The organism is Bartonella tamiae Th239, assembly GCF_000278275.1.
Lineage (GTDB): Bacteria > Pseudomonadota > Alphaproteobacteria > Rhizobiales > Rhizobiaceae > Bartonella > Bartonella tamiae.
Genome location: NZ_JH725147.1, coordinates 481,402 through 539,072 on the forward strand (window position 1 = coordinate 481,402; position 57,671 = coordinate 539,072).

Consider the following 57,671-nt stretch of genomic DNA (forward strand, 5'->3'; position numbering starts at 1 on the left):
AAATAGGTGATAGTGATCGTATCTTAATATTAGCGCGTCTTATTCGTCCTTGGCGTGAAAATTTGCCTTATCATATTCGTGCAATGTTTGGTAGTGAAGATGTTTTGGTACCAAGTAACACTGCTGATGCTATTTGGCTTGCACAAGATTTAGCTCGTTTGATGGATGAAGTTGAAACAGAAGCCGCCGATTGGTCGAAGCTTCATGAAATACACCCTGACATGGTTGCTGAATGGTGGCAAATCACTTTAGAATTTTTAAATCTTGTCACTAAGACATGGCCACAAATTTTACAAGAAAATCATTTGGAAAATCCTGCTATATGGCGCAATAAACTTATTGCGCGGCAAACAGAAAAATTTTTGCAGGATAATCCTGAACGTCCAATTCTTGTTGCAGGCTCCAATGGATCCATTCCTGCAATTGCTGATTTTTTACATGTTGTCAGTCGTTTAAATAATGGCGCGGTGGTTTTACCGGGTCTTGATCATATGATGGATGAAGCGCAATGGCGTTCTTTAGATGGTCTTCAAAAAGATGCGGCTCTTTTTACCCATCCCCAATATAATTTTAAAAAATTACTTGATCGTTTAAATGTTGTCCGCTCAGATATAAAAGAAATTGGCCATGTTTCAGATCGTAAAAAAAAGCGCGCATTCATTGTTTCAGAATCTTTAAGATCTGCCGATACAACAGATCATTGGATTGATCTTCAACGTGAAAATTTTCAAGACATTTCTCATGATATTAGCTTAATTGAAGCAGCAAATGAGAGGGAAGAAGCTCTTGCTATTGCCGTTGCTTTGCGTCAAGCTATTGAAACGCCTAAAAAAACGGCGGCTTTTATTACGGGAGATCGTACTTTAGCGCGTCGGGTTGTATCGGAATTGGCACGTTTTGGTATTCAGGCCAATGATTCAGGAGGCGTGCCATTATCTGAAACATTACCAGCAACACTTATTCGTCTGATTCTAAATGGTATGTTTGAAGAAAGTGATCCTGTTGCATATTTATCGCTTTTAAAACATCCTTTGACATGTTTGGGCTTAGAGCGCTCTCTTTTAAGGGCAAAAGCAGAAGAATTTGAACTTTTTGCTCTTCGTGGGGGGACTGGAAGAGTTAATCTTGCCACATGTGAGACTTTTTTTGAAGCAAGGCTTCTGCAGTTAACAGAAAATAATCATCTTAGTGATGGCATAGACAAAACAATGATTGAAAATGCGCGTGATCTGACAATGCGCATTGCTCAATCTATTAAACCGCTGATTACGCTTATGCAGAAAACGGAGCCTATATCTGTCTCAATGGCTGCCATTGCAACGGTAGAAGTATTTGAAGCTTTTGGTCGCGATGAAAATAATTCTCTTTCGGTACTTTATCAAGGAGAGGCTGGAAAAGCGATAATCGCTTTTTTTCGTAATCTTATAGAAGATCATTCTGGCTTAACTTTTGATATTTCTGAGTGGCCAAATATTTTTGAAGCTTTGATCGCATCGCGTTCGGTGAGTCCTCCAGTTGGGGGGCATCCGCGACTTTTTATTTGGGGTGCTTTGGAATCACGTCTTCAAACGGTCGATACGGTCGTTCTTGGTGGAATGAATGAAGGTTCTTGGCCACAAGCAACCAAAAATGATCCATTTATGTCGCGCACAATGAAAATGATGATAACGCTTGATCCGCCTGAGAGGCGTATTGGGCTTGCAGCTCATGATTTTCAAATGGCAATGGGCATGGATAAAATTATTTTGAGTCGTTCAGTACGTGCTGGTAATGCACCGTCTGTTCCTTCACGCTGGCTGCAACGTTTGCAAACAGTACTTGGACCAGAAATATCAGAACAAATGCGCCATCAAGGAGCAATTTTTGTTCATTGGGCGCGTGAGCTTGACGATACTAAGGATGTGGCTTTTGTTACTCAACCTTGTCCTGCTCCTCCGTTGTCAGTAAGACCAAAACATTTTTCAGTCACAGAAATTGAAACTTTGCGTCGTGATCCTTATGCAATTTATGCAAAAAAGATTTTGAGATTAAAACCTTTGGATCCTCTCATTCATGATCCTTCCGCGGCAGAACGCGGCACACTTTATCATGCTATTGTTGCTGCTTTCATAGAGCAAAAAATTGATCCCAAAGCACCAGACGCCCATCATTTTTTTTTAAATCTTGCTCGTGCTGAATTCGATCGTGCGCAGTTGCCTCTTGATGTTGAAGCGGTTTGGTGGCCACGTTTTGAAATATTGGTTCCTGCATTGTTGGATTGGGAAAAATCGCGCGCTGATGCGCAGTCATTGGTTGAAATTTCCGCACGCCCTCTTGAAATTGGAAAGTCTGGTGTTACCCTTTCAGGGCGTGCTGACCGAATTGATATTTTTTCAACAAAAAATGCTGAAATTTTGGACTTTAAAACAGGTAGCAATCCTTCTCTTACACAAGCAAGAACACTGATGGCACCGCAATTGGCTTTGGAAGCCGCGTTGTTTTTAAGAAATCGTTTTGAAGGATGTAAAGATTTAAATCTTGTTGAACTGATTTATGTACGATTAACTCATCAGGGTGAAGTAAAAGAGGATCGCTTATGTGCAAAATCGGATCATACGGTTTTTTCACTTTCTGAAAAAGCGTGGACCGAACTTGATAAGCTTATGCATTATTATAATAATGACAAACAAGGCTATCTTTCCCGCGCTATGCCAGCTCTTACGAATTATAAAGGGGATTATGATCATTTGGCACGTGTTTTAGAATGGTCTGCTGAAAATGATAATGGGGGTGAGGAATGAGCGCTTTTTTAATACCAAAAGCTGCGCGTTTGCCCCAAACTCAAGCCGCAAATCCTCAAAGCAGTGTTTGGGTTTCAGCAAATGCAGGATCTGGTAAAACTCATGTTTTAACAGAACGTGTTATTCGCCTTTTATTAGAAGGCACTGAACCGCAGCGTATTTTATGTTTGACATATACGAAAGCTGCCGCAGCGGTCATGCAAAAGCGTATTTTTAACACTTTGTCAGGTTGGACCGCGTTAAATGACAGCGATTTAAAAAAAGAATTACAAAGCTTAGAAGGTAAAATTCCTAATGCCAAACGATTGGTTGAAGCGCGTCGTTTATTTGCACGAGCTCTTGAAACACCGGGTGGTTTAAAAATACAGACCATTCATGCTTTTTGTGAAAGTCTTTTGCATCAATTTCCATTAGAGGCCAATATTGCTGGCCATTTTGAGCTTATTGATGACTTAAAAAGCAAAGACCTCTTTAACCAAGCGCGCCGCACAGTTATTGAAAAAGCATATCTAAAAAAAGATCATGATTTGTATGAGGCTTTTATGCTTGTTTTGAAAACTGTTGGAGAAACAGGGCTTAATACACTTTTTTCTGAAGCCATTGCCAATCGTCAAGACTTAAAGTCTTTTCTTACTATTTTAGATCAAGATGAAGGTTTCACTCTTCTAGAAAATCGGCTGAAAGATGTTCTTTCTATTGAAGACAATGACCAAATAGATGAAATTTATCAGCAATTACGTCTTGATGCGATCTTAGAAAAGGATGTGATTGAACAGTATAATTTATATGGAAATTCTTCTACGGGAGAATTTATGAAACATATAAGTTTGATTGAAAAAGCAAAAACAGATGAAGCGTTTGTTGCTGCGGTTCGTCAGGCTTATTTTACAAAAGATAATGCGCGTTCAATTAAAAGATTAACTTCAAAAAAATTATGCGAAATAAATCCTTCTCTACAAGATGATATTTTGAAACGCCAAGATGCCGTATCACAGCATTTGAGAAAAATACAATCTTTACAACTTGTGCCATTAAATGTCGCAGCCTTTAGACTTTGCGCTCAATTGCTTAATATTTATGATCAATTAAAAAAAGCAGAGGGACTTCTTGATTTTAATGATCTTATTGAACGAACGCTTATTTTATTAGAGCGTGAAGGGGCAGGGCAATGGGTGCATTATAAGCTTGATCAAGGGATCGATCATATTTTGGTTGATGAAGCGCAAGATACGAGCCCATCACAATGGAAAATTATTCAGCTTTTGGCACAAGAATTTTTTGTGGGCAAAGGACAACGCGATTGTGATCGTACACTCTTTGCCGTTGGTGATGAAAAACAATCCATTTATTCATTTCAAGGCGCTGTTCCGCAAGATTTTGATTATAATGGTCGTTTAGTCGAAAAAGCTGCTGCCAGTATTAAGCACCCTTTCGAAAAGTTAAAGCTCAATTATTCCTTTCGTTCAACGCAAGATGTTCTTAAAAGTGTTGATAAGGTTTTTGAAAATCCTGAAAATTATAAAGGTTTGTCCGTTGAAAATATAAAAACTGTTCATGATGCCATTCGTTTAAATGACAATGGTGAAGTAGAAATATGGGATATGTTTACACCTGATGAGGTTCAAGAACCTGAAGATTGGCGTAAACCTGTTGATCAGCTGCATGCGCCTGCCGTAAAACTTGCCGAAGAAATTGCTAATCGGATTAAATCTTGGCTGCATAAAGGTGAGGTGCTTTCAGGCAAAGGTCGTTTGATGAAAGCAAGCGATATTATGATTTTAGTGCGAAAGCGTGATCAGTTTGTGCCGGCTCTTTCCCGTGCGCTTAAAAATCGCGCCATTCCTGTGGCAGGTGCTGATCGTTTGCAATTAACTCATCATATTGCGGTGCGTGATTTAATGGCGCTGGGGCGTTTTGTTTTGCAACCTAAAGATGACCTTTCTCTCGCCGCTGTTTTAAAAAGTCCTCTTTTTGGTTTGAACGAAAATGATCTTTATCTTCTTTCGCAGGGGCGGGAAGCATCTTTATGGCAAAGTTTAAAAAAACACGCCTCAGATCATATGCATTTTAATGATGTCTATCAAAGCTTTATGACGTATCGGCAATTGGCGGATAAAATGCCCGTTTTTGAATTCTTTAGTTATGTTCTTAACAAAGATGAAGGGCGTAAGAAAATTTTGGCTCGTTTAGGTTCCGAAGCAAGCGAGATATTGGATGCGTTTATGGATTATGCTTTGGAAATCCAAAAAAAAGGTTTGCCCGGTCTTCAAGCTTTTTTAGAAATACTAGAGGCTATGGAACCTGAAATTAAACGCGAGCTTGATCAGAATCGTGAAGAGGTTCGCATCATGACTGTTCATGCAGCAAAAGGATTAGAAGCGGCCGTTGTTTTTCTTGTTGATTCCAATGCACGCATTTGGAACACTCAGCATGAACCTAAATTATTAAAGATGATTGATAAAAATTGTCCGATGTTTTTATGGCAACCGAATGAAAAATATAAAACGCTAAAGGGCAAAGCTTTTATAGAAGGCTTAAACGAAAAAGCCCAAGAAGAATATCGGCGCTTGCTTTATGTTGGTATGACACGTGCAGAAGATCGCTTAATCGTTTGTGGTTATCATAGTAAGCAAAAAAATATCAATACTTGGCATGAACTTGTAGCAAAAGCCTTGGTGCCGCATTCTACAAAAATTGCTCATCCGCTAGAGGGTGTTGAGGCTTGGCGTTTTTGTGTTGAAGGAAAGCCTATAATTCAAAAAAAGTTAATAAGTGACAAAGGTGATGATCGTCAATTTCCTGTCTTGCCGGATTATTTTAAAACGCGTTTAGCTCCGCAAATCATACTTCCTAAACCATTAACACCATCTAAAGCTTTGCTTGAGATTGATGATGCTGCAGCAGGTGATGAAACTATTATGATGATGTCACCTATTCTTGATGTTAAGCATAATCGTACGTCTTTTGCGATTGAACGTGGAAATATCATGCATAGTCTTTTGCAATATTTGCCACAATGTGATGAAAATATGCGTAAAACTATTGCACAAAATTATGTCAATAAAGTTGCCGATACTTGGAGTGAACAACAAAAGCAAAATATGATCAACGATGTTTTTGCTGTGATAAGAGATCCTAATTTGCAAGGATTGTTTTCTTCATTTTCTCGCGCAGAAGTCTCTCTTATGGGCGTTGTTAAGATTAAAGGTAAAGAATATTCTGTATCAGGAAAGATTGATCGGCTCATTGATGAAGGAGAACGTATTACCATAGCAGACTTTAAGACAGGTCATGTGCCTGAAAATGATGAGGCTATTGCACCTGCTTATATTCGACAAATGGCTCTTTATCAAAAATTGTTAAACGCAATTGATCCACATAAAACGGTACAATCATTGCTGATTTATACAAATGGTCCGAAAATATTCAAATTGAATACCTCAAAAATTATCGCTTCTATTGAATAATTAACCCTTATGATTTCTTTAAATTAACGCAGTGTAAAACCTACCCCTTGACGTGGGCACATCCGAACGCCATTTTTATATAAAATGAGAATCATAAAGGATAGATCAATGAGCACTGTAAAAGTTGATAAAAATAATTTTGAAAGCGATGTGCTCCATTCAGACGAACCCGTCGTTGTAGATTTTTGGGCTGAATGGTGCGGACCTTGTAAAATGATTGCCCCTTCCTTGGATGAGATTTCATCTGAACTTGCGGGTAAAGTGAAAATTGCTAAAGTGAATATTGATGAAAATCCAGAATTGGCGACTCAATTTGGTGTGCGTTCAATTCCGACTTTGTTGCTATTTAAAAATGGTGAAGTGGCATCGAATATGGTCGGTGCTGTACCCAAAAGTCGTTTATCAGATTGGATTAAATCTTCAGTTGATTAAGATTTGAGTGCATAATAAATAAAAGCGGTGGTTGTTTCAACCACCGCTTTTTTATGAAATTATAATATGTCTTTTCATCATGAATGCATAAATTTAAAGTTATATTTTATCATTCATTTATGATGACTATGATGATAAGTCATCATCGTTTGATTAAAAAAATATATGATAATACTCATATATTTTAATCTTTATCCTGCTTTAATTTGATAATCTTTGATTGTTGCAAATTTTATTTTGGGTGCGCGTTCTACTTCATAATTAAGAGAAAAACCGTGTTCAGCTAAAAAAACAGGGTCGCCATCAAGATCATCGGCAATGGCACTACGATGACTTGTACAAAATGCCTCTAAATCAGCTTTATTATCTGCAGAAATCCAACGGCAGACTGAAAATCTTGCTGGCTCAAAAGCGACAGGTAATGAATATTCGACTTTTAATCTTTCTGTTAAAACATCTATTTGCAGTGCACCAATCACACCAATAATTGCTGGCGAACCGTCTTCAGGAGTAAAGAGTTGAACCACGCCTTCTTCAGCCATTTGCTGCAATGCATCTTTAAGTTTTTTGGCTTTCATCGGGTCACCTAAACGCACGCGTCGCAATATTTCAGGCGCGAAATTGGGCACACCTTTGAAAACAATGTCTTCGCCTTCCGTTAACGTATCACCGATACGTAACGTCCCATGGTTGGGGATTCCGACAACATCGCCACCATAAGCCTCATCTGCGATTTGTCGGGAGCGTGCAAAGAAAAATTGAGGAGCAGAAAGACTCATGGGTTTTCCCGTACGTACTAATTTTGCTTTCATACCCCGTGAAAGTGTTCCAGAACATACACGTAAAAAAGCAATACGATCGCGATGATTGGGATCCATATTGGCTTGAATTTTAAATACAAACCCTGTCATTTTCGGTTCCGTTGCTTTCACTGTGCGGCTATCGGCAATTTGGTCACGGGGGCTTGGACCAAAATCCACTAAAGCATCAATTAAATCACGCACTCCATAGTTTCGCAAAGCAGAACCAAAATAAACAGGGGTCATATGTCCTTCCTGAAACGTTTTCTTATCAAAATTTTTGCATGCATCACGGGCAAGTTCAACACCTTCAACAAATGCATCTCTGTCATTTTCGGGTAATAATAGAGCTGCTTCTTCTGGGCCTTTAACGGGTTTTGCTGTGACTTCTGAATCTTTTTGCCGTATCGTATTATGGTGTAAATTAAAGCTACCAGCAAAATTTCTACCCGAGCCAATTGGCCATGTTATTGGCGCTGTATCAAGGGCAAGCTTGTCTTCAATTTCATCCAAAATTTCAAGGGGATCGCGTGTTTCCCGATCCATTTTATTGACAAAAGTTACAATGGGAATATCGCGCATGCGGCAAACTTCAAAGAGTTTTAATGTTCTAGGCTCAATACCACGCGCGCCGTCAAGAACCATCACCGCGCTATCAACCGCTGTTAAAGTACGATAGGTATCATCAGCAAAATCTTCATGTCCAGGTGTGTCTAAAAGATTAAAAATATGATCATTATATTCAAATGTCATCACAGAAGTAACAACAGAAATGCCACGGTCGCGTTCAATATTCATCCAATCAGATCGCGTTTGAATTTTGTCTTTTTTGGCTTTTACTTCGCCTGCAAGTTGAATAGCACCTCCAAAAAGGAGCAGCTTCTCGGTGAGCGTGGTCTTACCAGCATCAGGGTGCGCAATAATAGCAAATGTCCGTCGGCGCGCAACTTCTTCTGCCTCGCTCATATGTCTCTCCTATCGTCTTTTATTTTTGCCTTTTTTAAAGGCAAAGCATGATTTTTGTGTGTGCCATAAACAAGGTGACGTCAATAGCAATAAATTGAAATGTAGTTCGATTGTAAAAACAGCACCACATAAGTTTAAAATAGCATTTTGTTATTGTGAATTTTCAAGCTTACCTTCCAAGGCGTCTTGAATAAGTTGACGTGTTTCATCTATCCCATAAAGAGCAACAAAAGAACCAAAGCGCGGTCCACGTTCTTGTCCGATAAGCACTTCATAAAGCATTTGAAAGAAAGACACAGATACGCCCGGTCCTCCTTCAGGGCTTTTTTTATTATGGTCTTGATACCGTTCTGTGACACGGGCTACATCAAGCAGTGTATTTTGAATGTCATTACCTGTGGCATTCTTTGGTAATTGCGAAAAATTTTTATCGATTTCTGTTAAAGTTTGACGCTCAATATCATCTGGTTTTTTGAATTTTTTCGTGGGTTTTACAAAATCATTAAAGTAGCGAATAGCAAAATGAACAAGATCATCCAGTTCAGGATGACTATGTGCATTGGCTTCTTTGCTATAACGAGAAATAAACCCCCATAAAACCTCAGAATTTTCAGCATTTGAAGCACTTACAAGATTGAGCAACATTGCAAAAGGTACAGCTAATTCTTCACTTGGTGGATTGCCATTATGCATATGCCAAACAGGATTGTTCAAACGATCTTTCGTCTCTTGGCGTTTATAGGCAGAAAGATAGCTGTAATATTCATCAACAGCTTTAGGGATTACATCAAAATAAAGTCGTTTGGCTGTTTTTGGTTTTTGATACATATATAAGCCAAGACTATTTGTGGGCGCATATTTTAACCATTCATCAATTGTAAGCCCATTGCCTTTGGATTTAGAAATTTTTTGCCCTTTTTCATCAAGAAACAATTCATAGTTAAATCCCTCTGGCGGAGTTGCTCCCAATGCACGGCAGATTTTAGAAGACAAAGTAACAGAATCGATTAAGTCTTTTCCAGCCATTTCATAGTCAACACCAAGAGCTGCCCACCGCATGGCCCAATCTGCTTTCCATTGACATTTAACGTTACCACCTGTCACAGATGTTTCGATCGTATCACCGCTTTCAGGCTCAACATAAGTGACAGTGCCTTTTTCAGTATTATGCGCAATCATAGGAACTTGGAGCACTTTGCCAGAAACAGGAGAAATCGGTAAAAAGGGAGAATAGGTGGCGCGTCGTTCTTCACCAAGTGTAGGAAGAATAATGGCCATGATTTTATCGTAAACAGCAAGCATTTTTATTAAGGTTTGATCAAAACGACCAGAGGTGTAATATTCTGTCGCACTGGCAAATTCATAGTCAAAGCCAAACTGATCTAAAAATGCACGTAGTCGTGCATTATTAGCCGCTCCAAATGAGGGATAGTTATCTGAAAAAGGATCAGGCACGCGTGAGAGTGGTTGATCAAGATAGGTTTCCATCATAGCGCGATGAGGTACATTTTCAGGAACTTTACGTAAACCATCCATATCATCAGAAAAGCATAATAATTTTGTTTTGACCTTATTATTGGTGAGCACATGAAAGGCATGGCGCACCATAGTTGTACGCGCTACTTCACCGAATGTTCCAATGTGAGGCAAGCCTGAAGGCCCATACCCTGTTTCAAATAGCACAACGTGTGGCATTTGTGTTTTTTCATAACGTTTTACAATTTTTCGTGCCTCTTCAAATGGCCAGGCTTTTGATTCAGTTGCTGCGGCAATGAATTCTGGTGTAAGGTTATGGGCGTAAAAACTGTCTTTTGTCATGCGCTAAGATCCTAAACTTGACTGTATATTCTCATGCTGTATGGGTGTTATTGTAATCCGTCAATCATGGCGGGCAAAAAGCGACAAAAAAAATCAATATTTTGCATGGACGATGATAGATAATGACACTGGAAAAACTCACTTCGCAAGAAGCGCTCATTTACATTATGGTTACAACATCTGCTGCTGATGCGTCAATGAGCACGAAAGAATTACAATCAATTGCGGATATTGTGTCACATTATCCTGTTTTTTGTGATTTTGATTTTGACCGTTTGGATTCCTTAGCCGCAGAATGTTATACTTATCTTGAACAAAGTGATGGGATTGAACAAATATTAGATGTTACGCAAGTCGCTTTACCGCAAAAATTGCGTGAAACTGCCTATGCGTTGGCGGTTGAAGTCGCAGCAAGCGATCTTGATGTCAAGCAAGAAGAATTACAGTTTTTACAAATGATGCGTGATCGCTGGGAACTTGATGACTTAACGTCCGCGGCGATTGAACGTTCAGCACGCATTCGTTTTCGTAAAAGATATTAAATGATGTTTTCCATCTGTTTAGGTTTAGGACCTATTCATCTTAATAGAATTAAAGGATTTTAAGCCCAGAATCATCGTTCAAAATAAGCATTTATATGGCATTAGGGCACTAAGTAATGCTTCTCCCAATTTTTACGAGGGATGAGTTTCCCTATTTTATAATCAAAAGATTTGATTGTTATATGATTGTCTTCAGCAATGCAATTATAAGAAAGATGATACCATTTGCCTTTGGCGCGAAAAGCTGCACCTTCTGCTTTAATGCTGTGATGACCCGTTTTAGGGTCGCTATAGGCATAGGCTAAAACCTTATCGGGTGACCATTTGGTGTCTTTATGAAGACGTTCCATGGCTTCAATATCGCAACGTTGTTCAAGGCGTGTTTGTGTATCTAATTGTTCAAGCTGCTGTGTTTCAAGAGCATTGATTGCGAAGACATTTGTTGTTGCTATTATATAAATAAAACCAGCAGCAAAAGGACATGATGCGTATTTCATGGATAATAAGATTAATTTTTTGGAATCGTTTTTTTTCAACATTGCGGCATAATAGCGCGATCATCGATGAGTTCAAGAAAGGATATTGATTTCTTGTGCATTTCATGACTTTTGTATTCATAAAGGAGATTTCGTATGAAACCGATTTTCATACAATTACAATGTATGCCGGGAACTGCTTACAATGTTGCTGATATTTTATATCAACGTGAAATTGTTTCTGAACTTTATTCTACAAGTGGTGAATATGAGCTTTTGGCAAAAATATATTTGCATGAAAACCAGGATATTGGAAAATATATCAACGATAATATTTTAGATATTCCGGGCATTACTCGCTCACTGACAACATTAACATTTACAGCATTTTAAGTGTTTATATGATGGGTCGGATACCACCGTTTGGAAATATAAGGTGCAGCGCGTGATAGGCAGCATATTGGCTGTGGTGCTTTTGGCACAATCTATCATGATGAGCATGATGATATTTCAGGCATCTGTGTCGGTGATTAATCAAAAACGTGATTTTTATGGTAGTGTACTGTGCACAACAAGCGATAATAAATCTCCTTCGCATCAAAGCAAGGTCCCGTCTTGTTGCACAAGTGGCTGTGTATTATCGTCAGCGATAGTGCGATTGTTTTCGCCTGTATTGTTTTTAACGCTTCATCTTCGTGAAGGTGAAATTTTAAAAATTATTCGTGTGATTGAACAACCCAATCTTTATGAACGATTTAATCATAAAGCACGTGCACCACCAATTGTTATGACATGAGAAAAATTTCCCATGATTTATAAAAGAGTTTGTGGGTGCAATTTTAATAATTATCAATGTAATGTGTCGTCATGTCACGACAGTTGGAGAATTCTATGTCTTTCGTTTCTTTTCAATCAACTCGATTTAAAACATTATCCCTAAGCAGTTTGGTTGGTGCCTTTTTGTTTGCTTTAACATTTCCTTTTACTGGCGCTTTTGCCCATGAATATAAGCTTGGAGAAATTGAAATTGTCCATCCTTGGTCGCGCGCAACACCCAATGGAGCAAAGGTTGCAGGGGGCTATTTTAAAATTATCAACCATGGTCAAGAAGATGATCGTCTTTTGTCAGTCTCGTCAGAATTATCTGATAAAACTGAAATTCATTCAATGGAAGTAACAGATGGAGTTATGAAGATGCGTCATCAACAAAATGGTGTTGTTATTCCAGCTGGTGGCGAAGTCGAATTTAAACCCGCAGGCTATCATGTTATGTTTATGAATTTGACCCAATCTTTAAAAAAGGGAGATAAGATTGCTGGAAGAATTACCTTTGAAAAGGCAGGTAGTATTGATGTTGTATTTTACGTTGATGCTATGGGTGTGAAAAGCCCAAGTGGAAAGCCTGAAAGTGATAAAGATGAACATGATCACCGGCATAACCATTAATTTGATTGAACAATTATTTTGAAAAATAAAAACGGGGCAAAAAGCCCCGTTTTGATAAGGTATATATTTTTATAGAATTTATAGTTAAGATTGTGATGTAAGGCTGGTTTAAAAAATACTGAAATATTGTATTAAAAGCTTAGAAAATTTTTGTTTCACCTCAGTCGTCTTTCTCAAATTTTTGAATTGAGTTAAACGCTTTTGCTTTTTCATCATAAATTAAGTTTCTTTTCATTATTCATTAAAAAAATGAATAACATTTAAATTTCGTGCCTCATAAAAGGCATGAGACACGATCATATAACGAGAGCCCATATTACAAAATTTAATTCAGTTTATACTATCGTAGGACAGGTATTGTATCGTAGAATTCAACTGACTATTTGCTGATATAGAACTTATCGATCAGTTTCACGCTACGCTCTTCATTTTTTGATAAATCTCCTCTAATTTGATAAACTTCACCTGTGAGTTCATTGTCATCAATTGTATAAACTGCGAAATTTTGTACCGAACTATCACGATAGTTTTCATGTTTTGTCTCAAAACGTTCTGAATTTTGGGGTTGGTAACCAATTTCGAATAAATTATTATAATGTTCAAGTTGTTCTTGTGTCAGCCAATTTAATTTAGGTCTGACTTCATGGATATGGCTTAGTGACTTGTTGAATATAGCATCATATGCTTTTGTACCACCCGTATTAGGAATGATGAAGGTTGTTCCTTTGGGTGATAGAATTTTTTTATAATTATCTTCGTCATAGACGAATCTTGCATCATCTATTTGAGCATTGACAAAACTGTTCTTTTTATCAACATATTTTAATGATTTGGTACGAGAAAAGACATGATCATGTCCTTGTAATGCTAAATCAATATCAAGTGCATCAATTAATTTCATAAAATCATCACGCACATTTTGAACGTCTTCATCTTGAAGAGAATGATATGATTTCGAAAATAAAGGCTTATGATAGCTGAGAATAATCCATTTGGCTCCGTTTTTACGTGCTTGTTTTACATCATCTTCAAGCCACTTTAATTGTGCTTGTCCTAGAGCTTTTCTGTCGTCGTTTTTATAATCATTTGTGTTGAGAATAATAAAATGAGCATTATTATAATCATATGAATAATATGACCCTCCATCAATTTCTCCAGCACTATCAACATTGAAATGATCATTAAATTTGTTGGGATATATTTCAGATTTATTCAAACCATACTCATCATGGTTGCCAGAGACAGGAACTAAACTCATTTTTAATAATGAATTTTGTGACTGTGTCATCAAGTCAACCCATTCATCTTCAACTTCACCAATTTCCACGATATCCCCAGTATGAATAACGAAATCTGCATTAGGGGCAATTTTTTGTGCTTGGTATAGAGTATCTGCACCGAATTGGGCTTCATTACGAATATTTTCATTCCAATAAGCATTTTGTGTGTCTGTATATTGAATAAAGGAAAATGATGAGTTTGATGAGCCCGATGTTTTAAATTGACCAACGTCGCTAAGCTCGCCGTTTTCATCCCCAACTTGATAATAATAAACTGTTCCTGGATTTAATCCTTGAATGTCAGCGCTATAAGTAATTTCTTTTACAGGTATGATATCAATTGCTACCGTTTCATTTTTATTTTTAACTTCATTTTTTGGTTCCCATTTGACATCATCAATACCAGCATCAGTAAAATAACGAACAACTGTATTTTTATCATCAATCACTTTATAAATAAAAAAACCATCTTCATTGCGTTCAAGGAAGTGGCTGTTTACAATTTTTGTTTGTGCAGGAAAAGATTGAGCATTCTTCATATCTTTATGCGTATCAATCCTAACGACAGGGGACTGCGCCTCCTCACTAGTAAACCAACGAAATGATCTACTTGTATCTGTTGGTTCTTTTAAAGTTGATGTGATGCGGTTAGGTTTATTATTTTTATAAACTGAGGCAACATTGGGTTTATCAATGAAACTTACTGGCGTTTTTTTCTTTATAATATCGTCTGATCTATGCAGTTCAGCATTTTGAACAAGTGGATTTTTTTCATATTCATTTTGCGCTGCTGCAATACTTATTATACTGCATAAAACAATATTTATTATAAATATATAGTTTAATTTTCTTAGCAAATTTGTCATGAAAAGTTTCCTATTGATTATTAAAAACAGCTATGATTTTTGATTAATCAGTTAAATAAAAAATTTATATTACAAAAAAATGACTTCAAAAAATTGTCTTTAAATAAATTTAAAACAATACTCATAAAATAGAATAACATTGTTTAATAATAAGGTTTTTTCATTTCATTTTTATTAGAATGGGCAATGGATTGAATATCTTATAGCACGACAGAAAGTCGTGCGATGAAAAGCTTTTAATCATTGTGAAGGCGAACAATGTATAGGGTGCCATTGTAACAAAGCGTTATTATAAAGCGCTATGTTTGCATCCATATACTGATTGTTTGGCTTTACACGTGGCTTGCCATACGCACTACAGAAAGATAGACGACAATAAATTTATGGCTTTGTTCATGCTGCACTTGGCGTCTATGCATGGCGTAAATATTTTTCTGATCGATTTAAATACGTTCAATCAGAATGACGAAATAGAAAAGGGAAATGGAAACTTTCGAGCTCAATGCCTCAATGGGTATTTATTTATCAACCACTCGCAAGCAAAGCTTATTCTTGAAGCATATGAAGACAAGACAATAACATAAACTCCATTAGGGTATTGGGCGAATTAACGCCTAACACCCTTAGTGGATTTTTGGCAAAATTACCAACTTCTTACGATAAACCACAATGAAACTTATAATAGTAACATCGTAGTGAAAAATGGATTTAATCCAAATCGGGAATTCGCAAAATTTGACCAGGATAGATTTTATCAGGTGATTTTAACATGGGCTTATTGGCTTCAAAAATGATTGTATTTTTATCCCCATGCCCTTTGCCATAGACTTCTTCAGCAATTTTCCAAAGATTATCCCCTTTTTTTACTTCGTAAAAGCGTGGTTCTTTTTCACCACTTGTGTCTGCAACTTTGAGCTGGTCAGTATCAACGGTTTCAATGCCTAGAGAATTTCCGACTGCCAAAACAGCTTTTTCAAGGATTTCTTGATCTTGAACCTCACCTGTTAAAACAGCTTTGCCATTATCAATTTGCACATCAACTTTGTCCGTACCTAGGTTGAAATTATCCAATGCAGATTTTACATTTTGTGCTTCTGGTTGTTGGTCACCTATACCAAGTTTTTCACCAACGGATTTAACAAAGTTAAAAAGTCCCATTGTCTTTTCCTTTCATTTTTTCCCGTTAAAAAAATTTAAACGACAAATCGCAACAAAAACGGGATAGTGTGAAGTCTAACTTTTTAAAAATTAGTGCAAAAATAAATATTTCAATCATTTATGATTTTTCCACGCATTTTTTTTACGCTTGAACGCACGGTTTTCGCTTTTAAACGCCGCTCAACTGATCCTTTAGTGGGGCGTGTTGGACGTCGTTTTGCTGGGGGCGGTTCGGCTGCTTTTTGTAATAATTTAATTAAACGTTCTCGTGCATCTTGCCGATTGCGCTCTTGCAAGCGAAAGCGCGATGCTTCAATAAGAATATCACCATCTTTTGTTGCGCGTTGGCCAGCAAGTTTTATAAGTCGTTGGTAAGTAGTATGTGGTAAACCAGCTTTTTGTGCAAAATAACGCAATTGTACCGCTGTTGAGACCTTGTTGACGTTTTGTCCGCCAGGACCACTTGAGCGAATAAAATTTTCTTCGAAGTCGGATGGGCGAATACGAAGAGTGTTTGTAACATAAATGCTTTGGCGTTCTTCACTCATGATAAGTAATATAAACCACTGTGAAGAGAAAAAAAGCCCGTTTTTCACTCGGGCTTTAAAAGTATTTTTTAATGTGCTTTGGGGGCAGCTTTTTTTACGTCTTCATCAACGTGTGCGTTAAATTTATCAAAATTTGCAACAAACATAGCTGCTAATTTTTTTGCCATGGCATCATAAGCGATATGATCTTGCCATGTGGAGCGTGGATCAAGAATACCATCATCAACATTTGGCACGGCTTTGGGAACCATAAAACCAAAATTACCATCTTGACGGAAGTCTGCTTTTTTTAATGATCCGTTCAATGCGGCAGTTAAAAGCGCACGAGTTGCCTTTATGGGCATACGACTGCCGACACCATAAGCACCACCTGTCCAGCCAGTATTCACTAACCAGCAATCAACGTGATGTTTTCCAATGAGTTGTTTAAGCAAATTACCATATGCTGAAGGATGGCGCGGCATAAATGGTGCCCCAAAACAAGTTGAGAATGTCGCTTCTGGTTCTGTCACACCTTTTTCAGTGCCTGCCACTTTTGCGGTATATCCAGAAAGAAAATGATACATTGCTTGAGTGGGGCTTAATTTAGCAATTGGCGGAAGAACACCAAAAGCATCCGCTGTCAACATAATGATATTTTTGGGTTGTTTGCCTTTTCCATCTTTGCTCGCATGAGGAATAAAATCAAGTGGATATGCAGCACGCGTATTTTCTGTAAGCGAGCCATCATTAAAATCGGGTTGGCGGTTTTTATTCAACACAACATTTTCTAAAACCGTACCAAATCTTTGCGTTGTTGCATAAATTTCGGGTTCTGCTTCAGCAGAAAGGCGTATGGCTTTTGCATAGCACCCTCCTTCGAAATTAAAGACGCCTTCCTCTCCCCATCCATGCTCATCATCGCCAATAAGTATGCGGTTTGAATCTGCCGAAAGAGTAGTTTTTCCTGTTCCTGAAAGTCCAAAAAATATGGCCGTATCACCATCTTTTCCTTCATTAGCCGAACAATGCATTGGCATGACGCCTTTTGGCGGAAGAATGTAATTGAGAGCCGTAAATACAGATTTTTTCATTTCTCCTGCATAAGATGTACCTCCAATTAACACGATAAGGCGGGTTAAATCGCATGCGATAACTGTTTGTGAGCGACATCCATGCCGTGCAGGGTCAGCGCGAAATGAAGGCAGATTGATGATGGTCATTTGTGGGATATAGCTTTGTAATACGTCTTCATTGGGACGAATGAGAAGATTGCGAATGAAGAGAGCATGCCAGGCATATTCGGAAACCACACGGGCGCGTATTGAATTTGATTGATCAGCTCCACCAATTAAATCTTCAACAAATAAATCACGACCTTTTGCATGGTTGATAAAATCATTATAGAGGCAATCGAAATGATCTTTGCTCATTGCTTTATTGTTCTCCCACCAAATATGTGGTTCTGTTTCTTTGGTGCGAACAATAAATTTGTCTTGGGCTGAACGCCCCGTATGTTGACCGGTATAAGCAACCAAAGCACCTTGTGCAGTTAATTGCGCTTCATTTCGGCGCATAGCTTCTTCATAAAGACATGCAGGCGTTAAATTATAGTGAACTTTTCTTAAGTCATGAAAGCCAAAGTGGCTTAAAGATGAGGCTGGATTAAAGATGCCGATTTCGTCCATTGTGTTTTCCTATAGTGCTTTATAATGGGGGGCTATCTATCAAAAAATAGCTTATGCCTCACAAGCAAAATTTAAAAAGAATTTCAAATATTTAATCGATTTAGAAAAAAATTAAATTTTTTAAAAAAGAAGAAAAGTAACATATTGACGTTTTTTTGCATTATTCTATTGATGCCGCCACAATTTGTACCACATTTGTTTTGCAAATATTCATGCAATACCCTTATAATGCTTGTTAACTAATAAATTGAGCGGCAAGGTCGCATTTTGAATCCGATAGAAAGGGCCTCATATATGAAAGATATTGCAACGACCACACAAACGATTGCGCTTGTTGATGATGATCGTAATATTTTAACATCGGTGTCTATTGCCCTTGAAGCAGAAGGCTATCGCGTTGAGACCTATACAGATGGAGCATCTGCCCTTGAAGGATTAACCACGCGTCCGCCAAATTTGGCGATATTTGATATTAAGATGCCGCGTATGGATGGTATGGAATTGTTGAGACGTCTGCGTCAAAAATCGGATTTGCCCGTTATTTTTCTTACGTCCAAAGATGACGAGATTGATGAGTTGTTTGGATTGAAAATGGGGGCGGATGATTTTATCACCAAACCCTTTTCGCAACGACTTTTGGTAGAGCGCACTAAGGCAGTTTTGCGCCGTGCCGCGGCAAGGGGCGAAGCTGTGAAGGCGAATGCCCAAGCATCGTCATCTTTGGAGCGAGGATACCTTGTGATGGATCAGGAACGTCATACCTGTACGTGGAAGGGTGAGGCGGTTATTTTAACTGTCACGGAATTTCTTATTTTGCAGGCATTGGCACAACGACCGGGTGTAGTAAAAAGCCGTGATGCCTTAATGGATGCGGCTTATGATGACCAGGTTTATGTTGATGATCGTACCATTGATAGCCATATTAAACGGTTGCGTAAAAAATTTAAACAGGTTGATGATGATTTTGAAATGATTGAAACACTTTATGGCGTTGGCTATCGTTTCCGTGAAGCTTAAATTTGAAAAATAAAAGAAAAGCAATTTTTATCTATTTTCATCTTTATGCTTTAAAAGGCCAAGTGCATTATTAGATCTACGAGTTCAATTTATCATCACTGAGCCAAGTCTGTTTTCGCTTTTTTGTAAAATCATGTTTGAACGTTTTGTAAAAGGAAGATGATGCAATTTGGTACAATCATTGGAAAAAATTGATGGCTGAAAAGCATTTAGCACCAGTGCAAGAAACCATCCGTGTGATAAAACCGCATGCGCTAAAACGCTTGTCTAAGTGGTTATATCGCTTGTTTGAACAATTGTTTTTTTCAAGTCTTACGCGTCGTATCGTTATACTGAATTTGGCAGCTCTTTGTGTGCTTGTTACGGGGATCATGTATCTTAATCAGTTTCGCGACGGGTTGATCGATGCAAAAATTGATGCTTTACGTACCCAAAGTAAGATTATTGCAGGGGCTATTGCTGCTTCAGCAACGGTTGATACGACATCGATTTTGATTGATCCTGAAAAGTTGATGGAGTTACAAGCTGGTCAAAGCGTAAAACCGAAAATGGATATAACGGAAAATTGGGATTTTCCAATCAATCCAGAGCGTGTTTCACCGCTTTTGCGCCGTATTATTTCACCACAATCAACACGTGCCCGTATTTACGATAGAGATGCCAATCTTTTGCTTGATTCACGTTTATTGTATTCAAGTGGTCAAGTTTTAAGCTATAATCTTCCTCCCGTTGATGAAGAGCATCCAAATATTTTTAAACGATTTGCCTATTGGCTTTCTAATACAATTTATGGTGGAAATATCGCAACTGATGATCAAATTGGTGGAAATAATGCGGTGTATCCTGAAGTATTAAAAGCAATTAATGGGCTTACTGCAACCGCACAAAGACGCAATAAACAAGGCGAATTAATTGTCTCTGTTGCCGTTCCTGTACAGCGTTATCACGCCGTTGTTGGTGTTTTACTGCTTTCAACAGAAGGCTCTGATATTGATAATATTGTACGGGCAGAGCGTTTGGCAATTTTCAAAGTCTTTGCTGTTGTGGCCGCCGTTTTGCTCATTTTGTCGCTTTTTTTAGCCTATACGATTGCCAATCCACTTCGTAAATTGTCAGCCGCAGCGGATCGAGTTCGTCATGGCCATAATAAACGGGTTGAAATTCCTGATTTTTCTGAACGTCAAGATGAAGTGGGGCATTTATCAACGTCCATTCGTGCTATGACAAATGCATTATACACCCGTATCGAAGCAATTGAACGATTCGCTGCCGATGTTAGTCACGAATTAAAAAACCCTTTAACGTCGCTTAGAAGTGCTGTGGAAACTTTGCCGTTGGCTAAAAACGATGACTCACGTAAACGCCTGCTTGATGTTATTGATCACGATGTTCGTCGGCTTGATCGGCTGATTACTGATATATCTGATGCGTCGCGTTTGGATGGTGAATTGGCGCGTGAAACGGCTGGTCTTGTTGATATGAGTGCACTCTTGGAAAGCATTGTGCGCGCCGCACGCGAGGTGCGCAGAAATAAAACGACCGCTGTAATTGATTTAGATATTAAACCGCGTACAGCAGGAAAAGCTTATCTTGTTGCGGGTCATGACTTGCGTTTGGGTCAAGTTGTTTCAAATCTTATTGAAAACGCGCGTTCTTTTATACCAATTGATCGCGGTGAAATTCGCATAAAAATGCATGCTGAATCGTATAAACTTTACATTGTTATTGAAGATAATGGTCCAGGAATTAGTGCCGAAAAAATTGATCGGATTTTTGAACGATTCTACACAGATCGTCCTGGTATTGATTCATTTGGGCAAAATTCGGGACTGGGTTTGTCAATTAGTCGGCAGATTATTGAAGCGCATAATGGTGTTTTGACGGCTGAAAATATTTATGCCTCTGATCATCCAAAACAAAAATTAGGTGCGCGTTTTATTATTATTTTGCCGCTTGAAAAATAAAGGTTTTAAAATGAACCAGTCATCAGGTCGCTCCCTAAGCTCACAAACTTTGCATGCCAATTGTTTGCAATTAGATGACAAAGGTGTTTTGATTACGGGCTCATCAGGATCAGGAAAATCAGTTGTGAGTTTATCTTTGATTGAAAGAGCGCAATGGAGTGGGCGGCAAGCTTGTTTGGTGAGCGATGATTATACAGAGATCAAAAATGAAGATGGTATGCTTTATGGACTTTGCCCTCAAACATTAAAAGGGGGAATAGAGATTCGCGGAGCGGGTCTTTATTCATTAAACTTTATACCAAAAACGCGTCTCAGTTTTATAATTGACCTTAGTTGCAATTATGAGCGTTTGCCATCTGGTCGCCAGATGATACTTTGCGGTGTGTCTTTACCACTCTATGCACTTCCATCACTACAGCATTCTGATAGTGTTGCCATTTGCCAAGCAATTGAAGCGTTTTGTTTTGGGAAAGTATGGAAAAATCCTGCCTAAATTGGATCTTTATGAGAATATTTTCATTTTTTTGTCAAAAATAAAAGATTTTTCTTGGCACCGATCAAAACGCCTGTCACAATAGCAAACCTCTGCCTCATCTCATCGGTTTATAAAAGGTTGGGTATGAGGCAATTCAATAGAGGGTGACAGGAGCTTTTTTGAATGATCGGACTCGTGCTTGTAACGCACGGCAGATTAGCCGAAGAATTTCTTCATGCAGTGGTTCATGTAGTTGGACCTCAAAAAAAATTTGTTACGGTGTGTATTGGTCCTGATGATGATATAGATCAGCGTCGCGATGATATTTTGGCGGCAGTAGAGTCTGCTGATGATGGACAAGGCGTTATCATATTAACTGATATGTTCGGTGGTACACCTTCGAATATGGCTATCTCTGTTATGCGTGAAGGTGTTGTTGAAGTGATTGCAGGTGTTAATCTACCAATGTTGATAAAACTAACGTCTGTGCGCCAATGCGATGATATTTCTTTGGTTGAAGCATTAAAGATAAGCCAATTAGCAGGAAGAAAATATATTAACGTACCAAGTATGATCTTATCGGATGAATAGATGAGTATGGTGGAAAGAAAAACGGTGACTTTTACTTTGAGTCGTCAATTGGGTATTTGCAATAAACGTGGGCTGCATGCTCGTGCTTCTGCGAAATTTGTTCAAACGGTCGATGCTTATGATGCTTTGGTTGAAGTTGAAAAAGATGGGCAGACAGTCGGTGGAACATCTATTATGGGTTTGATGATGCTAGCAGCATCTCCAGGTTGTAAAGTTTTAGTGCGGGCAACAGGACCACAAGCACAAGATGTTTTAGATGCTTTAGAAAATCTGGTATCAGACAAATTTGGCGAAGACTGTTGATTGAAAAATCTTAAGTTTTCACACGGATGGAATTGATTTAAGCCAATTGTATAAAATTTTCTTTATCGGAACATACGTAGCTGGTATTAGAATTGCATTCTATGCGATGTTCGTTAATTTGTTTAATGAGTGATGTTTTGGTATCGACTATGCACGCTCTGAATTCGATGACCATTATCCTATAAATATTATTGATATTACAGGAATTTTTGTAACAAGCATTCAAATGTTACATTTAAAAGAAAATTACCATATATTGAATAAGAATTTCTTAAAATTTAAAAATACAGTAGGGTGAGTTAAAGATTGCTCTTTTTTAGTGCCTTAGTTAAAGACATGTTTTAAGCTATTTTTGAAAGACAATCATGCTCCTTCACTCGATTGATTTGATCGGTACATTTGTGTTTGCACTCAGTGGGACAAGTGCAGGCATAAGGCGTGGGTTTGATTTTTTTGGTGTTTTTGTTGTGGCGATGGTGACTGCATCTGGCGGCGGGATCATTCGTGACTTATGTATTGGAGCAACGCCGCCAGCAGGTCTTGTGAATATTGAATATATTCTCGCTATTATTTTTGCTGTTATTATCGGTATTTATTGTCAAGGCTTGATCATAAAAATGGAAAAGCCAACTTTATGGTTGGATGCGCTTGGTCTTGGTTTTTTTGCGTCATTTGGTGCCGATAAAGTATATGCTTTTACACAAAATATTCAAATTGCGATTATTTTAGGGTGTGTAAGTGCTGTTGGTGGCGGCTGTATTCGTGATATTTTGACGGGTCGTATTCCTGTAATTTTCAGCAAGGAAATTTATGCTAGTGCAGCTTTAATGGGAGCGCTTATTGCTTTAGCAGGATCAACGGGGTTGATAAATAGTACGTATAGTCTTTGGATCGCGATTGCTGTCTGTACATTCATACGCATTATTTCCATGCATTTTAAAATTAATCTTCCTGCTGTTACATTAAAAACGCCGAACCGACCAAAATAAAAATTTTTTAACTAAATAAGATAAATTGCTCGTTTCAAATGTTTGAAAGGGCTAACCCATTGAAAATAAGGAAAAGAGTTTTACTGTGATTTCAATTACAAATATTGAAGTAAAAATATTTGTGTGCACTCTTTATTAAAGACAGTAAAAAATGATTGATAGAGAGAGTCAATCAACATAGTTGATAAAGTGATGCAGAAAAGTTTTTTCTATTTTGTTTTCATTCATGGCAAAGCAGTTTTCATCAATTCATAATCTAAAAAAATCATGTTTACGCTTTAGGGTCTTAAGATTGACAAAAAAAAGTGACAATCATTTCTGATTAAAAATAAATGAGGATTAAAAATGAATACTCTTCGTTCACAACGCATTATTTTAGCTTCTCGTCCTCATGGCGCACCTGTAAAAGATAATTTAGCTTTTGAAGAGCGTGAATTGCCTGAACCGCAAGAAGGAGCGGTTCTTTTAAAAATTCTTTATGCCTCGATTGATCCTTATATGCGTGGACGTATGAATGCAGGCCACTCTTATGTTCAACCATACGAAATAGGCGGCTTAATGGGCGGAGCTACAGTTGCTGAAGTGATTTTATCCCGTCACCCTGATTTCCATAAAGGGGATCATGTTCTTTCTTATTCAGGTTGGCAAAGCTATGATGTTGTTTCTGCTCAAAGGTTGACAAAGTTAGATTCTTGGAACGCACCTTTAACGACAGCTTTAGGTATTTTGGGCATGCCGGGTTTTACAGCTTATGTAGGTTTAAAAAATATTGGTCAGCCTAAAGCCGGTGAAACATTGGCTGTGGCTGCTGCCACTGGACCTGTTGGATCAATGGTCGGTCAAATTGCAAAAATCGCTGGTGCGAAAACAGTTGGTATAGCAGGGGGGGCCGAAAAATGTGCTTTCGGTCGCGATATTTTGGGCTTTGATGTTATGTTGGATCATAAAGAAGCAGCTTTTGCCGAAAGATTGGCAAAAGCTTGCCCAGAAGGTATCGATGTTTATTTTGAAAATGTTGGTGGTTCTGTTTGGGATGGCGTTTTTCCATTACTAAATAACTTTGCACGCATTCCTGTTTGCGGTTTAATCGCGCATTACAATGATGCTGAGTCTGCAAAACACGGGCTTGATCGCTTGCCGTTACTTATGGGGCAGGTTTTACGTAAAAGTTTGCTTATTCGTGGATTTATTCAAAATGAATTTATCGATCAACGCGCTGAATTTTTAAAAGATGCAAAATTGTGGTTGTCGCAGGGGCGTATTCATTATCGTGAAGACATTGTCCATGGCTTGGACAGTATAATTGATGCGTTTTTTGGCTTATTAAAAGGACAAAATTTCGGTAAACTGATTGCAAAATTATAAGAACTTTAAGCATCGCCTTGTATAAAAAGATTGAGTATGAAAAGTGCGATGATGGATGATTATTCAACGAAGGTCGTGCTTTGAATATCGTAAAAACCGATGGGAAAATAGCGGAGATATAATTCTGTTAGCTTTCCCTTTTTTTCCAAAGATGCAAGCGCATAATTTAGTGCTTGCACCAATTGTGGATTTTCTTTGGTCACGGCAATGCGCATGCCTTGCGGTAAAATTTGTGGAGCGATGTAAGGAGCTCCGACAAAGTGACAACAATTTTTTGCGTCAGAATGATTGAGCCATGAAGAAAAGCTCAGTCCATCTCCAAAGGCCAAATCAATTTCTTGGTTTCTTAATGCACTCTGTAGATCATCTTCAGTGTCAAAGATTTCTCGTTCAATGTGAGGAAAATAGGCTGTGAATATTTTTTCATGCAGGGTGTTTCCAATAAGTCCTATTTTCAAAGACCTTAAATTGTCTTTATTAATTTTGAGGTTTTGAATGGAATGATTGGCTATAAAGCGTGCAGGAAATCGTAAATAAGTTTGCGTGAATAAAAGTGATGCCTCATTTTTTGGCGTTTCATTTAAACCAGCAATGATTGCTTCGCCGTCACCATTGATTAAATGCGGCACCAATTCTTCCCAAGGAAGAGCTTCAATTTGGCAGATGGTTTCAAGTTTTAATTCTGAGCAAAGAGCACTTAACAAGTCAATATTATATCCTGAAAGGCGTCCTGTTCTATCAATGATATTAAAAGGCTCGAAATCAACTGTGGTGAGAAAACGAAGGCGTGTTAAATTTATGTGATGAGGAGGCTCAAAGCGTTCATGGGGATTAAAAAAATAAGGCAATGCGTTTTGCGCAAAAACGTTCGCAGTGAAACAGAAGCTCATAACAATTGATAATAATATGCGACGATGTTGTGTTAAGTTTGTCATCTTTTGATAAACTTCGTGTATAATTTTACTCATTTTTCTTTTAAATACTATAAGTCGTAAAAAATAGTAAATAAAAGTTATTTCATATGAAGCAGTATTATTTTTTTAATCTATCCAGTTATTTAAGAATAAATTGAAAACAATTTTATTGTTCATTTTTATTAATAGATTTTAGAAAGTCTGGATCTGATGAGATGATGTTTTCATCTTCTGAACCGATCGCTTCAATATTGCGATTATCATAAGGGATGGAGAGTAGAAAACGGCGAATAACGGCAAGTCTTGCACGGCGTTTGTCATTAGATTTGACGATAGTCCATGGGGCTATAGGTGTATGGGTCGTCTTAATCATACGTTCTGTCGCTGCGGTATAATCATCCCATAATGTTATGCCCGCTTCATCCATTTTTGAGAATTTCCATTGTTTCAGAGGATTATGACAGCGATCATGAAAGCGTTTGAGTTGCATTTCTTGACCAATATCAAGCCAAATTTTAAAAAACCGAATGCCATCCGACACGATAAGTTTTTCAAAAATAGGTGCTTGGTTTAAAAAACTTGTAATGTCATTTTTACGAGCAAATTGCATCACTGCTTCAACACCTGCACGGTTATACCAAGAGCGATCAAAAGTGACGATTTCTCCATGAGTGGGAAAATGACGGATATAGCGTTGAAAATACCATTGACCATCTTCAGTGTCATCGGGTTTAGGAAGTGCAATATTGCGCGCATAACGTGGATTTAAATAGCGTCTTAAAGTAAAAATAGTGCCACCTTTCCCCGCTGCATCACGACCTTCAAATAAAATAACAACGCGCTCTCCGTTTTTTATCAGCCATGATTGCAATTTTACCAATTCGATCTATAAAAGCTCTAATGTTGTTTTATAGTCTTTTTTGTCCATTTTTTTAGCATAGGGATATCCTCCGCTGGTCATGGCATGATCTTTGATCCAAAGAGGCAGTTTAGGGTTTTGTATGTCAAAAAGACGTTTTTTGTTTTGAACAATAAGCTCTATTTTGTGAGTATTGATCAGGCTTTTTCGGGCAATCAATTTTTCTTTTTTTTGAGCCATAAAATTGTTCCTTTAAGTGGTATGAAGACAGTATTAAAAAATACTTAGGTTGATGCGTAAAAAATAATTCTATATATTACTAATTTGCTTTTATAAAACATAATAAAAAATACATTTTAAAACGAGTTGTCAATTACTCTCTATTATTCATTATTATTCATTTGATGATTTATAAAACAGAAGACAAAGAAAACTTTGTCATAAATATACAATAAAACTGACATATTCTTAAAATCCACTTTATGCGTTTACAAATAATATTGAGTAGTGATAAAGCTGATTGGTAAGTGAAGGTCGACATCTGCTAACCAAAACAGACTGAGCAGGGACAGACAATGCAAATACGAATGCAATCATTGTTTTTAATTCATGGCATTATCGCTTTTTTCGCAGTACTTTTTCTTCCAAAAGCTCTTGCGGCTATTATCGTTGTTTTGTTGTTTTTTGTTATTTTTTGGCTGAGCAAAAAAAATAATGAACAAAAAAATTACGACAAAAACACGCAAACAATCATGCGTAACACAATACGTATGCCTGAAGACGTGGATATTTACAATTTACTTGATGCATTGCCTGACAGTTTATTTTTATTGGATAATAAAAACGATATTGTCTTTCTTAATCAAACAGCCAGTAAGACTTTTTCAAGGGTGGTAAATGGTCAAAATTATATCACACGTTTTCGAGCGCCTGAACTAGTTAATGCGGTGCGACGCTGCCAACAAATGCATCAATCTGTTACGGTTGAGTATTTGGATAAAAAAAATAATGAAACCTTTTTTATTGTTTTATTTGTACCGTTGGGTGGAGGACAAACTTTATGTTTATTTCGTGACCGCACAGAAACACGCAGATTGGAACGCATGCGAACGGATTTTATTGCCAATGCCAGTCATGAATTGCGCACACCATTAACCTCACTGCGAGGCTTCATTGAAACAATCAGAGGTCCTGCAAAGGACGATGCAGATACGCGAGATAAATTTTTGACCATCATGCAAGATCAAGCAGAAAGAATGTCACGTCTCATTGATGATCTTCTTTCTCTTTCGCGATTAGAAATGAAAACGGGTTTGGATATTCAAGAAACCGTTAATTTTAATCTTGTTTTAACACATGTTGTTGAAACACTTACACCGCTTGCTAAACAAATGGGAGTTGTTTTGGCACTTGATCTGCCTTCCAAGACATTGTTTGTGCAAGGACGTCGCGATGATCTTATTCAACTTTTTCAAAATTTAATTGAAAACGCTTGCAAATATGGTCAGCAAGGAGGAAAAGTTGATATATCTGTGGTTGATCATAAAGTGAATGTTGAGTTAACTGTGCGTGATTATGGGCCCGGTATTAGTGAAGAACATATTCCACGTCTTACTGAGCGTTTTTATCGTGTGAATGCTGAAGTCAGCCGATTGCATAAAGGTACAGGTTTGGGACTAGCAATTGTGAAACATATTTTATCCCTTCATCATGGACGTCTTATTGTCCATTCAACGTTGGGTGAGGGATCAAAATTTAAAGTGATTTTGCCATTAAAAGAGCATGAGTAATGAGGCAATTAAAGGCATGAGCTTCAAAATATTATACGCTTAAAACTTGAAACTTTGTTTTGATAGGAGCATTTTGTCTTGTTATGGTTGTGCTATTTTAAAATATTGATTTTCTTATAAATCGTTTTCATAAATTCAGAGCCAATAAATAATTTCTGTGCCTGTGTTTATAATTTAAGTAGTGATCTTGACACTCCATAACTCTCGTTTTAATCGTCATAGTCAACTTGGGTGAGATAAAGACCAAAAGGGGGGGCTACCATACCGCAGCGCTTACGGTCTTTTGCGTCAAGTGCCTCTTTTAAATCATGTGCTGTCCAGCGACCCACACCTACTTCCATAAGACTGCCTGCAAAAGATCGGATTTGATTGTGTAAAAAAGATCGCGCACTTGCTAAAATCTCAATTGTTTCGTCGTTACGAATAACATCAAGACGATCAAGACTGCGTATTGGGCTTTTCGCTTGGCATTGAGTCGCGCGAAATGTTGTAAAATCGTGTTTGCCAGTGAGAATTTGGGCTGCTTCATGCATCGCTTCAGCATCAAGTGGTTTGGGAACCCACCATGCGCGTTTCGCAAGAAGTGCTGCTGGTGCACGACGGTTGAGAATAATAAAACGATAATGACGTTTTTTTGCTGAAAAGCGTGCGTCAAAATTATTATCGACATTTTCTGCTCGAAGAATGGCAATATTTTCACCATTTTGACTAAGATGCGCATTGATGGCATCACGTACAGTGTCGCATGACCAGTCTTTTTTTAAATCTGAATGCGCCACTTGCCCTAAAGCATGAACGCCCGCATCAGTGCGTCCTGCGGCTGAAATGGTTAAACTTTCACCAGTGAAATCAAAAATAGCTTTTTCAACAGCGGCTTGAATACTATGCTGTCCCTCTTGTCTTTGCCAACCAGCATAGTTAGATCCATCATATTCTATGGTGAGTTTAAAGCGTGCCAAGTCAGAAAACCTTGGTTACGTGAAAACCACGAATAAAGTCGTCGTGATTTAATATTTTTCCGCCAGATTTTTGCAATTGTATGATCTGAATGCTGCCCTGCCCACAACCAATAATCAGGCTTTGAGGATCAACATGTCCTATACCTTTTGAGGCAATATGACTAAGACGTGCTTGAAGAAGTTTTACTCTTTCACGTTTCCCAGAAAGTACCATTTCACACCAACTGCCAGGATAAGGTGAAAGGCCGCATATTTGATGTTGAATATGGTGTGCCGATTGGGACCAATCAATACGTGCTTCTTCCTTTTGAATTTTATGGGCATAAGTTACACCCTCTTGTGATTGAGGGGTAAGGACTAATGTTTTTTGTTCCAATTGAGACATAGCTTCAACCATGAGCGGAGCGCATGTTTGAGAGAGCGTATCATGCAAAACACCTGCTGTCATATAAGGCGTAATGGCCACAGTTTTAGTAAGGGCAACAGGGCCCGTATCCAATCCCTCATCCATTTTCATAATCATGATACCTGTTTCCTTATCGCCCGCCATAATGGCGCGTTGAATAGGAGCTGCACCGCGCCATCTTGGCAAAAGAGAAGCGTGACCATTAAAACAGCCATAAAGCGGTGTCTCTAAAATGGCTTTTGGCAATAAAAGCCCGTAGGCAACTACAATCGCAGCATCAATGTTTAAATCTCTAAACTTTTGTTGTTCGATAGATGATTTCAAGTTTTGCGGTGTATAAATGGGAAGATGTAACGCTTCAGCGGCCTTTTGAACAGGTGAAGGTGTCACTTCTAAACCACGTCGTCCTGCAGGACGAGGTGGCTGACTATAAACGGCGACAATTTCATGACCTGCTGCGTAAAGTGCTTCCAGCACTGGAACTGAAAAATCGGGTGTTCCCATAAAAGCCAGTCGTAACGCCATTAAAGAATCGTCCCATTTTTTGCTTTTTCTTTGGCAAGTTTTTTAAATTTACGAATAACCATATCGCGCTTTAATTTTGAAATGTGATCAATGAATAAAACACCATTGAGATGATCAATTTCATGTTGCAAACATGTTGCTAAAAGATCATCCGCTTCACATGTGCATTGTGTTCCTTCACGATTAAGATAGCGCACACCAATTTTTTTCGGGCGTTCCACTTCTGCATAATAATCAGGTATGGACAAGCATCCTTCTTCATAGACATTGCGCTCATCCGAGGTCCATATAACTTCTGGATTAATAAATATCTGAGGATTTTTAGGATCATCTTTTTTAGCAACATCAATCACTAAAAGTCTTAATGGCTCTCCAATTTGGATGGCCGCAAGCCCAATACCCGGTGCCTCATACATCGTTTCTAACATGTCATCTGCTAGTTTTTGCAATTCTTGATCGACACGCTCAACAGGTTTTGAAAGCGTGCGCAAAACGGGATCAGGTAAAAGAACAATTGGTTTTATTGACATAAAGTTGAGTTAATCATTCCAAATGGATCCGTCAATGTCGAATATGTATTTGTTCACGTTTTGATCGCTTTATGATGAAAAAACCTTTATAACAAACATATGAACGATTCGCCTTTGCACAATGTTTATAGTTTTTTTGGCATGTCCTTTGACGGGATTACGCTTGTTTTTTTTGGTTTTACTGTCTTTATTATGAGCATGATTTTTCTTATGTTAAGGACAAATCGCCGCCGTGCAGAGGCAGAAATCCAAGCGGCTGAAAGAGCCCGTGATGCTGAAATGCACATGAATACATTGTTGAAGACTCAAGCTGAAATGCAAGGGCGCATGCAAAGCATGGCGGAAATTTTTGGTCGCCGTCAAGCAGAGCTTAATCAATCCATTCAAGAACAATTAACAGGCATGTCCAATAATTTGGGCCAAACAATGAATGCCCAAACAAAAACCACTCATGAAAATCTCATACGATTGCAGGAACGTTTGGCTGTTATTGATACGGCACAAAACAATATACAGTCATTAGCAGGCCAAGTTGTTCAGCTACAAGAGATTTTAAGTAATAAGCAAACACGTGGTGCATTTGGCCAAGGACGTATGGAAGCCATCATCGCAGATGGTCTGCCGCATACGGCCTATAAATTTCAAGCAACACTTTCCAATGGCAGTCGGCCTGATTGCGTTGTCTATATGCCTAATCAAGCACCATCTTTGGTTGTTGATGCAAAATTTCCACTTGAAGCGTGGAATGCCATTCGCCAAGCAGAATCAAATGATTTGCGTCTAGTCGCCGAACGCCAATTCCGTCATGATTTGGAGGTGCATGTTAAAGATATTTCTCATAAATATTTGATTGCCGGAGAAACACAAGATACGGCTTTCATGTTCGTCCCTTCTGAATCAATTTTTGCAACGATTTATGAAGATTTTGAAACGATTGTACAAAAAGCCAATCGCGCACGTGTCATCATCGTCTCACCCTCATTGCTTATGTTATCAATTCAAGTCGTGCAAGCCATTATGAAAGATGCGCGTATGCGTGAACAAGCTCATCTTATTCAATCAGAAGTGGCTAAGCTCATGGAAGACGTTGGTCGTCTTGATGATCGTGTGCGCAAGTTGCAAAGTCATTTTCAACAAACGGGTAAAGATATGGATGATATTTTGATCTCAACGGGTAAGGTAACGCGTCGAGGAAAGCGCATTGAAGATTTAGATCTTAAACCAAATGAAATAAAAGACAATCAAGAAGTGACAACTTGGTTAGGCGTAGACCGCAAGCCTCTTATTTAAGTGTTCAATGACGCATGAATTTTGATGGTATTTTTATTTTGACAAGGGCGTTGGATCATCGCTTTCATCATGTATTTGAATATCTTGTCACATAAATACCTTAAAATAATAATGTAGTATAAATTTTTAAAAGTAGCAAAAAGTGAGGTTAAAGACCACTTCATTTGAATGAAATGACATAATAAACGGCAAAAAAGACGAAAAAAAAGCGGAATGATATATTCTCTATTTAACTTTTCGGCAAGGGACATCGCTGCTCATTTTGAGTTTCATAAATATAAGAAATTTTGTAGATAATTTTGTAGAACCGCTTCGAATAAGTCCATATTATATGAGATTTATCTTCTCGTTCTTAAAAACTCATACCATTTCAACAAAATGATTTGGTCTTGAATTTAGGTTATTTTTATCGAAAGCTGTGTCGCCGAGATATATTTGTTTTATTTGACATCTTTTATATGCGCTTATTGTTAAGCATCATATCGTGGCTTTTTAACGATACTGTACTTTTAAGATAGCAGTCGAAGAGGTACTTATTCAAAATGTTAAACCCAATGCGGGTTAAGAGTGGATCTAAAGTTTAAATTTTTTTTGATTTATGGTTAATCCTTATTTTAAAAGGGAAATTGTTGCCTTTTCTCACTCTAGCTATATTATAAAGCGACTTTGATACAGCTGAATATCTGGATTGGGAATGCAAATATTAACACTGTGTTAAGAGGTTGGCTTTAATTTTCAGGATCTAAATTGAGGTATTGAAAATGAAGCGCATTTTGTTTTTCGTGGCGCTTGTGGTGATATTGGGTGGTTGTGCAACAAAACCTCCTACACGCACAAATAATGTTTGCGCCGTTTTGGACCAAAAAAATGGATTCTTTAATAATTGGGAAAAGGCAGCCAAAAGAGCGGAAGCGCGTTATGGTATTCCCATGCCAATCATTATGGCAACAATTAATACAGAGTCGGGATATCGACATAATGCACGACCTCCGCGCACCAAACTTTTAGGCTTTATTCCATGGAAACGTCAATCAACGGCTTATGGCTATTCTCAAGCCTTAAATGGTACTTGGGATGGTTATAAACGTGCCACAGGCAATCATGGTGCACGACGTTCTAGCTTTGCGGATGCTGCCGATTTTATTGGCTGGTATCATCGTGAAAGTGTAAGACGAAATGGTGTCAACCGTAATAATGCTTATGCGCTTTACCTTAATTATTATATGGGGCATGGCGGTTATAAACGTTCGGGCGGTAAAGCATCAGGAATTGCAGCAAGAGGGGCGCAACGCACTGATCAAATGGCACGTCGTTATGATCAACAATTGCGTTCATGTGGGCGGCGTTAAAAAAATTTGAACAATCTTTTGATGTAAATAGTGACTTCTTTTATGAATGCTGCCTTTTGTTTCATTGAAATTTTTACTTATTCCGTTTTATAAAATTTGATGAGTAATTTTTTTTAGGACGGTAAATTCTTTCACTTTTTTAAAAGGCAGTCAGTTGTTTATTAAAATGAACGTTGTTCTAATTTTTGGCGTGCTAAAGCTGCGTTACGATACAGAAGTATCATTTCTATGAGCTTATCACGGTTCATATCATGATGAAAATTAAACCCTGATATATATAATTTTTCTGTACGTGTATCATAATAGGATCCCCAGCGTCTTTTGATATTTTGTTCCGGTAAAAATTTGGGATCAATTAAAAATTCCATACCAACAGCAATATTCATCGCATTTGTTTTTGAAGAGTTTATTTGAAAATCTTGAATGCCATTCCAATTTATGGGTGTTTTAAAAACTGATGTGACAAGACCATATGGTGTAAGAATAAAATAAGGTGTGCGCCGCCTTAAAATTGTACGACAAAATATAAAAAGTAAAAAGGCTGCAAAAATATATAAAATCATGCTAGTTAGAAAAATACCATTAACTGAATAGGGATATGCTGTCGAAAAAAGAGCAAGAGACAGGATTAAAAAAGCCATAGGAATGAAAAATCCACCTTCCCAAACAGGCACGTCTTGTTTTGTTTTTTTTGCAAGGTCTTTAAGCTTTTTTTTATCATGAGGCAATTTCACATCGCTTAATTGGTGTGAGAAATTTCTTTTATTATTTGGCATTTCAATAATCCTCATCTTTGATGATTGCGGCATTGTCATATAATAATCATTAATCAAAGAATACTGTCATCGTTTTTGTTTTTTAAAAACAGTTTTGGCTTATAAAACATATTCTGCCTTGTTGGAGTGCAAATGTTCCATAAAACTGCATTTTATTATCCTCAGATATCACTAAATCAATTTGGTTAAGGTATGAATTTGATGACGAGCAACCTTTTTTAAAAGAGCATTCATAATTTCATTATCAAAACAGCCTTTTTATTAAATTTAATTTATCTTTATAAGTGATCGTTTTCAAACGCGCTTTTGTTAACATTAAAATAATTGGACAATATTTATCAAATCTGCAATTCCAATTTTAGAATATATGTGATTCGCTATGCATAACTTTGTTGCCGGGATTTTTCAAAATGAATTGGTTCAAATCTGTCGCACTATCTGATCGTACTGTATTTTATGGTATTTTACTCATGTTGCTCGGCGATTTTATGTTTGCTGCCAATGATGCTATGGGAAAATGGCTTGTTACTTATTTTTCAGTTGGTCAAGTTTTGCTTTTACGTTCTGTCGGGGCTTTTTTGGTTTTAGGACCAATGCTGACAACTGTAAGTGCAAAGGCGTTGCTTAAACCCAAAAAACCCTTTTTAATTTTTATTCGTGTTATCTGCGCAACGATGGACACGGCTCTATTTTATGCCGCCGTTAGTTATCTTCCGATCGCCGATGTTTTAACGTTTTATATGGCCGCACCAATTTATGTAGCAGCGATTTCACATTTTTTCCTTGGTGAAACGATGCGGTGGCGGCGCTGGTTGGCGATTTTTGTTGGTTTTATTGGCGTTATTATTGCATTGCGTCCATCAGCTCAAATGTTTTCTTTACCAGCCATTTATGCCATTCTGGGGAGTATCGGTTTTTCTCTTGTCATTGTATTTAGCCGTGTTTTAAAAGACGTTAGCGATACTGTTTTGGTGACATGGCAAACATTTGGTGCACTTTTGGTTGGTCTTATCATGACAATTTATCATTGGACAGACCCTACTTTACCGCAATGGGGCGCAATGGCACTCTTAGGAATTGTTTCTTGTGCGGCACATTTGCTTATATCTCGTTCTTTAAAAATGGCATCTGCCGCAGTTTTGGCGCCCTTGCAATATACATTATTATTATGGGGAATAATCTTCGGTATTATTTTCTTCAATGATTATCCTGATCGCTATATTATTTTAGGTGCGGGCATTATTGTTGTTGCAGGCCTGTTCATTTTTCACCGTAAACGCGTGGTTGATAATGAAGTCCCTGAAGAAGATATTGCCAGTATTAAACAATAGTATAGACTATTTATTTCGATAAATAGTGCGAATATGTTCATTTTAATTCTCACGGAAAATTTATAAAATTCGTGAGAGTTTTCTATTTTATCCCTATTCTTGCCTTTATTGAAGCTCAGATTTAAACACTCTATAATGTCTATGTTTCCGATTGTTAAAAACATCTGGAGTTTTAAAATGAAAAAAATGATTTTCGCTTCTGTATTGGCATCAACATTACTCGCACCTTTATTAGGGACGACTGCTTTGGCTCAAACACCACCGCCACCACCACATGGCGATCATCATCCAAAACCACCGCATGAGAATGCTCCGATGCGACCTCATGTAGAGCCGCATGGACCAAAGCATGGTGGCCCTGATTTGGCTAAACATAAACCCAGTGCATCTCACGCTGAACATCACGGCATGCACTTGGCGCAACGTTTGTCGGTCATGGAAACTGCGATTGGTATTCGCTCTGACCAGTTGGATGCTTGGCGTCGATATACATCAGCACTTGTTGATATGAGTGATCGAATGAAGTCTGCCCCCCATGAGGCCGATGGTTCACTAAAAGATAAGGCGATTTTAGGTGAAAATATGGCAGAACGAATGATTGAGCGTGCTGAAAAGGCAAAGCTTTTTAAAGAAGCGGCAAGTCAATTACGCAATGTTTTAGATGAAAAACAACTTGAACGTTTAAAATACTATTCTGAAAATCATCCCCCAATGATGCATGGCGAACATAAAGGAGTACCTCCTAAGGGTGGCGATCCTAAGCATGGTGTAAAACCTAAACCAGACGCACCAAATGCACCAAAACCTCGCCCATAAATTTTCACTATAAGTTGAAAATTTTAGAACCCGATCTTGATGGATCGGGTTTTATTTTTCTTTGTCGTCAAACAGAAACATGGTAAATAAAGAATTGATGAAAAATCTCGGGAACTTTCAGCTAAGCAATGAATTGCACAAAAAGGAAAGGAACGATGAAGATGACTTATTTTAAAAAATTAATGATGAGTGCAGCGCTCACAATGACGACACTTTTGGGTTTTCAAGGGCTTGCGAATGCTAATGGTGTGGTTTCAGGCACATTAACGTGTGACAGTAGTGGTGGTATGGGTGCTATTGTTACGTCGGCAAAAGATTTTGTATGCCATTTTAAGCCTCTTAATCGTAAAGCTCCTCGTGAGAGCTATATGGCACGATTAGAAAATTATGGTGTAGACCTTGGTGTGACAGGTCGTACAAAAATGGTTTGGTCAGTGCTTGCCACGACCAACAATAAATATGCCCCTGGTGCACTAGGCGGTACTTATCGCGGTGTTGGTTCTAGTGTAAGCTTTGCAGCTGGCGTAGGTAGTCAGCTTCTTGGTTTTGGTCCTGTTGGAGGTTTTACACTACAACCTTTAAGCATTGACGTCCATGAAGGTGTCAATCTCGCGCTCGGTGTTTCTAAGCTCACACTTATGCCTGTATATGCTGAAAAATAATTTTGTATTTATGATTTTTCTCATTTTGCTAAGCTGAACATCACAATAAAATTATTAGATGCGTCAATATAAAATTACTTTTTATTGACGCATCAATTACCCTTATGCTCATCCATATAATGAAAACATAATGAAGCACTTTGTAAGGTTTAATTTACAAATGAAGACGATTGTAAAAATGATGTAAACGATTAATATGTTACTGAATTATTCAACTAACACTACCTTTTTGAAATAGAGTCTTTTCTTTAAAGGCATCAATATTTGATTGAAGTCATGGATTCGAAATCGATAAGTCGTTTTATTTTTATCGTGATCAAATATTCGATTGTTAACGACAATACACATATTTTAGATGAAATTGCTTTCTTTTAAGGAACATTGTTTCTTTCATTAACGTTGTTCTTTTGATTGTATGGCACATTAAAATGCAACGCTTTACAAAGGATCGTGAAGATGACATCAAATATACATCAAACACGAGTGAAAAAGAGCGCGTTTGGAATTTAATTAAAAAAATCCAATTTTGTATGTTTACAACAAAACATGGTGAATCTATTCATGCACTACCAAAGGCAGCGCATATTGATGAAGATTCATGGCGTTTTTTTTTCTAAGTGATAATATGGGGAAAATGATAGCAGAAATTAAAGTTTCTCAAGATATATGTATGTGTTTTGACGATCCATCTGTCCATAATAATGCTTGTATTATGGGAACCTCTGACGTGTCAAATGATAGCGAAAAAATCAAAGAACTTTGAAATACACCAACGAAAGCATGGTGAAATAAACCTGAAGATCCCATATTAGAAGTTATTGAGGTCATGCCAAAAAGTGCAGAATATTGGGAAGGTTCAGGTGCATTGCAATCCATGTTTAAAATGGCATGGGCTTATATAAGTGATGATCATCCGCACTTGGGTAAAAAGGGCGAAGTGCGCTTATAATACTTCACGTAAAAGATTAAAATGAATGACTATTATTGTCTTATTATTTAAGATGATAAAGCGTTTTTTTGATGAAAAATTCTTGTTTGCTGTCAATCCATGGTCTACAGCAAGCCAAGAGCCCCCAACAAATGAGGATAACAGGCATATATAAAAGCATTGACCATCCGATATAGTCATAAAATATACCAAAGCTTACACCTAAATGACTCATTGGCAGAAAAAAGCTCATACACGCACTAAAAAGAGCAGCAAAGAAAAGAGTATTAAAATTTAATTGACCTTTCCAAACACAAGTGAATGCGGTTGTAGTTGAAAAGATTAAGCCTGCATGAAGATAAGAAAGGGATAAATTGGCAAATAAAAATGGAAAAGGTGGAAATGAAAATAATAGTCCGCGCCAAAACACACCGCTAAATTGCCAAATAAGCGGTGAAAATAGCATTAAGATTGTTAAAATAAATATTGGAAAATAAAATTTTGAATTCTGAAAAAATCGCGATGATGGTTTGAGTGTACTAAAAAAGCGATGATGATGGAATGCAACACCCATCATGCGTAAAACAATGCCTGATATCAGCGTGGTGCTCAATGCAGTAAGAAGATAGATGCTTAATAAATAAAGACCATTTTTTTGCCATGTGCCACGTGGAACAACAATGCTGTCAATAATCCAAAAAAATAAAGCAATTCCAATCATCGTGAGAAATAACCATGACCATGAAAGAGAGCCTTGGCGTCTAAGTTTTTTAACCGCACAAAATACCATGAGTGTGGTCAACATAAGACCCGCAGTATTTATTTCTCCTATTAAAGGGCCTTTTGCCGCTGATAAAGCAAGATTTTCACCCATTGTTACCCAAAGTGTCCATATAGCATAAAGAATTGGACCAAAAAGACCATAAACAAGAGCAACTTTCGCACCGTCATTGAGACGAATGCGCTCATCAACGCGGTAGCGTCGGGTTAAGCCGATAAATGTGAGAAAAGCCCATAGAACACTTCCTGCACAGACCCATGCAAAAATCCAAGGAAATAATTTTTCATGGCTCAAACTCATCGTTGTTAGTTCATCGGTGTTGAAATGGTTTATGAGTCGTAAAGCGCCATCAATGATAAGTGCGCAAACACCCGTTGTTATGAAACAAAAAACAAAGCTCAACCGTCCCCAACTTGCACTTCTAAAAGCAAATCCAAGACCAATTAAAATTGATGTTATAAAACTAGGAAGATAGATTTCGTAAGGATTAAAAAAGGTCGTGACCAATGAAAGTCCAAATGTGTGAAACCAGCCACCGATCAATAAAAAAAAGAAAGACCAAAAAGTTGGCAATATGATAAGTGCAGCTAAAAAAATTAACAGCGCTTGTAAAAGACGTGTTTGCCAAAAATGAGGTTGCGATCTTTCCATTTTATGTCCCTTGCTACCAAGATTGCTGTACTTTTTTAGCTAATACGATCATGTTCTAGAATTTTCTCTTTATTTATATTTTATGCAAGTCTTGATAATATTTTAAATTCATTCAAGATGGTATTATGAGTATTGAGAAATGCAGATGGTACATTGTTTCTCGATTTCTTTCAAATTTACATAAGATGTCATGAACTTCATGGATGCTATCTTAATATTAGAGTCTAAAGTGATATGTAAGGCAAAAGATACGATACAAATGTATAAGATTTAAAAGTCGTAGTACGCTTTATAGTGTTATGAGCGGTAATTGTTTATCATTGAAATTTATTTTACTAAATTATCTTAAGATACTCACCATTTAAACATTTGGGATGAGATCAGATCATGATACTTTTATTTTTTGATTCAAACCAAATTTTTTTGCTACAAACCAACATATAAAAGCTGCAAAAATCCATTGAACAAGATAAAAGCTGAGGCTTTCAAGATAATTGTGAGCGTTAATTGTTTTCATATAAGGTTGAGAAAGCCAAATATAGAAAAATTCGACACAAAAACTTACCAATATTGTTCGTATGATTGCACTTGTGAGCGTAAGACCACTTCCTCTAGAAGGCCCAAGAGAACACACTATCCCACTTAAAAAAACAGAGGGCATATAATAGGAATAACCAGGTAAAATTCGTGGCCATGCTACGTTGGAATAAACATCAAAAAATTCGATAAGCGCATTGCTTCCCCCGACCCATTGATGCGTCAAATAAGTGGCAATAATTGTTTGAATAGGCGGTGCAACAATCAAAAAAATAGCGATGATGCTTAATCCGCGCATAGGATAAGTATACAGTTTTTGCTTTGTTGTATGAGCCATAATAATCCTAAAATAACGCCTGTTAAAACTTAAAAAGTTCATGAAATTTTTGCACAGTTTAAGAATCATATATGTTTTCGTTCTCACCGACAATAAGCGCACTCTTACAAATAAAACTGTAACGATAAATGTGGCTACTTGTCAGAAGATATAAAATGATGAATCAAGATTAAAGAACGAATAAAATTAAGATTAAAAAAATAATAAGATGAAGAGCGCTGCTCTTAAGACTGCTCGTATTCATTTGTTTTGCAATGATGCAAATAATTTTTTCTTAAAGGCGTATCATGTGATGTGATGATAATGCATCATATTGCTATCATCTTAAAATATTAAAACTCAATAGAAAACAGAGTGCTGTTGATGATAAGTCGATTGTGCTCAACAAAAACGTCCTTTCTCATCATCTGATCAAGGACGTTTCATGTAGAGATATTTTGGCAGGCAATGATAAAATGAATTTTTAATTTTTATAGGTCTTTAGTGTAATGTGACCGTTTCTAATTCATAATCATCTGCACTTTCCAAAGCTTTGGATCGTACATCAGAAAGGATGATTGGTTCCCCTGTTGCTCCAAATAGGCCCCATAAAGATATTCCCGGTTCCATGGGCGGCATATTGGGAAATTTTTTGATTAAATCATCCGAAAGAATTTTTCTTAAATAGGCAATTTGTCCTTCGCCAAGAAGTGCAAATTCTTTTAATGATAATGTCTGTTTTTCAATTTTCATTTCTTTCTCCTTTCGCATCACTCATCATCTGCTGTGATGGCGATACGTTTGACACGCTTTTGTGGAACGAGACGCTCAAGATTAATGGAAAGAAGACCGTTTTTTAAATCAGCCGAACCAACACGCATGCCTTCTGCTAAGACAAAAACCCGCTGAAATTGGCGAGCTGCAATACCACGATGTAAAAATTCACGCTCACACATATCGATTTGACGGCCACGTATAATCAGCTGGTTATCTTCAACTGTGACATCCAGTTCTTCATGTGAAAAACCAGCAACAGCTAATGTTATCCGTATACGGCTTTTGTCTTCACGTTCACTTAATCGCTCAATATTATAAGGGGGATAGCCATCACCCGATTTGCCTAAACGATCCAAAGTTTTTTCCATTGTGTCGAAGCCAAGCAACAACGGGTTGGAAAAAGAAGTTATGCGTGTCATAAGATAGTCCTCTTCAAAGCGACCATTACTTGATTGAAAACCCAATATGGCATTTTCTTTAGAGATAATATGGCGAGCGTTGCACTGAACTTCAAGTTTTAAGTCAAAGATAGGCGTGTAATAGAAAAATGGTAAATAAAAAGGCCACCAAAAACAATGTGAATACGCTTTATAGTAAGGCTGAAATAAAGGAGATATTTCGCCGCTTTTGTGTTCAAAGACCTCATCCGCAAAGCGATCTGATTTATACCAATAATTTTACTTTGCTTGTGAGTGTTGTTTTGTCTGCACAAGCAACAGATATGAGTGTCAATAAAGCGACAAAAGATCTTTTTGCAGTGGCTGATAATAGTTATAAAATGGCCTCTCTTGGTGAGGAAAATATTGCTCAATACATTCGCACTATAGGTCTATGGCGGGCAAAAGCCAAAAATGTTTATGCTTTAAGTGTTCAGTTAAATGAACATTATCATGGGGAAATACCCCATACACGCGACGAATTAATGGCTCTTCCAGGTGTTGGTCGTAAAACGGCCAATGTTGTTTTGAATGTTGCTTTTGGTCAACCAACTATGGCTGTTGATACGCATATTTTTCGACTTTGTAACCGCATTGGTTTGGCCCCGGGTAAAAGTCCAGAAGATGTTGAAGAAAAACTACTTAAAATTGTTCCAAAATCTTATATAAAACATGCCCATCATTGGTTGATTTTGCATGGACGCTATATTTGTAAAGCAAGACATCCTAATTGCGCACAGTGTATTATTGCAGATATTTGTAAAGCGGCAGTCAAAAGCAATAGTTTGCCACCTCCCTTAATTGAAATTCGTGGAAATGGGTCACCTGATCCTATATAATGTCATGTTAATCAATTCAAATTTTCGAAAAGCGTTTTTTAAATGATCAATTATAATTGCGCGAGTTAATATTCTTATTCCATTGAACAGGAAAAAAGAGTTTTTGCATTTTAGTTTGTATACTCTTTAAGCTCTCGAAAGTTTTGTACAATTTTTATGAAATGCATGCCCGATTTTAGGCGTCATAAATTTCGTTTTCGTGCAATTTACTTTATGACATTACTTTTGAACAATAGCGATGCGCTTTATACAGCGCTTATAAATAAAGACAGATCCTATGTTGGACATGTTTTTGTACGTGTAACAACAACAAATATTTTTGTCGATTATCGTGTGGTGCGCGAAAACCAAAACGAAAAAATGTTATTTTTTGTGATAGTGTTGCCGTATGTATGGAATAAGGTATCGTCTATGTTTAAAATGCCATCCTTTAGAAACAGAATATCATATTGATCCGATCTATTGTGTCTTAATTGCGCTTTTAGACAAAGAATTTAATTGCCATTGGTCTGAACGAGATTTGAAAATTATGGAGTTCAATCCGTCCATTGTGCGTCGTATTTTTTAAACGCTAAATTAGCATGACCTTTTTCACTTTGTTCACTTAAAACGTGCCAGTCGTGCTTTTGAGCTGTTGACTGAAAAAGACTTCGTAAGTAATGCGCAATTATCTGTTGGCTATGATTCGGGAAGTGGTATTCGTGTAGCGACCAATCGTTTGATCGGCAAACCACCTAATGCACTTAAAGGACGTAAGCTTTTAAAAGCAGTGTGGCTTGAAACAACTATTGGCAAAATGCTAGCGGTGAGCGTTGTACGTGTTTTATATCTTCTTGTATTTTTTGATCGCAAAAGTTTGCCAACTGAATTGAAAAAATGCAAATGCTCACCCGCTCAATGATAGAATTTGCGTCTACACCCGTCATTAATCAATAGAAAAAGAGTTGTTTGATTATTATAAAGGCTGTTTGATTGTTATAATGGTCGTTTCTGTGAGTTTAAAACACCGCTTTCCCGCTTGCAATGAGGCCTTTCCCCGTTTGTTTAGAAAGAAGTGTGCAAAATTAAGCCGGGGATGACATATTCTAATTCTAGACTTGTCCGTGATTTAGGAAGGCCAACTGCTGTGAGGTCGGAAGCGTGTGCCAATGGGCAAAATCAAATTTCCAATGTGATTCCTTGTCATCGTGTTATCGGTGCTGTTGGACCTTTAACAGGCTATAGTGGAGGATTATGGCGCAAAGAATGGCTTTTGCGGCATGAAAAAAAATTTTGTTTAATTGCATGGCTTGCTATTTTTAGTTCTCTGGCTTATGAGAAACTTTCTTAAGTCGCCCGGCAGGGCATGCCGTGGCGGCTTATACGCTTGACGTAACTTTGGTCAGTTGCGTCATTAATGATTACAGATGGAGAAGCAAAATGCCCAAAATGAAGACCAAATCATCGGCCAAAAAGCGGTTTAAAATCACTGCTACAGGCAAAGTCAAGGCGGCTAGCGCAGGCAAGCAGCATGGCATGATCAAACGTTCGAACAAGTTTATACGTGATGCACGTGGAACTAAGGTTTTAGCTGAACCAGATAGCAAAAAAGTCATTAAAAACTATTTGCCGAACGGCCTTTAAATCAACGTCTTAAGGAGATTATGACATGGCACGCGTAAAACGCGGCGTTACTGCCCACGCCAAACACAAAAAAGTTCTTAAACAAGCTGAAGGCTTTTACGGGCGTCGTAAAAATACGATTCGTACCGCAAAAGCTGCAGTTGATCGTTCAAAACAATATGCCTATCGCGATCGTAAAAATCGTAAACGCAGTTTCCGCGCTTTGTGGATTCAACGTATTAATGCGGCTGTGCGTATGGAAGGCCTTACCTATGGTCGTTTCATCGATGGTCTTGCAAAGGCAGGTATTGAAGTTGACCGTAAGGTTTTATCAGATATTGCTATTCATGAACCTGTTGCTTTTTCACAATTGGTTGCATCTGCAAAAAAAGCATTGGAATATTTAAAAGAAACAACACCGAATGCTTTTGAAGGTGCAGTAAAATAAATACGATTTCTTGATATTAATCAAAGAAGATCCACACTTCAAACCCGTAAGTTAAGTGCTTACGGGTTTTTGTTGTTAGTGTTAAAGTGTGCACAATATGATGATCTTTTGTCAATCAGACTTTAATTCGATTGAAAATAGACTTTTTTCCTATTTTTAAAAGCTTTTTTCTGTTTTAACTTGGCGCAAACGTCGATAGCGTGGTAAGCGGCTTGGTGTTTCTTTTGATAATTTAATGAACAGGCAAAACATGAGCAATATTGAAAGTCTGGAACATGAAATCAGTTTAGCGATTGAGGTGGCTCAAGACGAGCAGGCATTGGAGGCTATTAGAATCAGTGCATTGGGTAAAAAAGGCACTATTTCTGAAAAGCTCAAAGCGCTTGGTTCTATGAGTGCTGAAGAACGTCAAGCACATGGCCCTGTGATCAATGGGTTAAAAAATCGCATTATGGATTTATTAAGTCAAAAGCGCGTCGTATTAAAACGTGCTGCAACCCAAGCACGCCTTGCGGCTGAAACAGTTGATGTCACACTGCCCGTACGCCATTCTCCTGTAGAAGTTGGCCGTATTCACCCCATTAGTCAAGTGATTGATGAAATCACTGCTATTTATGCTGATATGGGATTTTCTATTGCAGAGGGGCCTGATATTGAAACGGATTATTACAATTTTACGGCATTAAATTTTCCAGAAGGCCATCCTGCTCGTGAAATGCATGATACTTTTTTCTTCAAAGAAGATGAAATGGGAGAACGTAAACTTTTGCGTACACATACCTCACCTGTTCAAATACGAACAATGGAAAAGCAAAAGCCGCCTATACGTATTATCATTCCGGGAAAAACTTATCGTATGGATTCAGATGCTACACATTCACCAATGTTTCATCAAGTTGAAGGACTGGTGATTGATAAACACTCAACTATCGCAAATATTATGTGGATCCATGAAGAATTTTGTAAGGCATTTTTTGAAGTGCCTCATCTAAAAATGCGTTTTCGTCCTTCATTTTTCCCTTTCACTGAACCGTCTATGGAAGTGGATATTCAATGTGATCGTTCAGGCTCGGAAGTTAAATTTGGGGAAGGTCATGATTGGTTAGAAATTTTAGGATGCGGAATGGTCCATCCGAATGTGTTAAAAAATGCAGGTTTCGATCCAGATGAATATCAAGGATTTGCTTGGGGTATGGGGATCGATCGTATTGCAATGTTGAAATATGGAATGCCAGATCTGCGTGCCTTTTTTGATGCCGATATTCGTTGGCTCGATCATTATGGTTTTCGTCCGCTTGATATTCCCACATTATTTGGTGGTTTAAGCTCTTCTTAAAGTCAAGCTATGAGAGCTTTAAAAATGAGGTTTTAAAAATGAAATTTACATTGTCTTGGCTGAAGGATCATTTGGAAACAGACGCTTCATTGGATGAAATTTGTGACAGATTGACCCAAATTGGCTTGGAGGTTGAAGATGTTGATGATCGAGCAAATCTCAAAGTTTTTGTCATTGCTAAAATTATATCGGCGCAAAAACATCCTGATGCCGATAAATTACAAGTGCTGCGCGTAGATATCGGCAACGACGAGCTTATTCAAGTTGTCTGCGGTGCGCCGAATGCGCGTGAAGGTTTGATTGGTGTCTTTGCGCCCCCCGGTGCATATGTTCCAGGACTTGACGTTACGCTTTCAGTTGGAAAAATTCGTGGTGTTGAAAGCTTTGGGATGATGTGTTCTGAAAGTGAGCTTGAACTTTCGAACGAGCATAATGGCATTATTGAACTTGATGAAAATGCTTTGATTGGTCAGTCTTTTGCTACTTATTTTGGTTTGGATGATCCTATTATAGATGTTGGATTGACACCAAATAGGCCTGATTGCGCAGGTGTTCGTGGCATTGCACGTGATTTAGCCGCTAGCAACCTTGGGCATTTAAAACCATTTAAACTTCCAAAATTTACAGCAACAAAAGATCCTAATATTCAGGTTTCTTTTGATTTTGATCAGACATCACCTTTGTGTTTAGGTTTTTCGTGGCGCGAAGTGCGCAATATAAAAAATACGATGTCACCGATTTGGATGCAGCAACGCTTAACATCCATTGGTTTACGACCGATCAATGCCCTTGTTGACATTACAAATTATCTTACTTTTGATTTAGCGCGTCCCTTACATGTTTTTGATGCCGATAAAATAAGAGGCAATCTTACCGTTCGCCGTAGTCATAAGGGAGAGAATTTTTTAGCTTTAAATGGCAAAGATTATTGTTTGGGATCAGGTAATTGTGTTATTTCTGATGATGCAGGGATACAATCAATTGCTGGCATTATAGGCGGAGAAGAAACTGGATGCGATGAAAACACCCAAAACGTTCTTATTGAATCTGCACTTTGGGATCCGCATAATATTGCACAAACTGGTCGTACATTAGGAATAATATCCGATGCTCGCTATCGTTTCGAACGCGGCGTTGATCCAGAATCCATGGAGGCTGGTCTTGAAATCGCCTCACAATTTATTCTTGATTATTGTGGCGGAGAGCCTTCCAAAGCAAAGACTATTGGTAAACAAAAGTTAGAAGTGCGCCATATTGAATTTCCCGTTGCAGAAATTAAACGGCTTACCAGTCTTGAGCTTGGCAATGATGAGGTTATAAATATTTTAACAAGCCTTGGCTTCCATGTTGAAGGGAGTGGTTCTATCCTTCAAGTTCAAGTGCCAACGTGGCGTCCTGATGTTGAAGGAAAGGCTGATCTGGTTGAAGAGGTTATGCGTATCCATGGTTTGGATAAAATTATTCCAGATCCACTTGAAAAAACTTCATCATTGAATGCGAATATTTTAACACCAGCACAAAAACGTGGGCGCAATGTACGCCGCGCCTTGGCCAGTCGTGGCTTGATGGAAACGGTAACATGGTCTTTTGTTTCAAAAAAGCAGGCAACACTTTTTGGCGGTGGTCAAATAGAATTGGAGCTTGCAAATCCCATTGCGGCAGATATGTCCAATATGCGTCCTTCATTATTACCCGGTCTTTTAAGTGCATCACAACGTAATGCGGATCGCGGTTTTTGGGATCTTGGGCTTTTTGAAGTTTCAAGTATTTACCTCGGCAATACGCCTGACAAACAACAACGTGTTGCAGGAGGGATTCGTCGGGGCACGTATAAATTGGAGGGTTCTGGACGTTTTTGGGGAAATTCTGCTAAAACTGTGGATGTTTTTGATGCAAAGGCGGATGTATACAGTGTTTTAGAAGCTTGTGGTATGGATGTTACAAAACTGCAAATTGAAACAGATGCGCCAAATTGGTACCATCCAGGACGTTCTGGCGTTGTTAAGTTAGGACCTAAAATCACATTGGCTCATTTTGGAGAGTTTCATCCTGATATATTAGATGAATTAGGTGTTAGTGGACATTTATGCGGTTTTGAAGTCTTTCTTGACGCTATACCAGAAGCCAAAAAGAAACCAACAAAAACAAAATCCGCTTTAATGCTTTCAGCTTTTCAACGTGTCTATCGTGATTTTGCTTTTGTTGTTGATAAAAAAATTCAAGCATCCATAATTTTACGTGCGGCAAATGGTGCGGATAAAAAACTTATTCAATCGGTTAACGTCTTTGATGTTTTTGAAGATTCATCATTGGGTGAGGATAAAAAGTCAGTTGCGATTGAAGTGACATTTCAACCTCTTGAACGGACACTGACAGATGATGAGCTAGATGCGCTTGGGAATAAAATTATTGAAAATGTTTTAAAATCGACAGGCGGTGTGCTCCGCTCTTAATTTTTGACTTCCCAGTTATTAAGCTGGGAAGTCTATTTTAAATAATTAAAGTTCCAAAAAAATTTAAAAAAAAGTGATTCATTAAATAAGATCATTATTCTAAAATAGAAAATATCTATGATAATATTTTATGACAGTAGTTTCTTTACGAGTATTATTTTATAATTTATCATATAAAAAGTTTGTATTCGAATAAATAGATATTTCATTCATTTTATATTTCATCAATCTTTTCTAGGGAACTTAATGTCATGATGTGAATTATAGTTTGTGTTAGAAGAGAGGGTAAAACATGAAAAAAATTACATACATGATGATTGTTTTAATGATTAGTTTTCTTGCCGTTGCGTGTACTCAACAAGAAAAAAGAACCGCAGGTTACGGCATCGGTGGTGCAGCATTAGGTGGACTTGCCGGTGGAGCAATTGGCGGTGGTCGAGGTGCAGCAGCAGGAGCAGCTATTGGCGGAATAGGTGGAACTGTCATCGGTGCAAATCAGTAAGACACACCTTAATTTTTATATGTGAAGTTTTGAAAAAAGCAGTCTCATGAAATGGTCTGCTTTTTTTATAAGCAAAAACTTAAAATTTGAACATTGGTTCAAGTTATTTTTTGAGATGTTTTTCATACGATGGTTAAGTAGAAAACAAACGCCCTATAAAACCTGAGCTTATTTTATTTTGATACTAGCAAGTTAAGGTACGAAGTTTTCAATGCATCCATATACGAATAAAATACTTGGAAATTATAGAGTGTTCTTTTTAGAAATAGCGCGCTTCATAATAGTGTTAACGTTTATATTGTCTCAAGCATTGTACGAAATTTGACTGTTAATGGAGATGTTGGTTGTATAGCATTATAAATCAGCTTCAGCTGTTTTTCTTCATCTACAAAAAGTGTTTAGTGATCGTAATGTACATCGCCAATACCTTCAATCATAATGTTGCGCTTATTTTAACAATTTCCTTTTGCATCATTTTTTTCCCAAAGATTATTGAAACGGTAAGAGCGTTCTTAAAGATTTTTGACCAATGAATTGGTTGTATCATTTTCCGTTAAGCGGGCACAATCACGTGTGAAACTCGCAACGATAAGCGGTGTCTGTTTTCCCAATCGCAAACTATGGAAGATAGACAGGTATCTTGAAATAACTTTGCAAGCATATTGCTCCTTTTAGAAGGGTCGTTTTCAAAGGTTAAAAATAATTACCCGCTTTGTTCCAACCCAATATATCTCATTGCATATTCATAACGTAAGCTGGTCTTAATATAAAAACCAAGTATTTGTTGTATTAATGAAGAGGTATTTTGACTGGTCTTTCATTTTGTGTTTCTGGATAACGCCCAGCAAGTTGAAAAAAATGTCGCTGTTCTTTATGGGTGAGTTTTAGAGTGCAAACAATTTTATCAAAAAATGAGTCGAGACAATAATGTTACTTCCTTGTTCGACCCAAGTATAACATATAGGTTCTATACCTGCGAGTTGAGCGACTTCTGAACGGCGTAATTCTTTTGTTCGGCGTCTTTTTGATATTTCAAATGATGTTGGTGATAATCCAACTTCAGTTGGCAAGATGGATTGGCACTTCGATTTAAGAAACGCGCCCAATTTATTACGTTTTTGTTCTGAAGTTATTATTAAAAATGCCAGAATAATTTGCCATATAGTAACATGATTATGGGTATTCTATTTTTATCTTCAGATATATTAAGAAGGAAAAAGGACTTTTCTTTATAACTCTGAAAATTGAATTAAAAATACTGGAAGTTCACAATAGTGGACATCACACTACACTTGCCTTTATAACATTGTTACACGGTGCGTTTATCACGATGTTCAATCTTTTTGTGGTTAATATTGCACTTCCTACAATACAAAATGATCTTGGTGTTAATCTTTCACAAATGGGATTGATAATTACTGGTTATGAGTTGGGTTTTGCAGGATTGCTCATAGTTTTTGGCTGATTGGGTGATATTTACGGACAGGGTAAGCTTTATTTAATTGATATTATTGGTTTTACCATTACGTCATTTTCATGCGGAATTGCTCAAACAACGTGGTTTCTTATTGGTTCTTGCGTAGCACAAGGTGTGATAGTAGTACTACCTTTTCCCCAAATCTACACTTTGCTTCGTTCTTTATTTATAGGACATTCAAGAAGTAAAGCTTTCGGTTTTCTTGGTATGACATTATGTTTGGCGGCTATTGCTGGGCAACTCTTAGGAGGATTATTGATTGAACTTAATTTTATTCATTGGGGTGGAGAGCGTTTTTTTGATCAATATTCCAATTGTTATTTTTACAATTTTTATGTGCTATTTTATCCCTTGGATCAAACCGACGATAAAAGTAAGAGTGAATATTATAGGCAGTTCAAGCATTACAATTGGTTTGATGCTTGTACTCTTCACACATCTTTGAAGATGTTCGATCGTACACTACACCTGCCTTTTTTGCTTGCCTCATTTCAGTGTTAAGTTTAATAGAAATTTTTTATGGTAGAATGGCGATTAACAGAGTTGAAAAAATCCGGCTGTTGATTTTAATCTTTTATTAAATTTTCAAAAGGATTATTGGTTATTTTTCTTATTTATTCAACCTCTGCCAGTTTTTTCCTTTGTTTTGCCTCACTTGTTCAAAGGAGCTTTGAATTGTTAACATTTGAAGCTGGTATGCTTTTTGCACCAACAAATGTCGGATTTTTGGTGGCATCATTATCTGCCTCTAAATTCATAAAACATATTGTTCAAAAAACACTTATACTTGTAATGTCTAATTATGGTATTGGTCTGGTTCTTTTAGTCGCTCTTGTCTTATTTGGTGCCTATGATCATAGGCAATCACATTGGATGATATCTGCGCTTTTGGTTTTTGGATTTGGCCAAGGTTTGAGTATGACACCTTTGTTAATGTTGTGTTGGGTTTAAGTAAGGAATTCTCAGAAGACATGGCGTCAGGCCTTATATCAACTATGCAGCAATTGGTGCAACTTTTGGTGTCGTTTTTGTCAGTCTTGTTTTTGCACAGGTTCGGTTACTTTCTCATAATACTCTATTATGGAAATATATGAATTTCTTTTCTGTCTCAATGATTTATAATATAGCCGCGATAATTTTATCATTGCTCCTTATAAAAAAATTATAAGTAAATAGCTCTTACATATCATGAAACAGATTACTCATTTCAAAAGCTCTTTATAAATCTTATAGAGCTTTTGGTAATTTTTGTAAGTCCTATCATTCATGCCAATAGTGACAGCATTCATTTGCAACTATGTGTTTTCTTAATTTATAAAAACGCATTTTTTGCAAAGACAAAAATATTTTGAACGCTTTTAGCCTTTTTGTTTTGATTATGTGAAAACACAAAGGCTTTTATTATGATCGTTTCATATGACTTATCGACAGCGCGCCTCATATAAGCGGCCTTTGCTATCACGATATTGGCAATATCGCACACCATCTTTGGTTCTAATATAGCCAATAAGTCCACCAGCAAGCGCACCAACAGCTGCACCTGCTGCAACTGCACGTCCGCCATTGCCAAGAACTGCACCGCCAATTGCACCAACCGCGGCACCACCAACCCCCCATTTTGAAATTTCTTTTTCTGTTTGTGTGCATGCAACAGTTGAAAAGCCAACAGCAGTGATCATAAGAATAGAACAGATTTTTTTCATAACAACACTCCAAAATACAATGCTTTATGATAACATGATTAAAAGCTGTTTGCTTTAAAAGACTTCGTGATCATCGTTAAAACATTAAGCATTTAACCGTAGTATATGTTGCTTGATGAAAAATTGGAGTCGATAACAAAAGCGTTAATATTTTGGGTAGTAAAAGGATTAGTAAGACACTTTTTATTGCGTTAAATTTTATGTATTTTCTCAACTTAGTGTGGCTTAAAATTACATCGTTAAATTATTAAAAGCTTTAAAGATTAAAATTTTTCACTTCAAATGTTAGCCACGATTTAAAGCTTTTATCTTTGGCATCAATGAATGATTTCAGCTATTGATATAAAATTCTATCAAAAGAGGCGCCATAAAGTGATATTACGAGTCCAATGCGCTGGAAATTAAGATATTTTTGTACCAGTTTTATAAATGTTTCCATTTTTAGCAAATTGACCATGTGGACGAAACCGCCATAAATAGCTTGGAAGAACGGCTTCCATTGCTTTTGGCGTAATGCCGACACCTTCTAATGTGCGACCATCACGCTGCGCTTCTTCAGAGACGATGCTGTCATATTTAAGCATTTTGACTTGTTGAGCCGTTAAAACTGTGGGCAGAAGTGGAAGTTTTCCAATAAGACCAAAAATACCTCCAATAAGTGTACCAACTGAAAAAGGAACAGAAAGAAGCACTTTTTTACGCAAAATCACTTTTAACATTTCTTCAACAGCATGACGAAACGTTATGACTTCTTTTCCACCAAGCTCGTAAATTTGGCCCTCTTTAACTTTATCTTCTAAAGATTGAATGACAAATTCTGCAATATCACCGACATAAACAGGCTGTAGTTTTGTTTTGCCGCCACCAAACATTGGGATCATCCATGAAAAACGTGATATATCAGCGATCTTATTAAAAAAGGAATCCTCAGGGCCAAAAATAACAGATGGACGCATAATGATTGCCTTTTTATGAGCGCTTTGCACCACTTGCTCACCTTGAGCTTTTGTTTTCATATATGAAACAGACGTGTTTGTATCGACATTTAACGCTGACATATGAATAAGTGGAATATCCGCACTACTGGCCAATTCAGCAACGTTTTTGGCACCTTCAATATGCACATTTTTAAAACTATTTTTGCCAGAAGAATCAATAACACCAGGTAAGAATATAGCTGCATCGGCATCAATCAGTGCACGCGCAACAGACTCACGATTTCGCACATTTGTTTTGAGCATTTGTGTTTGCCCAACTTCACCAATTTGAAGCATATAATACGCAGTCTCTGGACGGCGCACGGCGATGCGAACGCGATATCCACGCTTTGTTAAAGCTTCAACAACATGGCGGCCGACAAAACCAGAGCCACCAAAAACAGTGATGAGCTTTGGATACTGATAAAGTGCGGTGCTAAGAGTCATGAGACGTACTCCTGAAAGTCGTAAATCGTTCTATATTATGATTTAGCTTTTTTTGAAATAAACGCAAGTCTTTAGGCCCAGAACCAATTAATTTTATTAAAATGGTAGAATCAATAGCAAAAATCTGCGAGGAAAATAGCAATTAACAGATGGACGAGCCTGTTAAGCTGTCTGGCAAAGCAAATTGAAGTTTTTTATGTTTTTCGAATATAGATATTTTTTTTCCTATAGCTTTATCGCGTCTTCATGAAAATAGTCATGTTTTATGCGAGCATTATCTTCGTTTTCGTATAAATTACCACGATTATTTTGATTAAAATAATAAGTCTTACACCTTGCGTCTATTTTACTTTTTAAGTTTAAAAGCCAGAAGTTATTTTAAAATTACTCTGGTAAGGTGTGGTTAAGTGAAAGAAATTCACCCGCTAGATAGAGAGACCCACCAATGAGAACTGTTTGGGGGGTCTTATCTTTACTGATTAAATGAAAAGCTTGTTCTAAACTTTTCATAGATTGAGCGGTAAAGCCTACACGGCAAGCCACTTCACAAAGATCTTCAGGTGTGATGGCGGCATCACTGTTCAAAATAGGCACAGTAATGACCTTATCGACTATCTTTAAAAGCTCTTTAAAATAGCCTTCACTATCTTTTGTATTGATCATGCCTACAATAAGAACAATCGGGTGACCTGTTTGTTCTTTAAGTTTTTTTAAAGCTTGTGCAACGACTTTTGCTGCTGCTGGATTATGTCCACCATCGATTATAATTTTCGTTAATGGATGAAGTGTTTCAACCAGTTTCCCCTGTTTGATGGATTGCATACGCCCAGGCCAGACAATATGTCTCATCGCATGTGCCATGTGATCATCAGACAGTTGAAACCCTGCTTGCAGAACGGCTTCTATCGCCGCTGCACTATTGTCTATTTGATGAGCACCTTGCAAGCATGGCATCGGCAGGTCCCACAACCCTAATTGATTCTGAAAAATCATACGACTATTTTCTTCATGAGCGTGATAGTCTTGACCATATATGGAAAGTGGTGCACATTTTTTTTCAGCTAAATCTGTTAAAACAGATATGGCAGAATGATCCGCTTGATGAGCGATAACTACAGGGGCGCTATCTTTAATAATGCCCCCTTTTTCAAAAGCAATCTTTTCAACACAATGACCTAGAAAAGCTTCATGATCCAAAGCAATAGGCATGATGAGACTTACTGCGGGTTTTGGTATCACATTTGTGGCATCAAAGCGCCCACCAAGCCCCACTTCTAAAATTACGGCATCAGCTGGATGTTCACTAAAAAGCAAAAAGGCGACGGCCGTTAAAATTTCAAAAACCGTAATGGAGCAACCATTATTTGCTGTCGCGACACGCTCAATAGCATCCGCCAGTACATCGTCAGTGACAAATTGTCCACCATCTTTATGCGCCATGCGATAACGCTCATGCCAAGAGACGAGATGCGGCGATGTATGGACATGAACAGTGTAACCTGCACTTTCTAGCAAAGAGCGACAATTGGCTGTGGCTGAACCTTTGCCATTTGTGCCAGCAATATGAATGATAGGCGGGAGTTTTAAATGGGGATTGTCCAAACGTGCCAAAAGCCCAGATATACGCTGAAGCGATAAATCAAACCCTTTTGGATGCAATTGCATCAAGTCATGAATAAGACTCTCAGCGCGATTATGAACCATTTATTAAGAAACCATTAAGCAACATCATGCCCCTCAAGACGCGATTGCGGTGGCGTAAATGAGGTTTTTTTCATCATTAATCGTAAAAGCTTTGCAATTGTGGTTTTCATTTCCAAGCGCGAAACCACCATATCCACCATACCGTGTTCTTGCAGATATTCAGCACTTTGAAAACCTTCAGGTAATTTTTCTCGAATAGTTTGTTCAATAACCCTTGGCCCTGCAAAACCAATCATGGCACCAGGTTCTGCAATGTGAATGTCACCTAACATGGCATAAGAGGCTGTGACGCCGCCTGTTGTAGGATTTGTCAAAACAACGATATAAGGAAGATTGGCTTCTTTCATCATTTCAACGGCAACGGTGGTTCGTGGCATTTGCATAAGAGAGAGTGTCCCTTCTTGCATACGCGCGCCACCAGAAGCAACAAATAGAACAAGGGGTCGTTTTTCAGCAATAGCTGTTTCAAACGCTTTGATAATTGCTTCACCTGAAGCCATACCAAGCGAGCCACCCATAAAAGCAAAATCTTGAACGGTTGCGATAATAGGCAAGCCTTCAATCATTCCTCGTGCATTTAAAATATTATCGCTAACATTAAGCTTAGAGCGGTAGTCCTTCAGACGGTCAATATAGCGTTTTTCATCACGAAATTTTAACGGATCAATAACGACTTTGGGATTTTCCAAAAGCTCATAAGCACCATTATCAAAAAAATGATCAAGACGTAATTTTGCTGGGATCCGCATATGATAGCCCGATGCTGGAACAACATATTGATTGGCTTTTAGATCATTATGAAAGACCATTTCGCCACTTGCTGGATCTTTTATCCAAAGATTTTCAGGCATCTCACGACGCCCCAACATGGAATTGATTTTGGGACGAACATAATTCGTAATCCAGTTCATCTTAATGTCACCTTATCTTCTTGTTTAGATTTGACGTGAATATTAACGTGCTTCACGCACGCCTTGACTTAATTCTTTGACCAAAAGACTTGCAGCTGTTACTGTATTGTCTTTTTTATATCCTTTATCATCCAATGTTTCGGCAATGGCATGAACAATGGCACTACCTACAACCACACCATCAGCATGGCGGCCAATTTTAGATGCTTGTTCTTTGGTTTTTATACCAAAACCAACAACAATTGGTAGTTTTGTATGGTTTTTAATGGCTTGGACGGCCTCATTTATTGTGTCTGTGTTTGTTAAACTTTGCCCAGTAATACCTGTCATTGATACATAATAAACAAAGCCCGATGTATTTTCCAGCACTTTTGACAATCGTTTTGTATCTGTTGTTGGGGTTGCCAAACGGATGAAGCTAATACCTGCTTTTAAAGCAGGCAAGCAAAGTTCTTCATCCATTTCTGGTGGCAAGTCAACAATCAATAAACCATCAACACCTGAATTTTTTGCGTCGATTAAAAACTGTTCTACGCCATAAATGTAAATAGGATTATAATAGCCCATTAATATAACAGGTGTTGTGGTGTTGTCTTGTCGAAAGGACGAAACCATTTGCAGCGTTTTTTTAAGGGTTTGACCTTTTTTTAAGGCGCGAAGACCCGCAGCTTGAATGGCAGGACCATCGGCCATCGGATCAGAAAAAGGCATGCCCAATTCAATAATGTCACTGCCTGCTTTTGGTAATGCTTTCATAATCTCAAGCGCAGTATCATAATCGGGATCCCCTGCCATCATATAGGTTATAAAAGCAGGGTGATTTTCATTTTTTAAAGTTAAAAATTTTTTTTCAATACGAGTTGTCATGGCACGTTCCTCACATATCCATACCAAGAAGCGTGCCAACTGTATGCACATCTTTATCGCCGCGTCCTGAAAGATTAACAATAATGATTTTATCTGAACTCATCTTTGGTGCTTCTTTGATTGCTTGAGCTATAGCATGGGCAGATTCAAGAGCGGGGATAATGCCTTCAAGCTTGGTTAAAAGTTGAAAAGCATGAAGTGCTTCTTCATCCAGAATTGGAACATAGTGCACACGTTTTGTATCTTTTAACCATGAGTGTTCAGGTCCAACTCCTGGATAATCAAGGCCTGCAGATATAGAGTGTCCTTCCAAAATTTGTCCATCATCATTTTGGAGCAAATAAGTGCGGTTACCATGAAGAACACCGGGGCGTCCTGCTGTCATTGAGGCACAATGCTCCACGCCATCAAGGCCGCGGCCTCCTGCTTCAACGCCAATAATTTCAACATTATGATCATCCAAAAAAGGGTAAAAAAGACCAATCGCATTTGATCCCCCACCAACCGCTGCAATGATCATATCGGGAAATCGTCCAGCCTGCTCTAATATTTGTATTTTAGTTTCTTGGCCAATAACAGATTGAAGATCGCGCACCATTTCAGGATAAGGATGAGGACCTGCTGCTGTTCCAATAAGATAATAAGTATCATGGACATGGCTGACCCAATCTCGCAAAGCATCATTCATGGCATCTTTGAGTGTGCCGTTTCCTGCTGAAACAGCATTCACTTTAGCACCTAATAGCTGCATGCGAAAAACATTTGGTTTTTGTCGTTCAACGTCCGTAGCACCCATGTAAATGGTGCAGGGAAAACCAAAA

Annotated in this window: 57 protein-coding genes and 1 pseudogene (2 of these 58 only partly in view); 35 read left to right on the top strand and 23 right to left on the bottom strand. The window is 37.8% G+C overall.

What is annotated here, in order from left to right; all coding sequences use genetic code 11:
* The 3 genes from addB to trxA form a co-directional block, all read left to right on the top strand.
* Positions 1 to 2,780, top strand: the 3' portion of a protein-coding gene (gene addB, locus ME5_RS02240) for a double-strand break repair protein AddB (RefSeq protein ID WP_008038025.1). It extends 307 nt beyond the left edge of the window; the window shows 2,780 of its 3,087 coding nt (coding positions 308-3,087); the start codon falls outside the window, past its left edge; the stop codon is at positions 2,778 to 2,780.
* The gene (gene addA, locus ME5_RS02245; RefSeq protein ID WP_008038026.1) at positions 2,777 to 6,247 is read left to right on the top strand and encodes a double-strand break repair helicase AddA; all 3,471 of its coding nucleotides are present in this window, start codon (positions 2,777 to 2,779) and stop codon (positions 6,245 to 6,247) included. Before addB ends, addA begins: the two co-directional genes overlap by 4 nt.
* Positions 6,248 to 6,355: 108 nt before the next feature.
* Positions 6,356 to 6,679, top strand: coding sequence for a thioredoxin (gene trxA / locus ME5_RS02250; protein ID WP_008038027.1), 324 nt, complete (start codon positions 6,356 to 6,358; stop codon positions 6,677 to 6,679).
* Between the two features lie 191 nt (positions 6,680 to 6,870).
* Here the strand turns inward: trxA and ME5_RS02255 are convergent, their stop codons facing one another.
* Together ME5_RS02255 and ME5_RS02260 are read right to left on the bottom strand one after the other, a co-directional pair.
* Positions 6,871 to 8,445 carry a peptide chain release factor 3 gene (locus tag ME5_RS02255; RefSeq protein ID WP_008038028.1) on the bottom strand — a complete coding sequence of 525 codons (1,575 nt, stop codon included), beginning with the start codon at positions 8,443 to 8,445 and terminating at the stop codon, positions 6,871 to 6,873.
* 150 nt (positions 8,446 to 8,595) lie between these two features.
* On the bottom strand, positions 8,596 to 10,263 hold the full coding sequence (locus ME5_RS02260; protein WP_008038029.1) for a lysine--tRNA ligase: 1,668 nt from the start codon (positions 10,261 to 10,263) through the stop codon (positions 8,596 to 8,598).
* 122 nt (positions 10,264 to 10,385) lie between these two features.
* Between ME5_RS02260 and ME5_RS02265 the strand changes: the two genes are divergently transcribed.
* Positions 10,386 to 10,805 (top strand): tellurite resistance TerB family protein, encoded by a 420-nt coding sequence (locus ME5_RS02265; RefSeq protein WP_008038030.1) that lies wholly within the window; start codon positions 10,386 to 10,388, stop codon positions 10,803 to 10,805.
* Between the two features lie 101 nt (positions 10,806 to 10,906).
* On the opposite strand, the gene ME5_RS02270 is transcribed toward ME5_RS02265, so the two are convergent.
* On the bottom strand, positions 10,907 to 11,302 hold the full coding sequence (locus ME5_RS02270) for a DUF930 domain-containing protein (protein WP_008038031.1): 396 nt from the start codon (positions 11,300 to 11,302) through the stop codon (positions 10,907 to 10,909).
* 135 nt (positions 11,303 to 11,437) lie between these two features.
* Here ME5_RS02270 and ME5_RS02275 point away from each other — a divergent pair, with 135 nt between their 5' ends.
* From ME5_RS02275 to ME5_RS02285, 3 genes are all read left to right on the top strand, one after another.
* The gene (locus tag ME5_RS02275; RefSeq protein WP_008038032.1) at positions 11,438 to 11,674 is read left to right on the top strand and encodes an Lrp/AsnC ligand binding domain-containing protein; all 237 of its coding nucleotides are present in this window, start codon (positions 11,438 to 11,440) and stop codon (positions 11,672 to 11,674) included.
* Positions 11,675 to 11,726: 52 nt separating this feature from the next.
* Complete coding sequence (locus ME5_RS02280; protein WP_008038034.1) at positions 11,727 to 12,077, top strand: hypothetical protein; 351 nt, start codon at positions 11,727 to 11,729, stop codon at positions 12,075 to 12,077.
* Positions 12,078 to 12,172: 95 nt separating this feature from the next.
* Positions 12,173 to 12,727, top strand: a complete 555-nt coding sequence (locus ME5_RS02285; protein ID WP_008038035.1) for a copper chaperone PCu(A)C — start codon at positions 12,173 to 12,175, stop codon at positions 12,725 to 12,727.
* A gap of 379 nt (positions 12,728 to 13,106) precedes the next feature.
* On the opposite strand, the gene ME5_RS02290 is transcribed toward ME5_RS02285, so the two are convergent.
* The 4 genes from ME5_RS02290 to ME5_RS02310 form a co-directional block, all read right to left on the bottom strand.
* Positions 13,107 to 14,873: a purple acid phosphatase family protein gene (locus tag ME5_RS02290; RefSeq protein WP_008038036.1), complete on the bottom strand. Its 1,767-nt coding sequence runs from the start codon at positions 14,871 to 14,873 to the stop codon at positions 13,107 to 13,109.
* Positions 14,874 to 15,581: 708 nt separating this feature from the next.
* Positions 15,582 to 16,031, bottom strand: coding sequence for a peptidoglycan-binding protein LysM (gene lysM, locus ME5_RS02300; RefSeq protein ID WP_008038037.1), 450 nt, complete (start codon positions 16,029 to 16,031; stop codon positions 15,582 to 15,584).
* Positions 16,032 to 16,141: 110 nt separating this feature from the next.
* Complete coding sequence (arfB, locus tag ME5_RS02305; RefSeq protein ID WP_008038038.1) at positions 16,142 to 16,579, bottom strand: alternative ribosome rescue aminoacyl-tRNA hydrolase ArfB; 438 nt, start codon at positions 16,577 to 16,579, stop codon at positions 16,142 to 16,144.
* A gap of 68 nt (positions 16,580 to 16,647) precedes the next feature.
* Complete coding sequence (locus tag ME5_RS02310) at positions 16,648 to 18,246, bottom strand: phosphoenolpyruvate carboxykinase (protein WP_008038039.1); 1,599 nt, start codon at positions 18,244 to 18,246, stop codon at positions 16,648 to 16,650.
* A gap of 294 nt (positions 18,247 to 18,540) precedes the next feature.
* Between ME5_RS02310 and ME5_RS02315 the strand changes: the two genes are divergently transcribed.
* The 7 genes from ME5_RS02315 to ME5_RS02345 all read left to right on the top strand — a co-directional run bounded on the left by ME5_RS02315 (position 18,541) and on the right by ME5_RS02345 (position 24,950).
* Positions 18,541 to 19,263 (top strand): response regulator transcription factor, encoded by a 723-nt coding sequence (locus ME5_RS02315; RefSeq protein WP_008038040.1) that lies wholly within the window; start codon positions 18,541 to 18,543, stop codon positions 19,261 to 19,263.
* Between the two features lie 194 nt (positions 19,264 to 19,457).
* The gene (locus ME5_RS02320) at positions 19,458 to 21,227 is read left to right on the top strand and encodes a sensor histidine kinase (protein ID WP_008038041.1); all 1,770 of its coding nucleotides are present in this window, start codon (positions 19,458 to 19,460) and stop codon (positions 21,225 to 21,227) included.
* Positions 21,228 to 21,237: 10 nt separating this feature from the next.
* Positions 21,238 to 21,720, top strand: a complete 483-nt coding sequence (locus tag ME5_RS02325) for an HPr kinase/phosphorylase (protein ID WP_008038042.1) — start codon at positions 21,238 to 21,240, stop codon at positions 21,718 to 21,720.
* A gap of 165 nt (positions 21,721 to 21,885) precedes the next feature.
* Positions 21,886 to 22,293, top strand: a complete 408-nt coding sequence (locus ME5_RS02330; RefSeq protein ID WP_008038043.1) for a PTS sugar transporter subunit IIA — start codon at positions 21,886 to 21,888, stop codon at positions 22,291 to 22,293.
* Entirely contained in the window at positions 22,294 to 22,596 is a 303-nt protein-coding gene (locus tag ME5_RS02335) for an HPr family phosphocarrier protein (protein WP_008038044.1), read from the top strand. It abuts the gene before it with no gap.
* Between the two features lie 365 nt (positions 22,597 to 22,961).
* On the top strand, positions 22,962 to 23,585 hold the full coding sequence (locus tag ME5_RS02340; protein ID WP_008038045.1) for a trimeric intracellular cation channel family protein: 624 nt from the start codon (positions 22,962 to 22,964) through the stop codon (positions 23,583 to 23,585).
* Positions 23,586 to 23,930: 345 nt separating this feature from the next.
* A complete protein-coding gene (locus ME5_RS02345; RefSeq protein WP_008038046.1) occupies positions 23,931 to 24,950 on the top strand; it encodes an NADP-dependent oxidoreductase in 1,020 nt (339 codons plus the stop codon).
* A 59-nt stretch (positions 24,951 to 25,009) separates the two neighbouring features.
* On the opposite strand, the gene ME5_RS02350 is transcribed toward ME5_RS02345, so the two are convergent.
* Entirely contained in the window at positions 25,010 to 25,918 is a 909-nt protein-coding gene (locus tag ME5_RS02350) for a transporter substrate-binding domain-containing protein (RefSeq protein WP_008038047.1), read from the bottom strand.
* A gap of 112 nt (positions 25,919 to 26,030) precedes the next feature.
* Positions 26,031 to 26,963 (bottom strand): annotated as a pseudogene (gene ppk2 / locus ME5_RS02355) (polyphosphate kinase 2).
* Positions 26,964 to 27,298: 335 nt separating this feature from the next.
* On the opposite strand from ppk2, the gene phoR reads away from it, so the two are divergent.
* A complete protein-coding gene (gene phoR, locus ME5_RS02365) occupies positions 27,299 to 28,513 on the top strand; it encodes a phosphate regulon sensor histidine kinase PhoR (protein WP_008038050.1) in 1,215 nt (404 codons plus the stop codon).
* A gap of 209 nt (positions 28,514 to 28,722) precedes the next feature.
* On the opposite strand, the gene truA is transcribed toward phoR, so the two are convergent.
* From truA to def, 3 genes are read right to left on the bottom strand one after another with little or no spacing between them, the layout of a single operon-like run.
* A complete protein-coding gene (gene truA / locus ME5_RS02370; RefSeq protein ID WP_008038051.1) occupies positions 28,723 to 29,472 on the bottom strand; it encodes a tRNA pseudouridine(38-40) synthase TruA in 750 nt (249 codons plus the stop codon).
* Between the two features lies 1 nt (position 29,473).
* Positions 29,474 to 30,403, bottom strand: coding sequence for a methionyl-tRNA formyltransferase (gene fmt / locus ME5_RS02375; RefSeq protein WP_008038053.1), 930 nt, complete (start codon positions 30,401 to 30,403; stop codon positions 29,474 to 29,476).
* The gene (gene def / locus ME5_RS02380; RefSeq protein WP_008038054.1) at positions 30,403 to 30,933 is read right to left on the bottom strand and encodes a peptide deformylase; all 531 of its coding nucleotides are present in this window, start codon (positions 30,931 to 30,933) and stop codon (positions 30,403 to 30,405) included. The genes fmt and def overlap by 1 nt, the downstream gene beginning before the upstream one ends.
* 192 nt (positions 30,934 to 31,125) lie before the next feature.
* On the opposite strand from def, the gene ME5_RS02385 reads away from it, so the two are divergent.
* Positions 31,126 to 32,223, top strand: coding sequence for a DNA recombination protein RmuC (locus ME5_RS02385; protein WP_245256538.1), 1,098 nt, complete (start codon positions 31,126 to 31,128; stop codon positions 32,221 to 32,223).
* Between the two features lie 761 nt (positions 32,224 to 32,984).
* On the top strand, positions 32,985 to 33,572 hold the full coding sequence (locus tag ME5_RS02390) for a transglycosylase SLT domain-containing protein (RefSeq protein ID WP_008038057.1): 588 nt from the start codon (positions 32,985 to 32,987) through the stop codon (positions 33,570 to 33,572).
* A gap of 161 nt (positions 33,573 to 33,733) precedes the next feature.
* On the opposite strand, the gene ME5_RS02395 is transcribed toward ME5_RS02390, so the two are convergent.
* Positions 33,734 to 34,348, bottom strand: a complete 615-nt coding sequence (locus ME5_RS02395) for a hypothetical protein (RefSeq protein WP_008038065.1) — start codon at positions 34,346 to 34,348, stop codon at positions 33,734 to 33,736.
* Between the two features lie 410 nt (positions 34,349 to 34,758).
* On the opposite strand from ME5_RS02395, the gene ME5_RS02400 reads away from it, so the two are divergent.
* The 6 genes from ME5_RS02400 to ME5_RS10845 all read left to right on the top strand — a co-directional run bounded on the left by ME5_RS02400 (position 34,759) and on the right by ME5_RS10845 (position 38,106).
* Entirely contained in the window at positions 34,759 to 35,679 is a 921-nt protein-coding gene (locus tag ME5_RS02400; RefSeq protein ID WP_008038067.1) for a DMT family transporter, read from the top strand.
* A gap of 177 nt (positions 35,680 to 35,856) precedes the next feature.
* Positions 35,857 to 36,495 carry a hypothetical protein gene (locus ME5_RS02405; protein ID WP_008038071.1) on the top strand — a complete coding sequence of 213 codons (639 nt, stop codon included), beginning with the start codon at positions 35,857 to 35,859 and terminating at the stop codon, positions 36,493 to 36,495.
* Positions 36,496 to 36,656: 161 nt separating this feature from the next.
* A complete protein-coding gene (locus ME5_RS02410) occupies positions 36,657 to 37,157 on the top strand; it encodes a DUF992 domain-containing protein (protein ID WP_008038072.1) in 501 nt (166 codons plus the stop codon).
* Between the two features lie 428 nt (positions 37,158 to 37,585).
* Positions 37,586 to 37,774: a pyridoxamine 5'-phosphate oxidase family protein gene (locus ME5_RS02415; RefSeq protein ID WP_008038073.1), complete on the top strand. Its 189-nt coding sequence runs from the start codon at positions 37,586 to 37,588 to the stop codon at positions 37,772 to 37,774.
* Positions 37,775 to 37,791: 17 nt separating this feature from the next.
* Positions 37,792 to 37,920 carry a pyridoxamine 5'-phosphate oxidase family protein gene (locus ME5_RS10955; RefSeq protein ID WP_425338865.1) on the top strand — a complete coding sequence of 43 codons (129 nt, stop codon included), beginning with the start codon at positions 37,792 to 37,794 and terminating at the stop codon, positions 37,918 to 37,920.
* Between the two features lie 63 nt (positions 37,921 to 37,983).
* Positions 37,984 to 38,106: a hypothetical protein gene (locus tag ME5_RS10845; protein WP_280641508.1), complete on the top strand. Its 123-nt coding sequence runs from the start codon at positions 37,984 to 37,986 to the stop codon at positions 38,104 to 38,106.
* Positions 38,107 to 38,149: 43 nt separating this feature from the next.
* Here ME5_RS10845 and ME5_RS02420 read toward each other — a convergent pair whose 3' ends face one another.
* The 4 genes from ME5_RS02420 to ME5_RS02435 all read right to left on the bottom strand — a co-directional run bounded on the left by ME5_RS02420 (position 38,150) and on the right by ME5_RS02435 (position 41,566).
* On the bottom strand, positions 38,150 to 39,517 hold the full coding sequence (locus ME5_RS02420; RefSeq protein WP_008038074.1) for a hypothetical protein: 1,368 nt from the start codon (positions 39,515 to 39,517) through the stop codon (positions 38,150 to 38,152).
* Positions 39,518 to 39,902: 385 nt separating this feature from the next.
* Entirely contained in the window at positions 39,903 to 40,391 is a 489-nt protein-coding gene (locus ME5_RS02425; protein WP_008038075.1) for a hypothetical protein, read from the bottom strand.
* A gap of 480 nt (positions 40,392 to 40,871) precedes the next feature.
* Entirely contained in the window at positions 40,872 to 41,123 is a 252-nt protein-coding gene (locus ME5_RS02430; protein WP_008038076.1) for a BQ00720 family protein, read from the bottom strand.
* Between the two features lie 17 nt (positions 41,124 to 41,140).
* Positions 41,141 to 41,566, bottom strand: a complete 426-nt coding sequence (locus tag ME5_RS02435; RefSeq protein WP_008038077.1) for an Hsp20 family protein — start codon at positions 41,564 to 41,566, stop codon at positions 41,141 to 41,143.
* Between the two features lie 128 nt (positions 41,567 to 41,694).
* On the opposite strand from ME5_RS02435, the gene nth reads away from it, so the two are divergent.
* From nth to ME5_RS02490, 12 genes are all read left to right on the top strand, one after another.
* Complete coding sequence (gene nth, locus ME5_RS02440) at positions 41,695 to 42,423, top strand: endonuclease III (RefSeq protein WP_008038078.1); 729 nt, start codon at positions 41,695 to 41,697, stop codon at positions 42,421 to 42,423.
* A 165-nt stretch (positions 42,424 to 42,588) separates the two neighbouring features.
* Positions 42,589 to 42,876: a hypothetical protein gene (locus ME5_RS10725; RefSeq protein ID WP_008038079.1), complete on the top strand. Its 288-nt coding sequence runs from the start codon at positions 42,589 to 42,591 to the stop codon at positions 42,874 to 42,876.
* Positions 42,877 to 43,057: 181 nt separating this feature from the next.
* Complete coding sequence (locus tag ME5_RS02450; protein ID WP_008038080.1) at positions 43,058 to 43,324, top strand: hypothetical protein; 267 nt, start codon at positions 43,058 to 43,060, stop codon at positions 43,322 to 43,324.
* 153 nt (positions 43,325 to 43,477) lie between these two features.
* Positions 43,478 to 43,753, top strand: a complete 276-nt coding sequence (locus ME5_RS02455; RefSeq protein WP_280641509.1) for a methylated-DNA--[protein]-cysteine S-methyltransferase — start codon at positions 43,478 to 43,480, stop codon at positions 43,751 to 43,753.
* Between the two features lie 89 nt (positions 43,754 to 43,842).
* Entirely contained in the window at positions 43,843 to 44,046 is a 204-nt protein-coding gene (gene rpmI, locus ME5_RS02460) for a 50S ribosomal protein L35 (RefSeq protein ID WP_008038082.1), read from the top strand.
* A gap of 25 nt (positions 44,047 to 44,071) precedes the next feature.
* Entirely contained in the window at positions 44,072 to 44,473 is a 402-nt protein-coding gene (gene rplT / locus ME5_RS02465; protein ID WP_008038083.1) for a 50S ribosomal protein L20, read from the top strand.
* Positions 44,474 to 44,723: 250 nt separating this feature from the next.
* Positions 44,724 to 45,809 (top strand): phenylalanine--tRNA ligase subunit alpha, encoded by a 1,086-nt coding sequence (gene pheS, locus ME5_RS02470; RefSeq protein WP_008038084.1) that lies wholly within the window; start codon positions 44,724 to 44,726, stop codon positions 45,807 to 45,809.
* A 38-nt stretch (positions 45,810 to 45,847) separates the two neighbouring features.
* A complete protein-coding gene (pheT, locus tag ME5_RS02475; protein ID WP_008038088.1) occupies positions 45,848 to 48,262 on the top strand; it encodes a phenylalanine--tRNA ligase subunit beta in 2,415 nt (804 codons plus the stop codon).
* 292 nt (positions 48,263 to 48,554) lie between these two features.
* On the top strand, positions 48,555 to 48,764 hold the full coding sequence (locus ME5_RS02480; protein ID WP_008038090.1) for a hypothetical protein: 210 nt from the start codon (positions 48,555 to 48,557) through the stop codon (positions 48,762 to 48,764).
* Positions 48,765 to 50,094: 1,330 nt separating this feature from the next.
* On the top strand, positions 50,095 to 50,229 hold the full coding sequence (locus ME5_RS10850; protein ID WP_280641510.1) for a hypothetical protein: 135 nt from the start codon (positions 50,095 to 50,097) through the stop codon (positions 50,227 to 50,229).
* A complete protein-coding gene (locus tag ME5_RS02485) occupies positions 50,230 to 50,742 on the top strand; it encodes an MFS transporter (protein ID WP_008038091.1) in 513 nt (170 codons plus the stop codon).
* 174 nt (positions 50,743 to 50,916) lie between these two features.
* Positions 50,917 to 51,192, top strand: coding sequence for a hypothetical protein (locus ME5_RS02490; RefSeq protein WP_008038092.1), 276 nt, complete (start codon positions 50,917 to 50,919; stop codon positions 51,190 to 51,192).
* A 470-nt stretch (positions 51,193 to 51,662) separates the two neighbouring features.
* Here ME5_RS02490 and ME5_RS02495 read toward each other — a convergent pair whose 3' ends face one another.
* From ME5_RS02495 to trpB, 6 genes are all read right to left on the bottom strand, one after another.
* Positions 51,663 to 51,944: a hypothetical protein gene (locus tag ME5_RS02495; protein WP_008038093.1), complete on the bottom strand. Its 282-nt coding sequence runs from the start codon at positions 51,942 to 51,944 to the stop codon at positions 51,663 to 51,665.
* A 401-nt stretch (positions 51,945 to 52,345) separates the two neighbouring features.
* Entirely contained in the window at positions 52,346 to 53,368 is a 1,023-nt protein-coding gene (locus ME5_RS02500) for a complex I NDUFA9 subunit family protein (RefSeq protein WP_008038094.1), read from the bottom strand.
* A gap of 384 nt (positions 53,369 to 53,752) precedes the next feature.
* Complete coding sequence (locus tag ME5_RS02505) at positions 53,753 to 55,033, bottom strand: bifunctional folylpolyglutamate synthase/dihydrofolate synthase (protein WP_196793561.1); 1,281 nt, start codon at positions 55,031 to 55,033, stop codon at positions 53,753 to 53,755.
* A gap of 53 nt (positions 55,034 to 55,086) precedes the next feature.
* Positions 55,087 to 55,983 carry an acetyl-CoA carboxylase, carboxyltransferase subunit beta gene (gene accD, locus ME5_RS02510; protein WP_008038102.1) on the bottom strand — a complete coding sequence of 299 codons (897 nt, stop codon included), beginning with the start codon at positions 55,981 to 55,983 and terminating at the stop codon, positions 55,087 to 55,089.
* 42 nt (positions 55,984 to 56,025) lie between these two features.
* Positions 56,026 to 56,850, bottom strand: a complete 825-nt coding sequence (gene trpA, locus ME5_RS02515; protein ID WP_008038103.1) for a tryptophan synthase subunit alpha — start codon at positions 56,848 to 56,850, stop codon at positions 56,026 to 56,028.
* A gap of 10 nt (positions 56,851 to 56,860) precedes the next feature.
* Positions 56,861 to 57,671, bottom strand: partial view of a tryptophan synthase subunit beta gene (gene trpB, locus ME5_RS02520; protein WP_196793560.1) — the 3' portion only. The gene runs 356 nt beyond the window's last position; the window shows 811 of its 1,167 coding nt (coding positions 357-1,167); its start codon lies beyond the right edge, outside the window; its stop codon occupies positions 56,861 to 56,863.

Coding starts and splice junctions, on each gene's coding strand:
- addA (WP_008038026.1), top strand. CDS start 2,777: ATGAGCGCTTTTTTAATACCAAAAGCTGCGCGTTTGCCCCAAACTCAA.
- trxA (WP_008038027.1), top strand. CDS start 6,356: ATGAGCACTGTAAAAGTTGATAAAAATAATTTTGAAAGCGATGTGCTC.
- ME5_RS02255 (WP_008038028.1), bottom strand. CDS start 8,445: ATGAGCGAGGCAGAAGAAGTTGCGCGCCGACGGACATTTGCTATTATT.
- ME5_RS02260 (WP_008038029.1), bottom strand. CDS start 10,263: ATGACAAAAGACAGTTTTTACGCCCATAACCTTACACCAGAATTCATT.
- ME5_RS02265 (WP_008038030.1), top strand. CDS start 10,386: ATGACACTGGAAAAACTCACTTCGCAAGAAGCGCTCATTTACATTATG.
- ME5_RS02270 (WP_008038031.1), bottom strand. CDS start 11,302: ATGAAATACGCATCATGTCCTTTTGCTGCTGGTTTTATTTATATAATA.
- ME5_RS02275 (WP_008038032.1), top strand. CDS start 11,438: ATGAAACCGATTTTCATACAATTACAATGTATGCCGGGAACTGCTTAC.
- ME5_RS02285 (WP_008038035.1), top strand. CDS start 12,173: ATGTCTTTCGTTTCTTTTCAATCAACTCGATTTAAAACATTATCCCTA.
- ME5_RS02290 (WP_008038036.1), bottom strand. CDS start 14,873: ATGACAAATTTGCTAAGAAAATTAAACTATATATTTATAATAAATATT.
- lysM (WP_008038037.1), bottom strand. CDS start 16,031: ATGGGACTTTTTAACTTTGTTAAATCCGTTGGTGAAAAACTTGGTATA.
- arfB (WP_008038038.1), bottom strand. CDS start 16,579: ATGAGTGAAGAACGCCAAAGCATTTATGTTACAAACACTCTTCGTATT.
- ME5_RS02310 (WP_008038039.1), bottom strand. CDS start 18,246: ATGGACGAAATCGGCATCTTTAATCCAGCCTCATCTTTAAGCCACTTT.
- ME5_RS02315 (WP_008038040.1), top strand. CDS start 18,541: ATGAAAGATATTGCAACGACCACACAAACGATTGCGCTTGTTGATGAT.
- ME5_RS02320 (WP_008038041.1), top strand. CDS start 19,458: ATGGCTGAAAAGCATTTAGCACCAGTGCAAGAAACCATCCGTGTGATA.
- ME5_RS02325 (WP_008038042.1), top strand. CDS start 21,238: ATGAACCAGTCATCAGGTCGCTCCCTAAGCTCACAAACTTTGCATGCC.
- ME5_RS02330 (WP_008038043.1), top strand. CDS start 21,886: ATGATCGGACTCGTGCTTGTAACGCACGGCAGATTAGCCGAAGAATTT.
- ME5_RS02335 (WP_008038044.1), top strand. CDS start 22,294: ATGAGTATGGTGGAAAGAAAAACGGTGACTTTTACTTTGAGTCGTCAA.
- ME5_RS02340 (WP_008038045.1), top strand. CDS start 22,962: ATGCTCCTTCACTCGATTGATTTGATCGGTACATTTGTGTTTGCACTC.
- ME5_RS02345 (WP_008038046.1), top strand. CDS start 23,931: ATGAATACTCTTCGTTCACAACGCATTATTTTAGCTTCTCGTCCTCAT.
- ME5_RS02350 (WP_008038047.1), bottom strand. CDS start 25,918: ATGAGTAAAATTATACACGAAGTTTATCAAAAGATGACAAACTTAACA.
- phoR (WP_008038050.1), top strand. CDS start 27,299: ATGCAAATACGAATGCAATCATTGTTTTTAATTCATGGCATTATCGCT.
- fmt (WP_008038053.1), bottom strand. CDS start 30,403: ATGGCGTTACGACTGGCTTTTATGGGAACACCCGATTTTTCAGTTCCA.
- def (WP_008038054.1), bottom strand. CDS start 30,933: ATGTCAATAAAACCAATTGTTCTTTTACCTGATCCCGTTTTGCGCACG.
- ME5_RS02385 (WP_245256538.1), top strand. CDS start 31,126: ATGAGCATGATTTTTCTTATGTTAAGGACAAATCGCCGCCGTGCAGAG.
- ME5_RS02390 (WP_008038057.1), top strand. CDS start 32,985: ATGAAGCGCATTTTGTTTTTCGTGGCGCTTGTGGTGATATTGGGTGGT.
- ME5_RS02395 (WP_008038065.1), bottom strand. CDS start 34,348: ATGCCAAATAATAAAAGAAATTTCTCACACCAATTAAGCGATGTGAAA.
- ME5_RS02400 (WP_008038067.1), top strand. CDS start 34,759: ATGAATTGGTTCAAATCTGTCGCACTATCTGATCGTACTGTATTTTAT.
- ME5_RS02405 (WP_008038071.1), top strand. CDS start 35,857: ATGAAAAAAATGATTTTCGCTTCTGTATTGGCATCAACATTACTCGCA.
- ME5_RS02410 (WP_008038072.1), top strand. CDS start 36,657: ATGACTTATTTTAAAAAATTAATGATGAGTGCAGCGCTCACAATGACG.
- ME5_RS02415 (WP_008038073.1), top strand. CDS start 37,586: ATGCAACGCTTTACAAAGGATCGTGAAGATGACATCAAATATACATCA.
- ME5_RS10955 (WP_425338865.1), top strand. CDS start 37,792: ATGATAGCAGAAATTAAAGTTTCTCAAGATATATGTATGTGTTTTGAC.
- ME5_RS10845 (WP_280641508.1), top strand. CDS start 37,984: ATGCCAAAAAGTGCAGAATATTGGGAAGGTTCAGGTGCATTGCAATCC.
- ME5_RS02420 (WP_008038074.1), bottom strand. CDS start 39,517: ATGGAAAGATCGCAACCTCATTTTTGGCAAACACGTCTTTTACAAGCG.
- ME5_RS02425 (WP_008038075.1), bottom strand. CDS start 40,391: ATGGCTCATACAACAAAGCAAAAACTGTATACTTATCCTATGCGCGGA.
- ME5_RS02430 (WP_008038076.1), bottom strand. CDS start 41,123: ATGAAAATTGAAAAACAGACATTATCATTAAAAGAATTTGCACTTCTT.
- ME5_RS02435 (WP_008038077.1), bottom strand. CDS start 41,566: ATGACACGCATAACTTCTTTTTCCAACCCGTTGTTGCTTGGCTTCGAC.
- nth (WP_008038078.1), top strand. CDS start 41,695: ATGGTAAATAAAAAGGCCACCAAAAACAATGTGAATACGCTTTATAGT.
- ME5_RS10725 (WP_008038079.1), top strand. CDS start 42,589: ATGCCCGATTTTAGGCGTCATAAATTTCGTTTTCGTGCAATTTACTTT.
- rpmI (WP_008038082.1), top strand. CDS start 43,843: ATGCCCAAAATGAAGACCAAATCATCGGCCAAAAAGCGGTTTAAAATC.
- rplT (WP_008038083.1), top strand. CDS start 44,072: ATGGCACGCGTAAAACGCGGCGTTACTGCCCACGCCAAACACAAAAAA.
- pheS (WP_008038084.1), top strand. CDS start 44,724: ATGAGCAATATTGAAAGTCTGGAACATGAAATCAGTTTAGCGATTGAG.
- pheT (WP_008038088.1), top strand. CDS start 45,848: ATGAAATTTACATTGTCTTGGCTGAAGGATCATTTGGAAACAGACGCT.
- ME5_RS02480 (WP_008038090.1), top strand. CDS start 48,555: ATGAAAAAAATTACATACATGATGATTGTTTTAATGATTAGTTTTCTT.
- ME5_RS10850 (WP_280641510.1), top strand. CDS start 50,095: ATGTTCAATCTTTTTGTGGTTAATATTGCACTTCCTACAATACAAAAT.
- ME5_RS02495 (WP_008038093.1), bottom strand. CDS start 51,944: ATGAAAAAAATCTGTTCTATTCTTATGATCACTGCTGTTGGCTTTTCA.
- ME5_RS02500 (WP_008038094.1), bottom strand. CDS start 53,368: ATGACTCTTAGCACCGCACTTTATCAGTATCCAAAGCTCATCACTGTT.
- ME5_RS02505 (WP_196793561.1), bottom strand. CDS start 55,033: ATGCAATTGCATCCAAAAGGGTTTGATTTATCGCTTCAGCGTATATCT.
- accD (WP_008038102.1), bottom strand. CDS start 55,983: ATGAACTGGATTACGAATTATGTTCGTCCCAAAATCAATTCCATGTTG.
- trpA (WP_008038103.1), bottom strand. CDS start 56,850: ATGACAACTCGTATTGAAAAAAAATTTTTAACTTTAAAAAATGAAAAT.